The sequence below is a fragment of the Psychromonas marina genome, assembly GCF_030161115.1.
GTDB lineage: Bacteria > Pseudomonadota > Gammaproteobacteria > Enterobacterales > Psychromonadaceae > Psychromonas > Psychromonas marina.
The window spans coordinates 230,686-288,356 of record NZ_BSPQ01000005.1; the positions used below are offsets into that span (position 1 = coordinate 230,686).

The 57,671-nt window shown below is 39.8% G+C and carries 50 protein-coding genes (2 of these 50 only partly in view); 24 read left to right on the forward strand and 26 right to left on the reverse strand.

Annotated elements, in window-relative coordinates:
• Window positions 1-473, reverse strand: the 5' end (the start) of a protein-coding gene (gene aspT / locus QQK09_RS09560; protein WP_284203905.1) for an aspartate-alanine antiporter. The gene continues 1,243 nt to the left of window position 1, outside the view; only the first 473 of its 1,716 coding nucleotides appear in the window; its start codon is at window positions 471-473; the stop codon falls past the left edge of the window.
• A gap of 599 nt (window positions 474-1,072) precedes the next feature.
• Here aspT and QQK09_RS09565 point away from each other — a divergent pair.
• From QQK09_RS09565 to QQK09_RS09600, 8 genes are all read left to right on the forward strand, one after another.
• A complete protein-coding gene (locus QQK09_RS09565; RefSeq protein ID WP_284203906.1) occupies window positions 1,073-1,285 on the forward strand; it encodes a DUF1656 domain-containing protein in 213 nt (70 codons plus the stop codon).
• 10 nt (window positions 1,286-1,295) lie between these two features.
• Entirely contained in the window at window positions 1,296-2,162 is an 867-nt protein-coding gene (locus QQK09_RS09570) for an HlyD family secretion protein (protein WP_284203907.1), read from the forward strand.
• A gap of 72 nt (window positions 2,163-2,234) precedes the next feature.
• Window positions 2,235-3,629 carry an FUSC family protein gene (locus QQK09_RS09575; RefSeq protein ID WP_284203908.1) on the forward strand — a complete coding sequence of 465 codons (1,395 nt, stop codon included), beginning with the start codon at window positions 2,235-2,237 and terminating at the stop codon, window positions 3,627-3,629.
• A gap of 505 nt (window positions 3,630-4,134) precedes the next feature.
• Window positions 4,135-5,832 carry a hypothetical protein gene (locus QQK09_RS09580; protein ID WP_284203909.1) on the forward strand — a complete coding sequence of 566 codons (1,698 nt, stop codon included), beginning with the start codon at window positions 4,135-4,137 and terminating at the stop codon, window positions 5,830-5,832.
• A 172-nt stretch (window positions 5,833-6,004) separates the two neighbouring features.
• A complete protein-coding gene (locus tag QQK09_RS09585; RefSeq protein ID WP_284203910.1) occupies window positions 6,005-8,059 on the forward strand; it encodes a carboxylesterase family protein in 2,055 nt (684 codons plus the stop codon).
• Window positions 8,060-8,132: 73 nt separating this feature from the next.
• Entirely contained in the window at window positions 8,133-9,605 is a 1,473-nt protein-coding gene (locus QQK09_RS09590; RefSeq protein WP_284203911.1) for a phospholipase D family protein, read from the forward strand.
• A gap of 312 nt (window positions 9,606-9,917) precedes the next feature.
• A complete protein-coding gene (locus QQK09_RS09595; protein ID WP_284203912.1) occupies window positions 9,918-10,787 on the forward strand; it encodes an HlyD family secretion protein in 870 nt (289 codons plus the stop codon).
• Between the two features lie 14 nt (window positions 10,788-10,801).
• Window positions 10,802-12,172, forward strand: coding sequence for an FUSC family protein (locus tag QQK09_RS09600; protein ID WP_284203913.1), 1,371 nt, complete (start codon window positions 10,802-10,804; stop codon window positions 12,170-12,172).
• A gap of 119 nt (window positions 12,173-12,291) precedes the next feature.
• Here QQK09_RS09600 and pstB read toward each other — a convergent pair whose 3' ends face one another.
• From pstB to QQK09_RS09640, 8 genes are all read right to left on the reverse strand, one after another.
• Window positions 12,292-13,041 carry a phosphate ABC transporter ATP-binding protein PstB gene (gene pstB / locus QQK09_RS09605; protein ID WP_284203914.1) on the reverse strand — a complete coding sequence of 250 codons (750 nt, stop codon included), beginning with the start codon at window positions 13,039-13,041 and terminating at the stop codon, window positions 12,292-12,294.
• 12 nt (window positions 13,042-13,053) lie between these two features.
• Window positions 13,054-13,899, reverse strand: a complete 846-nt coding sequence (pstA, locus tag QQK09_RS09610) for a phosphate ABC transporter permease PstA (RefSeq protein ID WP_284203915.1) — start codon at window positions 13,897-13,899, stop codon at window positions 13,054-13,056.
• Entirely contained in the window at window positions 13,899-14,807 is a 909-nt protein-coding gene (gene pstC, locus QQK09_RS09615) for a phosphate ABC transporter permease subunit PstC (RefSeq protein WP_284203916.1), read from the reverse strand. The genes pstA and pstC overlap by 1 nt, the downstream gene beginning before the upstream one ends.
• Before the next feature lie 73 nt (window positions 14,808-14,880).
• Window positions 14,881-15,693 carry a phosphate ABC transporter substrate-binding protein gene (locus tag QQK09_RS09620; RefSeq protein WP_284203917.1) on the reverse strand — a complete coding sequence of 271 codons (813 nt, stop codon included), beginning with the start codon at window positions 15,691-15,693 and terminating at the stop codon, window positions 14,881-14,883.
• 432 nt (window positions 15,694-16,125) lie between these two features.
• Window positions 16,126-17,067, reverse strand: coding sequence for an ABC transporter permease (locus QQK09_RS09625; RefSeq protein WP_284203918.1), 942 nt, complete (start codon window positions 17,065-17,067; stop codon window positions 16,126-16,128).
• Between the two features lie 2 nt (window positions 17,068-17,069).
• Window positions 17,070-18,047 (reverse strand): ABC transporter permease, encoded by a 978-nt coding sequence (locus QQK09_RS09630; protein WP_284203919.1) that lies wholly within the window; start codon window positions 18,045-18,047, stop codon window positions 17,070-17,072.
• 156 nt (window positions 18,048-18,203) lie between these two features.
• The gene (locus QQK09_RS09635; protein WP_284203920.1) at window positions 18,204-19,754 is read right to left on the reverse strand and encodes an ABC transporter substrate-binding protein; all 1,551 of its coding nucleotides are present in this window, start codon (window positions 19,752-19,754) and stop codon (window positions 18,204-18,206) included.
• Between the two features lie 31 nt (window positions 19,755-19,785).
• Entirely contained in the window at window positions 19,786-21,492 is a 1,707-nt protein-coding gene (locus QQK09_RS09640; protein WP_284203921.1) for a dipeptide ABC transporter ATP-binding protein, read from the reverse strand.
• 568 nt (window positions 21,493-22,060) lie between these two features.
• On the opposite strand from QQK09_RS09640, the gene QQK09_RS09645 reads away from it, so the two are divergent.
• Entirely contained in the window at window positions 22,061-23,053 is a 993-nt protein-coding gene (locus QQK09_RS09645; protein WP_284203922.1) for a LacI family DNA-binding transcriptional regulator, read from the forward strand.
• A gap of 115 nt (window positions 23,054-23,168) precedes the next feature.
• On the opposite strand, the gene QQK09_RS09650 is transcribed toward QQK09_RS09645, so the two are convergent.
• The 9 genes from QQK09_RS09650 to nadE all read right to left on the reverse strand — a co-directional run bounded on the left by QQK09_RS09650 (window position 23,169) and on the right by nadE (window position 34,231).
• Window positions 23,169-24,428: a carbohydrate porin gene (locus QQK09_RS09650; protein WP_284203923.1), complete on the reverse strand. Its 1,260-nt coding sequence runs from the start codon at window positions 24,426-24,428 to the stop codon at window positions 23,169-23,171.
• Between the two features lie 345 nt (window positions 24,429-24,773).
• Complete coding sequence (locus QQK09_RS09655; RefSeq protein WP_284203924.1) at window positions 24,774-25,106, reverse strand: PTS lactose/cellobiose transporter subunit IIA; 333 nt, start codon at window positions 25,104-25,106, stop codon at window positions 24,774-24,776.
• Window positions 25,107-25,186: 80 nt separating this feature from the next.
• On the reverse strand, window positions 25,187-26,602 hold the full coding sequence (locus tag QQK09_RS09660; RefSeq protein WP_284203925.1) for a glycoside hydrolase family 1 protein: 1,416 nt from the start codon (window positions 26,600-26,602) through the stop codon (window positions 25,187-25,189).
• A gap of 37 nt (window positions 26,603-26,639) precedes the next feature.
• Window positions 26,640-26,942, reverse strand: a complete 303-nt coding sequence (locus QQK09_RS09665; RefSeq protein WP_284203926.1) for a PTS sugar transporter subunit IIB — start codon at window positions 26,940-26,942, stop codon at window positions 26,640-26,642.
• A gap of 60 nt (window positions 26,943-27,002) precedes the next feature.
• Entirely contained in the window at window positions 27,003-28,388 is a 1,386-nt protein-coding gene (locus QQK09_RS09670; protein WP_284203927.1) for a PTS sugar transporter subunit IIC, read from the reverse strand.
• 422 nt (window positions 28,389-28,810) lie between these two features.
• Complete coding sequence (locus tag QQK09_RS09675) at window positions 28,811-30,877, reverse strand: alkyl/aryl-sulfatase (RefSeq protein ID WP_284203928.1); 2,067 nt, start codon at window positions 30,875-30,877, stop codon at window positions 28,811-28,813.
• 189 nt (window positions 30,878-31,066) lie between these two features.
• A complete protein-coding gene (locus tag QQK09_RS09680) occupies window positions 31,067-31,909 on the reverse strand; it encodes a LysR family transcriptional regulator (RefSeq protein ID WP_284203929.1) in 843 nt (280 codons plus the stop codon).
• Window positions 31,910-31,983: 74 nt separating this feature from the next.
• Window positions 31,984-33,096, reverse strand: a complete 1,113-nt coding sequence (gene asd / locus QQK09_RS09685; RefSeq protein ID WP_284203930.1) for an aspartate-semialdehyde dehydrogenase — start codon at window positions 33,094-33,096, stop codon at window positions 31,984-31,986.
• A gap of 304 nt (window positions 33,097-33,400) precedes the next feature.
• On the reverse strand, window positions 33,401-34,231 hold the full coding sequence (gene nadE / locus QQK09_RS09690; RefSeq protein ID WP_284203931.1) for an NAD(+) synthase: 831 nt from the start codon (window positions 34,229-34,231) through the stop codon (window positions 33,401-33,403).
• 159 nt (window positions 34,232-34,390) lie between these two features.
• On the opposite strand from nadE, the gene glmU reads away from it, so the two are divergent.
• Window positions 34,391-35,749 (forward strand): bifunctional UDP-N-acetylglucosamine diphosphorylase/glucosamine-1-phosphate N-acetyltransferase GlmU, encoded by a 1,359-nt coding sequence (gene glmU, locus QQK09_RS09695; protein WP_284203932.1) that lies wholly within the window; start codon window positions 34,391-34,393, stop codon window positions 35,747-35,749.
• Window positions 35,750-35,934: 185 nt separating this feature from the next.
• Here the strand turns inward: glmU and QQK09_RS09700 are convergent, their stop codons facing one another.
• A complete protein-coding gene (locus QQK09_RS09700; RefSeq protein WP_284203933.1) occupies window positions 35,935-37,293 on the reverse strand; it encodes an MFS transporter in 1,359 nt (452 codons plus the stop codon).
• A 711-nt stretch (window positions 37,294-38,004) separates the two neighbouring features.
• Window positions 38,005-39,738: a DEAD/DEAH box helicase gene (locus tag QQK09_RS09705; RefSeq protein ID WP_284203934.1), complete on the reverse strand. Its 1,734-nt coding sequence runs from the start codon at window positions 39,736-39,738 to the stop codon at window positions 38,005-38,007.
• 379 nt (window positions 39,739-40,117) lie between these two features.
• Between QQK09_RS09705 and yjeH the strand changes: the two genes are divergently transcribed.
• On the forward strand, window positions 40,118-41,368 hold the full coding sequence (gene yjeH, locus QQK09_RS09710) for an L-methionine/branched-chain amino acid transporter (RefSeq protein ID WP_284203935.1): 1,251 nt from the start codon (window positions 40,118-40,120) through the stop codon (window positions 41,366-41,368).
• A gap of 92 nt (window positions 41,369-41,460) precedes the next feature.
• Here yjeH and nfuA read toward each other — a convergent pair whose 3' ends face one another.
• A complete protein-coding gene (nfuA, locus tag QQK09_RS09715) occupies window positions 41,461-42,042 on the reverse strand; it encodes a Fe-S biogenesis protein NfuA (protein ID WP_284203936.1) in 582 nt (193 codons plus the stop codon).
• A 143-nt stretch (window positions 42,043-42,185) separates the two neighbouring features.
• Window positions 42,186-42,989 (reverse strand): ComF family protein, encoded by an 804-nt coding sequence (locus QQK09_RS09720; RefSeq protein ID WP_348532708.1) that lies wholly within the window; start codon window positions 42,987-42,989, stop codon window positions 42,186-42,188.
• On the opposite strand from QQK09_RS09720, the gene bioH reads away from it, so the two are divergent.
• From bioH to QQK09_RS09735, 3 genes are all read left to right on the forward strand, one after another.
• Entirely contained in the window at window positions 42,966-43,739 is a 774-nt protein-coding gene (bioH, locus tag QQK09_RS09725) for a pimeloyl-ACP methyl ester esterase BioH (RefSeq protein WP_284203938.1), read from the forward strand. The genes QQK09_RS09720 and bioH overlap by 24 nt on opposite strands.
• 89 nt (window positions 43,740-43,828) lie before the next feature.
• Complete coding sequence (locus QQK09_RS09730; protein ID WP_284203939.1) at window positions 43,829-44,116, forward strand: hypothetical protein; 288 nt, start codon at window positions 43,829-43,831, stop codon at window positions 44,114-44,116.
• Between the two features lie 6 nt (window positions 44,117-44,122).
• Window positions 44,123-44,533 carry a hypothetical protein gene (locus QQK09_RS09735; protein WP_284203940.1) on the forward strand — a complete coding sequence of 137 codons (411 nt, stop codon included), beginning with the start codon at window positions 44,123-44,125 and terminating at the stop codon, window positions 44,531-44,533.
• 60 nt (window positions 44,534-44,593) lie between these two features.
• Here QQK09_RS09735 and slyD read toward each other — a convergent pair whose 3' ends face one another.
• Both slyD and QQK09_RS09745 read right to left on the reverse strand, forming a co-directional pair.
• Window positions 44,594-45,226 carry a peptidylprolyl isomerase gene (slyD, locus tag QQK09_RS09740; RefSeq protein WP_284203941.1) on the reverse strand — a complete coding sequence of 211 codons (633 nt, stop codon included), beginning with the start codon at window positions 45,224-45,226 and terminating at the stop codon, window positions 44,594-44,596.
• 1 nt (window position 45,227) lies between these two features.
• On the reverse strand, window positions 45,228-45,452 hold the full coding sequence (locus QQK09_RS09745; protein WP_284204121.1) for a YheV family putative zinc ribbon protein: 225 nt from the start codon (window positions 45,450-45,452) through the stop codon (window positions 45,228-45,230).
• Window positions 45,453-45,597: 145 nt separating this feature from the next.
• Between QQK09_RS09745 and QQK09_RS09750 the strand changes: the two genes are divergently transcribed.
• From QQK09_RS09750 to QQK09_RS09760, 3 genes are all read left to right on the forward strand, one after another.
• Window positions 45,598-47,508, forward strand: coding sequence for an ABC transporter ATP-binding protein (locus tag QQK09_RS09750; protein WP_284203942.1), 1,911 nt, complete (start codon window positions 45,598-45,600; stop codon window positions 47,506-47,508).
• Between the two features lie 61 nt (window positions 47,509-47,569).
• Window positions 47,570-47,857: a pyrimidine/purine nucleoside phosphorylase gene (gene ppnP / locus QQK09_RS09755; protein ID WP_284203943.1), complete on the forward strand. Its 288-nt coding sequence runs from the start codon at window positions 47,570-47,572 to the stop codon at window positions 47,855-47,857.
• Window positions 47,858-48,251: 394 nt separating this feature from the next.
• On the forward strand, window positions 48,252-48,887 hold the full coding sequence (locus tag QQK09_RS09760; RefSeq protein WP_431312586.1) for an endonuclease I family protein: 636 nt from the start codon (window positions 48,252-48,254) through the stop codon (window positions 48,885-48,887).
• Here QQK09_RS09760 and QQK09_RS09765 read toward each other — a convergent pair.
• Window positions 48,884-49,675, reverse strand: a complete 792-nt coding sequence (locus QQK09_RS09765; RefSeq protein ID WP_284203944.1) for a cytochrome C assembly family protein — start codon at window positions 49,673-49,675, stop codon at window positions 48,884-48,886. The genes QQK09_RS09760 and QQK09_RS09765 overlap by 4 nt on opposite strands.
• A gap of 307 nt (window positions 49,676-49,982) precedes the next feature.
• Here QQK09_RS09765 and ffh point away from each other — a divergent pair, with 307 nt between their 5' ends.
• The 6 genes from ffh (at window position 49,983) to QQK09_RS09795 (ending at window position 54,155) form a co-directional block, all read left to right on the forward strand.
• A complete protein-coding gene (gene ffh, locus QQK09_RS09770; RefSeq protein WP_284203945.1) occupies window positions 49,983-51,398 on the forward strand; it encodes a signal recognition particle protein in 1,416 nt (471 codons plus the stop codon).
• Window positions 51,399-51,717: 319 nt separating this feature from the next.
• Entirely contained in the window at window positions 51,718-51,966 is a 249-nt protein-coding gene (gene rpsP / locus QQK09_RS09775) for a 30S ribosomal protein S16 (protein ID WP_284203946.1), read from the forward strand.
• Between the two features lie 24 nt (window positions 51,967-51,990).
• Window positions 51,991-52,518 carry a ribosome maturation factor RimM gene (gene rimM, locus QQK09_RS09780; RefSeq protein WP_284203947.1) on the forward strand — a complete coding sequence of 176 codons (528 nt, stop codon included), beginning with the start codon at window positions 51,991-51,993 and terminating at the stop codon, window positions 52,516-52,518.
• A 19-nt stretch (window positions 52,519-52,537) separates the two neighbouring features.
• Window positions 52,538-53,287 (forward strand): tRNA (guanosine(37)-N1)-methyltransferase TrmD, encoded by a 750-nt coding sequence (gene trmD / locus QQK09_RS09785; protein ID WP_284203948.1) that lies wholly within the window; start codon window positions 52,538-52,540, stop codon window positions 53,285-53,287.
• A 41-nt stretch (window positions 53,288-53,328) separates the two neighbouring features.
• Complete coding sequence (gene rplS, locus QQK09_RS09790; RefSeq protein WP_284203949.1) at window positions 53,329-53,685, forward strand: 50S ribosomal protein L19; 357 nt, start codon at window positions 53,329-53,331, stop codon at window positions 53,683-53,685.
• Window positions 53,686-53,786: 101 nt separating this feature from the next.
• Complete coding sequence (locus QQK09_RS09795) at window positions 53,787-54,155, forward strand: YbaN family protein (RefSeq protein ID WP_284203950.1); 369 nt, start codon at window positions 53,787-53,789, stop codon at window positions 54,153-54,155.
• Between the two features lie 42 nt (window positions 54,156-54,197).
• Here the strand turns inward: QQK09_RS09795 and QQK09_RS09800 are convergent, their stop codons facing one another.
• On the reverse strand, window positions 54,198-56,129 hold the full coding sequence (locus QQK09_RS09800; RefSeq protein WP_284203951.1) for an ATP-binding protein: 1,932 nt from the start codon (window positions 56,127-56,129) through the stop codon (window positions 54,198-54,200).
• A gap of 154 nt (window positions 56,130-56,283) precedes the next feature.
• On the opposite strand from QQK09_RS09800, the gene hldE reads away from it, so the two are divergent.
• A protein-coding gene (gene hldE / locus QQK09_RS09805) for a bifunctional D-glycero-beta-D-manno-heptose-7-phosphate kinase/D-glycero-beta-D-manno-heptose 1-phosphate adenylyltransferase HldE (protein WP_284203952.1) crosses the window boundary here: on the forward strand, window positions 56,284-57,671 show its 5' portion. 46 nt of this gene lie beyond the right edge of the window; only the first 1,388 of its 1,434 coding nucleotides appear in the window; its start codon is at window positions 56,284-56,286; its stop codon lies off the right edge, out of view.

Consider the following 57,671-nt stretch of genomic DNA (forward strand, 5'->3'; position numbering starts at 1 on the left):
TTATTTTGCAGCAGCTGCTTCGCACTATCTGTTAATCCACCGAGGTTGTTAATTGCATCGCCTGCGCTACCAATGATTGTGGATTGTGTTAATCCACCTGCTGCTAAACCTGCTGCTGTACCTTGGTCAAGGTCAAATATCCATGCTGCAGCGAGTACGCATAATAAACTGGAAGTTGTCATCACGATTGCAGAAAGCACAAACTTAAGGCTTTTAAAATTAAGTTCTTTGAAGAATAGCGCGCCTCCTTGATAACCGACGGCATAAATAAAGAGAGCAAAAAAGATGCTTTTTACCTCAGGATCAGTGCTCACGCCAAATTGGCCAATAATGACACCCATCAGTAATGTGCCTGCGACACTGCCTAGGGTAAATCGTCCGATGGTTATTTTGCCAATGATGTAACCGAGTGATAGGGTCATAAAAAGCGCAATAAAGGGTGATATCTCGAACAGTTGATGAATAATATTCATAATTTTATTACTTTTCTCATTTTAAGTTATTATCGATGTAAAAAGAGGGCTGCAATAGGGTTGCGCTATCTCAATATTATTTCCCTTTGTAAGATTATGTTGATGAATGCATACATCGGGAATGGAAGTATATTATTTGACAAAGAGGCAAGAGGGTAATCATGCTTGATGGATCGAACCCTCCGATGTGCTTTATGCATCTTTGAAATGAACAAGTGATCGTTTTAACTTGCTGTAAATTAAAGTGAACTATATTTTTGGGGCTATTTTGTGGCTTAAAAACAAGTATTTTTCATGCTCAATCTTTGATGAAACGCCAGAATAAAAGTATTAATATCTCGTTAGCTAGCCATTAAAAATGAGGAAACTGACTATAATCATTATGCCTGATAGAGAGGTGAATGTTGGGTCATACTCATACTGCCGTTGGCGTTCATTTCACACCCCAAGCACTTTTCTGAAAAATATTAGCTGCACATTAATTATGTCTTAAAGGTGATTGACCACTTTGTGAGGGTTTAATCCTTCTTAAGTGATTTAGTGTCACAAGCACCTTCGTTTATTATCCTGTTATTAATTTATCAATAGGAGCACCAATAATGACAACAATGCCTCATGAGCTTATTTTTGGTGAGATTTATCTCCCTCCATTATTATTTGTAGTCGCACTCGCCTATATATTAACAAGTATTGTTAGCGCTATCAGTGTGAAATTTGGCCTGCATCGTTATATCGCAGTGCCTGCCATTGCAGAGTTAAGCATTTTAATTATTTTTACAGGCCTGATTGGTCGCTTTATTTCTATTATTTAAAGGGTAAAACATGAGTAAACGTTATATAGCAACATTCATCCTCGTATTAAGCGCAGCGGTTATTCTGTTTACGCTATACCAAAACTACAATTCAGAGCCTTGGACACGAGATGCACAGGTTCGAGCTTCGATTGTACAAATAACGCCGCGTGTTACGGGGCAGGTTATTGCCGTACATATCGATGATAATGTGAGAGTTCAGAAAGGCGACCCTTTATTTGAGATAGATGACAGTGTTTACCTTGCGAATCTACATAAAGCAACGGCCTCTATTCAGCAAGCACAAGCTGCGTTAGACAAAGCTAAAAATGAATTACAACGCTCAGTACGCTTAGAGAAACTGACGCCGGGGGCAGTGCCTGTGCTAACACTCAATAATTTAGCTAATGCTGTGGAAACTGCGAGTGCAAATCTAGAGGTTGCTAAAGCGACGGAAGAGGAAGCGCAGCTAAATTTAAGCTTTACAAAAATAGTCGCGCCAACTGATGGTTATATTACTAATTTTAACTTACGCGTAGGTGCACAAGTTGTTGCTAATAGTCCCGTCGTTGCACTAATCGATGAAAATAGTTTTTGGATCGAAGGCTTTTTTAAAGAGAATGACCTGCGAGGTGTAACAAGTAATGATGTGGCTCAAGTTGCATTATTGACACACGAAAATGTCCTGCTTGAGGGGTATGTTCAAAGTATCTCTTTTGGTATTGCAAAAACGGATGGAAGCACAGGTAATAACTTGTTACCTAATGTAACCGCTAATTTTCAATGGATCCGTTTAGCTCAGCGTATCCCGGTAAAAATAAAATTAACGCATGTTCCTGATAATATTCAGCTAAGAGTTGGTATGACGGCTTCAGTAAAAATTATTACAGGTAAATAAGGGTAAATAATATAAATATCGAGCTCTATAAATGACTCGCTTGCTATTACCTATTTTCTCAGGGGCGTAACGATGCATAAAATCAGACTTAAAAATACCACTAAAGAAGCTATTAAGGTTGGCATAGCGGTTGCTAGCACCATTCTAGTTTCATTGTGGCTCGGGTGGGATAAGTCCTACTGGTCGGCAATCACGGTATTTGTTGTTGCTGCCAACGAGACTTATTCACACTCCATTCATAAGGCACGTAATCGCTTATTAGGTACTGTGATTGGTGTTGTCGCCTCTATATTTTTATTATCTCAGTTTCCACAAGATAAGGTTTTGTTTACGCTTTTTTATACTTTATTCATGGCATTTTCTGCGTTCATGTCAGTGCATAAGCGTTACGGTTATGCCTTCAGAACTGGCTTTGTTGTATGTGTGGTGATTGCAAGTGTGAGTGGTTTTAATGCAGATACCAGCTTTGCATACTCAATTTTGCGTATTCAAGAAACGGTACTTGGGATTGTTGTATATAGTGTTGTATTTCGCTTTATCTGGCCAAAGAAAACCGAAGATGTATTCTTTGAAATTATGGCGTTAAGTACACAGCATAACAGAAAAAAATTACGCTTGATTACCCATAATCAACTACAGTCTGCGACACCAGAAGTTATCAAAGACCTTGAAGAAGAGTCCATTGCACAAATTTCTCGACTTAATAAACTGGATGATATTTTAGGATTGGCATTAACCGATAGTTCACGACTTGCGTATGAAAGGGTTTATTGGCGTTTAATCGTCAAGGCGCTAATGCAATTTGAAGCGTTAATGACACAAAAAATACAAGGTGAAAAAATAGACTCGAATATTATTGTAAAAGGCGCAAAGATTTTATCTAAGAGCTTATGTTCGCCTAAAAGCAATAATGGTGAATTAATGCGCTGGTGTGATGAGATTGAAGCCAATTACCGTATTAAGAAAGCGCCTGTTAGTGCTTTTTCTGCACCTGTGAAGCAGCGCATAATATTTACCTGTAAAGCGGTGAGTATTTTACTGACGAGTTTAGCCTTTTGGATATATTTACCAGTACCAGGTAGCTCTATGATGCCAATGGTCGCTTCTGTTTTTGCTATTGTGCTTGCGCCAATGCCAAGTAAAGCCATCAAATTTACGGCGATATGCACTGCTATTTGGGGAGTTTTTTTTCTCGCCGAATTTGTATTTATTATCCCGGCTTTTACAGAGGCTTGGCAGTTAGCGTTGCTATACCTTTTTAATGGTATTTTTATCTGGAAAGTATCTGAAGCCCCATCATTGCAAATTCAGAAGTCGTTGGCGGGGAATTTATCGGTCGTACTTTGCATGGGGGCATTGCAGTCAAGCCCTAATTTCGAGATAACAACACCGTTGATGATGTTGACTGTCGTATTTATTATTCTTGGCATTATAAATTTTTACAATAAATTATATCGTTCTGTTTGATTTTTAAAATAATCTGCACTGCAATCGACTTCATTAATCGAATATCATCGCTAACTGGTTTTTCTCGCAAAAGTATCAGTTAGTGATGACTGTTTTGCCATGGTGTATAAAGCCCAAAATTACAACATTCTCATATCATTGCTAACGTTTATATCTATCGGTCTGGCTTTTGTAAGTTTTTATCAGAAACTATCCCCTCTGTTCACTAATTCTTGCATTATCACTTGTTTGTGATTAATATTTCATGTTTTTTGTTGGCAATACGGTGTAATTGTCTGATAATTAGGTGCTATAGGCTTTGTTCTAGCAAGGTTAGTTATTTTTCAAACGCCTAGGTTATTTACATTGAGAAACTAAAATGCAAAGCAGTTGATGCTTGTTATTTGTACATTTATGTTAAACCTGCCTGCTTAGGGGCGTCGTGGCCAGTAAAGCTTAAGCAGATAACACAATAATGACGACAAGCTAAATTCTGAGAAGATAATAAAAAATGGATATTTTTACTATGAGAATTAAAACATCAATCATCCTCATGTTCAGCCAAAGAACCATCATTGCTCTGACCGCCTCTCTACTCACGATTTTTTGTGTACCCTATGCTAATGCAGAGGAGGAAAAAATATCTGAGAGTATTGTTGAGCCTCAACTTGTCGACCCAAAAGAAAAACCAGGTAAAGCCATTTTTACTAAATATGGCATTGCAGATGATATCCCTAAGTTAGGGTTGAGTTCACTTACACAGGGACAGCATTTAGTTGAGCATGTAAAAAGGAGTGTTCAAATTGACGAACAGATTAGTCAATCAGAGGTATTCTTAGTGCAGAATACCGATGAGAAAGAGAATATCGATTTAAGAATTAAATATAATCCGGTTAACCTTGCTAAAGAAGAGGATGTCATTGAGCATATTCAAGATAATACGCGCACCGAGTACCGTTTGCGAGATTATATACAAAGCTACGATGATAAGTCGGTAAAAGCAGTAGAGTTAGAAAATGGCCATGTTGAAATTAGCTTCAACTATTCTAAATATGGTTTACCACAAGATATCGCTTATTTTCGTTTTATGCGCGTTAAAATAGATGTAAAAGATGGTCAACCGCTAAGCATGGTGCTGACTAATTCCCAACCCTTCACCTATGACAAATACACTATTCACACCTATCACCAAAAAATAATATTTAAAACATTACCCTCTGGAAAAGTGCTAATTAAAAGAAAATCAACGGTACTAGATGGTGAGACCAAGAAAAATAAAACCTTCAAGTTAACGACTATTACTACACCGGTTGCTTATTATGATGATGATGAAATTACGGTTTTGGATGAAAAGTTGTTGCTAGAGGCTTCTGACCCACGTATGCGCGAAGCACGCGTGAAAGTTGATAACTTATTTCCATTAATGGGAGATATGATACGTCGAAAAGGTATCGATATTCCAAAGCCTTATGGAATCTCCGTTTCATATCGTAAACAAGAGATGGAATTTGCATTTACCGATTTTAATGTATTAGGCATAGATTTTAACGATCTCTTCGACCCTTCTAAATCTATTGGTACGGTAAGTGCTGAAAGCCTGGTCTTGCGTGGTGATGTTTATATTTTACCTTTTTGGAATATTTACGGTTTATTCGGAAAAATAAAAGTCGAAGCGAATGTGAATGCTGATTATACCGGTAAAGCTGGCGACATAATTAAGGATAAGCTGAATGATAAGTTAACTGGCTTAGGTGATGCTTTCTGTAAAGAGGTTACCTTTGTTTGTGAACAAGGCAACCTCAATATACCGTTGCAACTTCAATATGATGTCGTAGGGTTTGGTACCACACTTGCTGTTGGTTATCGTGAGTTCTTTGCCTCGGTGACTGGAACGTACTCGATGACTCGGTTGGAGGGTAATAGTGAATTCTCGGAGGGGATTCTTACTGTTCAACCAATGCTTGGTTATCAATTAGTTGATTATCGTACCCAATTTTTTGTTGGTGCTGAATACCAAGGGTTGAAGCCATACACCTCAGGTACTATCGATTCAGTTGAAGTGAATGGTGAAAAATTCAACTTTAATGTAGGTATTGACCTTGAAAAATGGGCCTATTTAGTCGGTGTTAATAAAGAGTTTGGTAAAAACTATAATGTAACGGTGTTGTTTAACAAAGGCGAAACTCGTACCGCCGGTACCGTTAACTTTGGCTATCGTTTTTAAGCAATCAGTAACATACGATGATTGAGTCAAGCATAAGCGATTTAAACAATTGAGCACGCTTAACTATCATCGTGCTATCAAACTTAGGACAATAGTTAGCACACAAAAAATAATGTTGCGATTACTGAGCCTTGAAACTAAAGAATTATAACTAATAAAGATGGATATTATTATGACGCTATTTACTCGCTCAATGCTTGCTTTAACAATTTCACTCTCCTTAGTCGCCTGCAGTGATAATGGTGATAATAAGAGCGTTGAAGAGGAGGATTTGCTGCCGCTTCCTCCACAGCAAGTTTCTTTAGAAATTGGTGATGCCACAGTACAAGCATTAGAAGAATCGGTGGTCGTTACCTCTGTTGATGGTGATCAGGAACTGACAACAATTGAAGCTTTTAAAGGTATCGATTATGCAACCTCAACGCGATTGGTGCATAGTGAGGTAAAAAGTTTTGAAGGTGAAATTGATGCTACTGGTTTTGGTGCTGCTTGTCCGCAAAGCGCAACCACGTTACAAGTACAATCCGAAGATTGCTTAAACCTTAATATTTGGCGTCCTGCAGACGCAACTAACTTACCTGTATATGTATTTATTCATGGTGGTGACTTTGAAACCGGTGCAGGTTCTGAACCACTAATTCATGCTGATACCGTGGTCGCCCAGGGAGTATTAGAAAATGAACCCTTTATTGCTGTTACGTTTAACTATCGCTTAGGGTTATTAGGCAGCATGTGGGTAGATGAAGCACAATCGGGTAACTTTGGGCTTGGCGATCAAAAACGAGCGCTTGAATGGGTCAATGAAAATATCAGCGATTTTGGTGGTGACTCAACCAACGTGACCTTAATGGGACAAGGTGCTGGTGCGATGTCGATCGGTTTTTTACAACAAACGGAAACAGAGGAGGTTGTCACTGGAAATTATTTTCAGCGCGCGATTATGCAAAGCAACCCATATGGCTTTGAGTATCGTGGTTATGATGTTGCAAAAAGCTTTGTTTCTGACTTAGATGTTGATCAATTAAGAGACATAGATGCCTATCCATTAGCCGATATTATGCTCATTCAGGAGGATCTGCTTAACCCGGTTTCAAAACTGATTAATTGGCTTAGTATGAGTATCGAGGTGCCGCTAGTATCAGTAGACAATACGCCTATTGCAGCCTTTATGCCATTCTCTCCCTATATCGAATATCGTGCCCGAGATGGTATTCTTAAGCCGGAAAAACTTGGTTATCATACCAAAGAGCAACCCTCTCAATCGGACTTTAGCGTACCAACGGTTTTAGGTGTGAATAGCGAAGAGTCTAATAGTTTTGGCATGTTACCGAGTCTTACCTTTTTAATTCCTACCATTCTAGGTCTTATTGAAGATTCGGATTTAGATCTAGGCGATCCGGAATCCGTTGGACAGGCTGTTTATGAGTGGTTAGATGATGATAGCAATGCAGCATTAGCTATCGATGAAATCTCATCGCCTGGTACTGATAGTTTAGTCTCTGATATTCTCGCTTGTATTGGGCTTGAAACCCAAGAGGAGGTATTGCAATGTGTTGCTACTTTAATACCAAGTACCGCCTATGAAGCTGTTACTAAGTTGTTTTTTGGCTTAGGTAATACTGATATCACTGAGGGAACTGCTGAAGCGCCTGGATTATTGAAGTTGACAGATTTCTTCCCTAACCCTGAGCGTGAACTGAGTGGGGCACTTGCGAATATGTCGCAATATAAAACCATACTGAATGATATGCTATTTACTGGGCCTGCTCGATTAAAAGCACAACAAACTAGTGAATCTGTCGCTTTGTATTACTTTGGGTATCATGCAAGTTTTAATGTTTGGTCATATGATTTATCTGGCGATATCGGTGCGACGGAGATTATTGATGTTATTAAGGCTGTGGGATGTGTCAGTGGGGCGTGTAATGCCTCTGAATTACCTTTTGTGTTTAATAAAGCGTATAAAATTGATAGAACAACAGTGTCACCTACAGCGAAAGATCGCACTCTAATGGCAAAAATGTCGCGCCTGTGGTTTAGCGATGCATTGTTTACAGATTATGCGTATAGCGCATCGACTGACAATGTATTAGATATTGATGAAGAGGGGGAAATATCTGTGATAGATGACTGGGATTTAAGTAACGAAGGAATAGATCCAGCCTTACGTGAAGGTCGCCTTAATGGGCTAAATGATTTAGGTTTAATCTTAGGGTACATGGATTAAATGAATCAGACAGATAGCAGCTAAAAAATGTATTAGTTGCTATCTGCCTTTACCCGTTATTTATGGCGATACTATGCAGGCATTTGATATGAACTTACCCGGTAAGAGATCATTTTTCCTGTTCGCTTTAATCGTCCTATTATCTGGCTGTGCCGCCCCCTATCCTCGTGTTAGTCCAGACTTCCAAAAAGAGTGGCAGCATCAGCAATACACGGCACAAGCTTATCTATTACCAAGCGCTTCGATTGCCTTTGCAGAGCGCCTTAACCTAATCCAACAAGCGACACAAACCATTGATATTACCTACTTCTCATGGAATGGCGATACCCTTGGTTTAATGTTATTAAATGCACTTAAAGAAGCTGCGGATAGGGGCGTTATAGTGCGTATCGCATTAGATGATCTGTTGGTTTTTAATGAAAAGTGGCTTGCCGATATAGATAGCCATGAAAATATAGATATTCGCTTATTTAATCCATTTAGCTCCAGAAAAATGGGGTGGATGGGGCGATCTATAGAGTTCTCAATCAACCAACAACAGCTTGATAATCGTTTGCATGAAAAGTACTTCAATGTTGATCAGCAATTCCTTATTTTGGGGGGGCGTAATATTGGCGATGAATATTTCGGTTACAGCCAAACGGCGAATTTTTTCGATTTGGATGTTTTATTTAAAGGGCCGTTAATCACTGCTTTTGCGAACAACTATCAACGTTTATGGGAAAGTGGTTTATTAACACCAATATCAACTTTGATTGACGTAGAAAGTGATGGTCAATTTAAATATTTTAAGCAACGCTATCAAAAAACTCAGGAAAAAAATGTAGCAATTGTTGAAGATCTAGCAACCACATTAGCAACGCTGCCCGTAGCACAATATACAGAAGTACAGGTTATCCCTGTATTTGATTCACTCAATAAATTGCAAGATAGCCAACCCTATTTTCGTTCTAGAGCAGAGCACATTATTGCTAAAGAGTTATCTGATGCGCAACATGCCATTATATCGACCCCTTACATCGTACCGACTGACGGTGAGTTTGTGGTGCTTAGCCAGCTTACTAGTAATGGTGCTGATGTACGCTTAGCAACCAACTCTTCTGCCTCAAACGACTCTTTGTTCGTGCCGGCTTATTATGAAACGCATCGTGAAACACTGCTCGATATGGGGATTAATATTGTTGAATACAAAGACCAAGCTAAAAACAGTGATAACTTTTATCATGCAGATACATATTATCATAATAAAACCATCGTCTTAGACAGCGAGGTTAGTTACATCGGATCTTCAAATTTTGACCCGAGATCAGACTTTATTAATATTGAGTTTGGGCTGTTTGTTTATAGTGAGCCCTTTGCGTTGCAGATACAGGATTACCTTTTTAACGATAAAGATGAGCTCTATTGGCGCGTTTTACGTAATAAATCAGGTCAGGTTGAGTGGCATTCTGGTGATGAAATTCATCATCAAAATCCTAATTATGGCGGCTGGCATAGCCTACCCGATTGGTTTTTTAGGAAAATGAATGCAGAGTCAGAATTGTGATTAGACCTTTAAATGGCTTGCTCTGTGGTCGCTTTGATGGATGGTATCCTACATAGCCGCTTAACGAGTTTTTAAATATCCCTTTATTATAACCTTACTCTATTATTAACCCGATGGAATAGACAGCACCTCTTGTTGACTCATTAAAGTAAAAGCATTCACTTGGGTATTGATCTACTGGAAAATTTAACAATGAAAAATAGCTTATTTAAGCTATCTATATGGGTTATATCCTCAGTAGCATGGTTATTAAGTGCTATTTTTCATTGTCGTTAATTTACTGTTTCGTGTTGTATTGCAAAGGATAAAACAATGTTCAAACGATATTTAATTACCGCTATTTTAGTGATAGCTGCAGCAGGTGTTGGTTATTCACACTACCAAACCTATACAGATAATCCGTGGACACGAGATGGGTTAGTGCGTGCTCATATTATTCAAGTAACACCTCGAGTTACTGGGCAGGTACTTAATGTTGCTGTTGATGATAACGTACAAGTGAAAAAGGGAGATCTACTTTTTGAGATCGACCCAAGTATCTACAAAGCGAACCTAAATCAAGCGACAGCAAGCCAAAAACAAGCTAATGCATTAGTCAATAGAGCTAAAAATGAAGAGCGTCGCAGCATGGAATTAGCGCGTTTAAAACCTGGCTCTGTACCTATTCTAACGTTAAATAATTTAACCAATGCAGTTGAAAGCGCAAAAGCTAATTTAGCAATGTCGAAAGCACTGGTTGAAGAGGCTAAATTAAACCTTTCTTTTACTCAAGTTTATGCTCCCATTGATGGTTATATAACCAATCTGAATGTACGTGTAGGATCGCAAGTCACTGCTTATTCACCGGTAGTTGCTTTGATCGATGAGCATAGTTTTTGGATTGAAGGCTTTTTTAAAGAGACTGATTTAGCAGGCGTTAACCCTAATGATGCAGCTTATGTCACATTGATGACCGATACCGATGTTGTGCTACAAGGTAAAATAACAAGTATCGGATACGGTATTGCAAAAGCAGACGGTACAACAGGCAATAATTTATTACCTAATGTAAATCCAAATTTTCAATGGATTCGATTAGCACAACGTCTACCTGTAAAAATCAAACTGGACAATGTGCCTGATGGCATGCAATTAAGGGTGGGCTTAACAGCATCAATAAAAATAATTAAGAACGATCAATAAGCTAAACGACAGTTGTGAAATTTAACCCTGCCACACAAGAAGCAATTAAAGTTGGCCTCGCTGTTGCACTCGCGGTGTTATCTGCTTTAGCGTTTGGCTGGGATAAGGCTTATTGGTCTGCTATCACGGTCTTTGTTGTCGCCGCAACAGAGAGTTATTCATATGCAATAAAAAAGGGACAAAACCGCTTAGTAGGTACGCTTATAGGTATCGCTTTTGCTGTGTTTTTACTGGCGATTTTTCCTCAAAATCATCTTGTTTTTATTTGTGTATATTGTGCGTTTTTAGCGTTGTGTGTCTATTTTTCTTCACACAACTCTTGGGGGTATGCTGCAACAATTGCGTTTACGGTTTGTGCCATTGTTGTTTGCTCTGGTGGTTTTGATGCCAGCACGACGTTCAACATTGCAATCGTTCGCACCCTACAAACCCTACTAGGCGTGGTTATTTATACCTTAGTCTTTCGCCTGATCTGGCCCAAAAAAACCGAAGATCTCTTTTTTACCCTACTGCCTCTGGTCATCTCAGATCAAAAAAAACGTATTGCACAATTGCGAAATAACAATCGGAGTATTAAGCAAATATCACTTGCCCAGCAACAAAGAGTTAATAAATTAAATGAAATACTGACATTACCCCTAAATGGCAGTGACCGTTTGCGTAATCAACGCAAAATATGGTGTTTGATGATGAGTGTGATTATGCGTCTTGAGTCATTATTAACGCAATATGAGCAAGCTGATAATCATGCTGATGAAATCATGTTAGGTGACTTGATTGCAGGCGAAAAGTTGATTGCAGAGAGTATGCTATCGATAAAAGATCATAAGCTAGATCTAACGGTGTGGTTACTTAAAACAAAAAATAGATATAGCGTTCAAGCACAACGACAGAATACATTCCTATTACCATTAAAAAATCGTTTTAAAAATGTCGTTAAAGCACTCTGTATATTAACTACTTGCCTAGCGATGTGGATTTATATCCCTTTACCGGGTGGTTATATCGTACCAATGCTCGCGTCTATTCTTGCGAATGTATTAGTCACATTACCTGACAATGCGATTAAACACGCAGGCTTAGGGACGATTATATGGGGGGTATTTTTCTTAAGCCAGTATGTTTTTATTTTACCTAGCGCAACAGAAGCTTGGCAATTAGGCGCATACCTGTTTCTTAATGCGGTGTTTATTTGGAAAACCTGCAGTGCACCTTCGTTAGGTATTCAAAAGGTATTAGCGGGTAATCTAGCCGTCGTTTTGCCGATGGGGGCATTGCAACTCACGCCTTCCTATTCCATGGAAACCCCTTTGTTGATGATGATGCTGGTATTTATTTGTGTCGGTGTGGCGGGATTTTATACCAAATTGTTTAGTACTGATTAATTTACTTATCCCTACTGGTGCGCATGGTATAACAAGTCTGAAAATATTTGATTATAAAAAAACCACCTATCAAGGTGGTTTTTTTGTTTTTAGGTAAGGTATTTACTTAAGTAAATGGCTTAACCAAACTCGCCACTTACATAGCCCTGTGTGCGTTGATCAACAGGATTATTAAATAACTCAGCAGTATCGTTATGTTCAACCAATTCACCCATCCAAAAGAAAGCTGTTTTATCAGCGATACGTTTTGCTTGGTTCATTGAATGGGTCACGATAACAATAGTGAACTTTTTACGTAGTTCATCCATTAGTTCTTCAATTTTATGCGTTGCAATTGGGTCTAGTGCGCTTGTTGGTTCATCCATTAGGATCACTTCAGGTTCCATTGAAATGGCACGTGCGATACATAAACGTTGCTGCTGACCACCAGAAAGGCCAAAAGCATCACTATTTAAACGATCTTTTACTTCGTCCCAAAGTGCTGCACCACGTAATGATTCTTCTACGATAGCATCAATTTCATCTTTGCTTTTATTACCCTGTGCTTTTAAACCAAAAGCAACATTTTCATAGATGCTCATTGGGAAAGGGTTGGCCTTTTGGAAAACCATGCCGACACGCATTCTTAATGCCGTTACATCTGAATCTTGGTAAATATCGTTACCATCAAAGTGCACATCACCAGTGATTTTCACGTTTTCAACTAAATCGTTCATACGGTTTAATGTACGTAATAGCGTTGATTTACCACAACCAGATGGGCCGATAAGCGCCGTTACTTGACGGTTAGGGATGTTTAGTGAAATATTTTTTAACGCATGCGTCTCGCCATAAAACAGGTCTAGGTTATTAATGTTAAATTTGTTCATTTTGATTCGCCTTTAATGTGAAGCTTTGTTGTAACGAGCGGCAACAATTTTTGTTGCCATGTTTAATACCAGTACTAATACGATCAAGATCGTCGCTGTTGCGTAAGCTTGATCCCATTCAGACTGGCTAAACAGTTCTTGCGTTAATTTGTATAAATGTACGGTCAATGTACGACCAGAATCTAATACCGATTGTGGAATTTGTGTCACCATACCCGCGGTTAAAAAAACCGGAGCAGATTCACCAATAACACGGCCAATACTTAAGATTACCGACGTAATAATACCCGGCATTGCGCTCGGTAAAATCAAACGCCAAATGGTGTAGATTTTTGACGCTCCTAATGCGTAACCACCTTCACGGTAACTTACTGGTACAGCCATTAATGCTTCTTCAGTGGTACGGATAATCACCGGTAAAATCAGCATCGATAGTGTTAGTGAACCGGCTAGAATAGAGAAACCTAATCCCAGTGTTGTCACAAAGAAGGTCATACCAAATAGACCGTAAACGATCGATGGAATACCCGCTAACGATTCAGTACAAAAGCGAATCACTTTAACCACTTTACTGCCTGGCTTTGAATATTCAGTCAGGTAGATTGCGGTCATAATACCAATTGGTGCTGCAATGCTTAATGACAAGCCAACCATATAAACCGTTGAAATAATCATCGACCAAATACCTGAAGACTCGCCAATTCGAGTGTAAGAAGTGGTGATGAACTCCCAAGTAACATGGCTTAAACCATTACTTAAAATGTGCCAAATAACCCATAATAAAAATAGAATGGTGATGGTTGCTGATGCCCAAATGGCACTCAGTAACACTTTGTCTTGTTGTGCTCTATTTAGCATTAGTAAGTCCTCTTACGGTTCATGTATAACAAACATGAATTTAATAACACGATAAATACCAGTAATACGATACCAGTAGAGTAAAGCGCGCTTGAGTGGATGCCCGTTGCGTACGACATCTCCATCGCAATGTTAGCCGTTAGTGAGCGTGCCGGTTCAAGCAGCGAACCTGGCATTGCTGGTGCGTTACCCATTACCATGATAATCGCCATTGTCTCACCAATCGCGCGTGCGATACCTAATGAGATACCGGTATAAATACCACTGCGTGCTGCCGGAATAAGGACTTTAAAAACCGTATAAATTTGCGAAGCACCGAGTGCTAACGCAGCTTCTTTATAAGTGCCTGGTAGTGCACGTAAAGAAGTCTCTGAAATAGTAATTACCGTCGGTAGTATCATGATTGCTAGTACGATGATACCGGCTAAAATGGTGTTACCTGCTGGTATATTAAAAATAGTTTCAATCATAGGTACGATAATAACCAGACCAAAGAAACCATAAACAACCGATGGAATACCTGCTAAAAGCTCTACCGCTGGACGCACAATATTTGCCATCCAATTTGGTGCTAATTCAGCGAGGAATACCGCGGTTAAAATAGCAATCGGTACCCCGATAATTACTGCGCCAAATGTCGAGATAAGCGATGCCACAATCATTGGTCCGATACCGAACAATGCCGGTGGTAACCACTCTTGACCAAAGATTATTTGTGCAACACCTGCCTGTTGAAATGCAGGTAAACCCTCATGAAATACAAACCAACCTATCGTACCAACCGATAGTACACCGACCATAGCGCATGCTAAGAATAATAGGTGGAACCCTGTTGCAATCCAATCGCGTTTTTTAGTTGCTTTCTCTGGCAACGTTGATGTGCGGACTGTTGAAATCACATTATCCATCACTTACCTCAATATTTTTAAATAAATAGAGTAGCGGCCGCTACTCTGGGGTGTTACTAGTTTTACTTGTTGCTTATTGAACGCGGATGTAACCCTGTTCAGCAACGACTTTCTGACCGTTGTCAGAAAGAATGTAATTAATGAAATCTGTTGCTTGTGGTGCAACGTCATTCTTCATCATTACGATGAATGGACGTGCAATACCGTATTCGCCAGTTGCGATGTTTTCATCGTTAGCTGCAACACCATCAACGCTAAGTGCGCGTAAAGAGTCGTCAACTGAACCTAGTGAAATGTAACCAATTGCATATGGGTTGTTAGCAACAATTGTTTTAACCATACCGTTACCGTTACCAACTTGTGCTGTTGCAGTAATGGCAGATACTTCGATATCGTTGATTTTACGTGTAAGGCCCATGATGTCTTCGAATGCGCCACGTGTACCAGATGCTGCATCACGTGTAACTACAACGATCGCTTTGTTTTCGCCACCAACTTGGTTCCAGTTTTTAAGCTCACCTCGGTAAATCTGAGAGATTTGCTCTTTAGATAAGTTAGTCACTGTATTTTTGTTATTTGTTGTTACTGCGATACCGTCACGTGCAATAACCACTTCTTTTGTATCAGCTGTTTTTTCTGAATCTTTAATTGCACGAGAAGACATACCAATCATGCTTGTGCCATCTTTTGCAGCACGAATACCTGCTGATGAACCGGTACCTTGCACTTCAACATTGTTGTTTGTTGCGTTGCTGTACGTTTCACCTAGCACTTCCATTACGTTTGTTACTGAAGTGGAACCAGAAACGGTAATTGCTGTGTTTGCATATGATAGTGAACTTGTCATTAAACCCATTGCCGCTACTAAACCAATAACTTTTTTCATTTTAATTATCTCGCTGTTTTTTTTATTCAGTTTGTTTATAAAAATCGCTCATAAAATTCGGTTTGCCTCTTCAGGAAGCAAGCACATTGAAACAATCTAATATGACAGTAATGTTACACTTTCACTGTGTTGAGTGTGTTTGATGTTATTTTTGTGTGGTTTTTTGAGTGTAGGGCTTTATTGGTTGCGGGTTTGGTTGTTTTTTCAAGGGCGATCGTCGCTGCTTTTTTTATGTAAATTTTATGCTTTAGATGAGCGGTATTTGTATAAAAAACAAAGTTTGAGGGCTGTTTAGCTTGTTTTTTGCACTATTTGGCGGTGGGTTAATAAGTTATAAATAAAAAAGGGCATTATTTCAGTAAGAAATAATGCCCTTTATGGCTAAGACCTTTTACGCTGATAGCCGTCAGCTAAATACTGACAGCTGCCGTTTTAACCTTTATATAATTTTGGATTAAACAGATCTCTCAACCAATCACCGAGTAGGTTGATAACCAGTACTAACGAAACTAATACCACACCTGGGAAGATAGTTATCCACCATGCGCCAGAGAAGATATATTTAAAGCCGATACTGATCAGTGCACCTAATGAAGGTTGATCAACCGGCAGACCTAGCCCTAGGAACGACAGCGCCGCTTCAGACATAATTGCATTCGCAACCTGTACGGTTGAGATAACCAAAATAGGTGATAAACAGTTAGGTAAAATATGACGGAACATAATACGTCCGGCTCTAAAACCCATCACCTGTGCTGCTTCTACATATTCTTTCTGTTTCTCAGCTAATACCGAAGCACGGATAGTACGTGCATATTGCGGCCATTCAGCAACACCAATGATTACCACGAGCATGATCACTGCATATTCACTAAAGAACTCTGCCCCAAAACTTGCTTTGAAAATGGCAGAAACAATAATCGCAACCATCATGGTTGAAAAAGACAGTTGTACATCGGCAAAACGCATTAAAAAGCTATCAACTCGGCCACCAAAGTAACCCGCTGATAGACCAATAATCGTGCCTAGAATTAACTGTACAGCAACGGCTAAAAAGCCAATCGTTAATGATAAACGCGAGCCATATAGGATAGTCGAAAGAATATCTCGCCCTTGATCATCGGTGCCTAATAAAAATCGAGAATCACCCTCATCCATCCAACTTGGTGGAAGTTCTGAATCCATGATATCAATCGCCATGAGATCATAAGGGTTGGTTGGAGAAAGTAGTGGCGCAAACAGTGCCGCTAAAAAGAAAGCTAAAAACAGTGCAAAACTGACCATCGCCACTTTATCGCGCTTAAAGTGGTAGATAAAATCAGATTCTTTTACTTTTTCCCAACGTGTTAGCATTTTTGTGTCTGTATTACTCATGATTAAGCCCCTTTACCAGTAATGTTAACGGTTGGATTGATCACGCCGTATAACAGATCAACAATGGTATTGGTTACCACAAAGATAAGCCCTACAAAAATAACGTAAGCAGTGATGAGTGGAGTATCTACACGGTTAATCGCTTCTAAGAACAGGAAGCCTGTACCCGGCCATTGGAAGACTGTCTCAGTTAAAATGGTATAAGCGACCATCGTACCAATTTGAACACCGCCCACGGTTAATAGCGGTAACATGGTGTTTTTTAATGCATGCTGGTAATAAACCTTATTCATCGCTAAGCCTTTTGCTGTCGCAAATTTAACATACTCAGAGCTTAACGCTTCGAGCATCTCTGAACGTACTAAACGAATGAATAGTGGCAGCATGATAGAAGCCAGTGAAACACAAGGTAAAACAAGATGTAACAGGCCATCTTTAGTGAAGAAACCACTATGCCAACCAAGGATATTGACCGTCTCTCCACGTCCGTATGAAGGTAACCAGCCTAGTTCTATAGAGAAGATGTACATCAGGATAATCGCAGTTAAAAATACGGGCACAGAAATACCAATACTACTAAATGCCATGATCACCTTGGTTAATATGTTTTTAGGATGAATAGCAGAATACACACCGAGTGGAATAGACACGACGACAATAATGATTGCTGCGCCAAATACCAGTTCCAGTGTCGCCTGTAGTTTATCTAAAATAACTTCAGCAGCAGGGCGCTTAAAGAAATATGAATCGCCTAAATCTCCCTGTACAGCATTAGTTATGAAGCGTGTATATTTTGTCAGGTAGGGATCATTTAATCCAAGTTCGTCACGTAATACTTGACGTTCCTCTTCTGAAACAGATTGCCCAACCATTTCGCGTAGTGGGTCTCCGAGGTTATCTTGAATTGCAAAGGCCACTAGGCTGATCACAAACATTACAATCAATGCTTGAAAGAGCCGCTTGACTAAAAAGGTAAACATGGGGGAATTTCCTATAAAGATAATATTTATTTTATTTTCCTATTGAAGTGAACAATCTCCACCAAGGTGGGGTTGCCTACTAAAATAGGAAAATAAAACAGAGTTTAAATAGGTGCCTTAATCATTATTAAGGCACCTTAGATTTGAGCAGGAGGGTTATTTCACTACTAAATCGCCAAAGTATGGGAAGTTTAATGCGTTAACAATTGGGTCAACTTGTAGGTTAGATTTTGCACCCCACGCTAGATCTTGCCAATGTAGTGGCACAAACGCTGCTTCGTTATAAAGAATTTTTTCAACTTCTTTTAACATTTCTGAACGTTTTGCTGGGTCAGTTTCTGCATTTGCTTGGTTCACTAATTGATCCACTTTAGGATTTGCATAATAACCACAGTTATAAGCGCCTTTACCCGTTTCAGCATCACGTGTCATGGTCAAGAATTCAGAGAAGTTTGCTGAATCTTCAGTATCTGAATGCCAGCCGATCATCATCATATCTGCAGAACATTTATCAAACTCAGGCCAGTACTGTGCTTTAGGCATCGTTTTAAGATCAACTTTAATACCGATTTTAGAAAGCATTGATGCCGTTGCTTGTGCAATTTGAGCATCATTTACGTAGCGGTTATTAGGCGCCATCATTGATAAGTTAAAGCCTTTTTCGTAACCAGCCTCTTTCATTAGCTGTTTAGCTTTTTTCAGGTCGTAACGTGGCACTAAACTTTCAACGTGTCCTACGTAGCCTTCAGGGCTTTGCTGACCAGCTGTTGTTGCGAAACCTTTCATGATGCGTTTAACGATACCGTCATTGTTGATGGCATGTACGATCGCTTGACGAACACGTACATCTCTTAACGCTTCGTTACTATTTTGGTTCATGTGGAAGCTGATTAGACGTGTACCAGAAACCGTTGTTAGTTCGATACCTTTAGTGCTTTTAACGCGTTTATGATCGTTAGGTGCAACAGGGTTAATCAGGTCTACACCACCAGAAAGTAGTGCAGCAAGACGTGTTGCGTTCTCTTTGATCGGTACTAACGTCAGTTTATCAACGTTACCTGGTGAGTTTGTATCCCAGTAGTCAGCAAATCGTTCGTAAACAACTTTAACGCCTTGTTCGCGAGAAGTAACAACAAAAGGACCTGTACCAGAAACATTTGTTGAAGCGAAAGAGTTACCGTGTTTTACGATGCTTGATTTATCTTTACCATCCATTTCACCAGAGTAAAACTTGCTGTCCATCGGGAAGATGTAAGTCGCAGTTTGTAGTACTAGTGGGTAAGGTTCAGATGAAATGATTTCAACTGTGTAATCATCAACTTTTTTTAATTCGCTGTAAGGTGCAAAAATACCTTTGAAATCGCCAGATGTTTTTAAACGCTCAAATGTCCAAACAACATCATCTGCTGTTAATGCATTACCTGAGTGGAATTTTACATCTTTACGTAGTGTAAAGCGGAATGTTGTTTCGTTAACACGTTCCCATTTTTCAGCGATACGCGCTTCAAAATCAAAGTCTTTTGTGAAACGTACTAGTGGATCAAATAACATGTGCGACATCTGTAACACACCACCAGACAATTGCTCGTGTGGGTCAAGTGTCACTGGGTCTGAATCATAAGCGACCGTGATATCAGCTGCTGCAGCTGAAAAACTTAAACCCGTTGCAAGAAGGGCAATAGTCAGTTTAGATTTCAAAAATTTCATCTGTTTAATTCCTTTTAATGGTGGTTGTGGTTTATATCGCTGTTCGTAGCCCTTTAAATTCAGGCATCAGTGATATGAGGTGTTGGCTATATTCATGTTGCGGATTAGTGAATAATTTTTCGCTTTCGCTTACTTCCAATAACTCGCCTTGACGCATCACACCAATACGATCACACACTTGGCGAATAACGGGCAGATCATGGCTAATAAATAGCATGGTGAGGTTTAGCTCATCCTGAAGATCTTTAAGTAAGTTTAAAATTTGTGCTTGTACCGATACATCTAATGCAGAGGTAGGTTCATCACAGATCAATAGGCGTGGGCGTGTTGCTAATGCACGTGCAATTGATATGCGTTGGCGTTGACCGCCAGAAAATTCGTGTGGATATTTAACACCCGCCATCTTACCTAGTCCAACGTGATCTAAAAGATCAAACACGATCTGTTGGATCTGTTGCTCTGAAGCCGCCAGTTTATGAAAACGAATCGGCTCTGCGATGATATCGTATATCTTCATACGTGGATTCATTGACGTATATGGGTTTTGAAAGACCATCTGCATCTGGCGTCTAATCGGGCGACGCTGTTTTTCTGATTTCAGTGCGGTTAAGTCGATCCCTTCAAAAGTGATTTTACCTTCGTTAGGTGGATATAAACCTGCAATCACACGGGCAACGGTTGATTTACCTGAGCCTGACTCACCAACTAAACCGAAGGTTTCACCTTCGTTAATACTAAAACTGATGTTCTTATTCGCTTGCACATATTCGCGTTTACTTTCAAAGAAAGAATCTTTCGTGGTAAAGCGTAGGCTAACATTTTCAACATTAAGCAGCGGGCCAGTATATTCGCGCTGATCTTCACTTTGTCCTAACCAATGGGTTTTAATATCGAGTTTCTCAAGCTCATGTGCTTCTTCGATATAACTAACCAGTGGAAAACGACCTAGTTTTCTGTCGGAGCGAGGTACTGCCGATATTAAACTGCGTGTATATTCATGTGCTGGTTCACCAAGTACCTGTGCCGTTTCACCAAATTCCACTAAATCGCCGCGGTACATTACCGCAACACGGTCGGTTACATTAGAAACAACGCCCATATCGTGGGTGACCAACATACAGCCAACCTGCTTTTCGATACATAAGTTACGAATTAAGGTTAAGATCTGATCTTGAATAGAAACGTCTAATGCCGTTGTTGGTTCATCGGCGATAATAAGATCCGGTTCACCTGAAAGGGCAATGGCAATTACTACGCGTTGGCGCATACCGCCGGAAAATTGATGCGGATACTGTTTAATACGCAACTCTGGCTCTGGAATGCCAACTTGTTCCATCAAGCTTATTGCGCGAGCAACGGCCTCTGAATTACTCATTTTTAAGTTAGCGTGGATCGTTTCAAGCAGTTGTTGTTCAACGGTGAAAAGAGGATTTAATGAGGTCATTGGGTCTTGAAAAATAAAACCGATCTTATTGCCACGAATTTGGCGCATCTGATCGATATTCTTTCCTGAAATAAGGTCGCCATCGAGAAAAACGTCACCACCGGCAATAATACCAGGAGGGCTAAGTAGGTCGATAATTGCATTACCAACGGTAGATTTTCCGGCACCAGATTCGCCAACAACACCTACTATTTCACCACGGTTAATATTAAACGAGAGATTTTTTACCGCAGTGTGAGTACCAAAACGTGAAGGGTATTCAATACGAAGATTTTTTACTTCCAATAAAGACATTAAGCGATCCCTGCAATTACAAACGTAATGCTGTAATTAAAAATTTAAACAATTATCAAAAATGAATAGTTATTCACTTTTGGTGCATATAACAAAATGTTATATACAAAAATTTCCATGTTAGAACAATAAATATAGACCAATAATTTAATAAAAATTATTGGTCTATATTGCTTGCACAGTAGAGAACTTACTGCATTTATTGCTATTTGCAATGATTTTTTTTGTTCTCTTTGTTACTAACTGTATATTTTTTTTTAATATAAAAAAAGGTAAAGGCATGACTTTTGTTAATATTTTACTATTTGTTCAGGCTTCTTATTCCATTTTGTTATATGTTTTTTTTGCTATTTGAGTTGTTGGTGTTTGACTTTTATATAATATATGCAGTGAGGTTTTAAGCATTGATACAGCTAAATAAATTATTTCTATGTTGTTATTTGTCCTACTAAATACACTGAAATATAAAGTGTTTATCATCTCTCATTCTCAATAATTTACCTTATATAATGGCGTTAAAAATATTATAATGGGGCAATATTTCTCTCTTATTATCAGCCAATAAAATATGCCTACAATCACGGATGTCTGCAAACTTGCCGGTGTTTCAAAAGCGACTGTTTCACGTGTCATTAATGGAACGGGGCAAGTAAAAGAAAGCACACGTAAAGTGGTTTTTGATGCAATGGAAACCCTTCAATATCGACCTAATTCTCTAGCACAAGCGCTGGCTAATAATAAATCAAATAGTATTGGTCTAATACTCTCCACTTTTGATGGTAACTACTTTGGCTCGTTATTACGCGAAGCGACAAATGTCGCGCATGATGCAGGAATGCAATTAATTGTCACAGATGGGCGAAATGATACTAAATTAGAAATTGAAGCGGTGAATTCACTGGTTGATAGACGTTGTGATGTGATCATTTTATATAGTCGCTCTTTATCAGAACAAGACTTTGCCGATCTTAAAGCACGTATATCGGTACCTATTGTCGTGATCAACAGATGTTTGAAAGATCAGTACTCTAATGCGGTCTGCTTTGATCAACAATTTGCGACACAGTTGGCGATGAATCACCTTTTGCAGAAAGGGCATCGTGATATTGCTTGTATCTCATTATCCTTACAATCGCAAACCGGGCAGTTACGTCAACAGGCTTATCAGCAAACATTGATTGAAGCGGGTATCGAGATTAACCCTGCATTATTGGTTGAGGGAGACAGTCAGTTAGGAACGGGTTATCAATGCTGCCAAAAGTTGATCGAAAGCGGCTCTCCTTTTTCTGCTATTTTTGCCTGCAATGATGATATGGCGATTGGCGCAATCAAAGCATTGCATGATGCGGGTATTAAAGTACCTGAACAGTGTGCGGTTATTGGCATTGATAATGAACCTTTGGGGCAATATATTGAGCCACAATTATCAAGCGTTGAATTACCTATTAAAGCGATTACCCATGCTGCGATGCAGATGGCGCTTGCGCTAGCAAAAGGTGAGGCGACCTCAACCGGGACTCAGGAATTTAGAGGTAAATTAGTGGTACGTGCTTCAACATAATGGCGAGCTACGAGTTTAGCATTAGTTTATTAATAAAAAAGGCGCTTTCAAATAATTGAAAGCGCCTTTTTTCGTTATAAGAGACTGTTAAGTGTCAGTTTCTTATAAGCTGTTTTTACCACCAAGACTCAAACATTGCACCTATTGCTAGGGTATCTTGTTTTTTATCGTAACTGTAAACACTTGCTTCGTTATTCGCTTCACCTACCGTTGCGTAAAGACGTAACATCGGGCGTGCACCGGCCATATCAAAGCTAATGTTTTGCGATAGGGTCACTTTCCATGCATCATTTTCACCATCATTTTCATAATCAACCAGTGAGTAACCCGCTTCTAACCAAGTCGAGTGTACTGCATTCCAGTTGTACATTGGGCGAACGATCGCGCTGTAACCAGTACGGCTACGCGTATCATTGCCTGGCTCAGCCATCTCATTGCCATCATTTTTGTAATCATGGTATGACACTAGGAATTCAGTATCCCATTTTTCAGAGACTTTAAAGTTACCTTGGAAGCTACCGTAAAGTGTTGTTAGGTCTTCAGTTTTATTAAAAGTACTGTTATCTGCGTTGTCAGCATAACGTACGGTTAATTTTGTTGAGCCATTTGAGTAGTTAGTATCAAGGACTGCAGCCAGTTGGTATGCTGTTATTTTATCGTCATTTTCACGAGCGCCATTAGCATCGTATTGATCGCTCTCAAAACCATAGTTAAATAGGAAACTTAGGTTATTCGACTCACCGAGATTAATATCGTGTAATTTAGAAGTAAATGCATAGAACTCGCTGTCGCCAGTACCTGAGTCAGCCTTCGCTACGACAGCGAAATCTAATTTAACCGAGCCTATATCAAGGTTATAAACACCACCACCTTGGCCATCGTGCTCCATCATAAAGTAATCGTTTAGCCCTTCTTGCGGACGTTGATGAAAATCACGACCTGCCCATAAGTAGGCATTTGGTTGTGCTTCAAATACGTTAGTTACACCTGCGTAGAATTTTTTCAGGCCAACTTTATCGCTCCAATGCTCTAGCATCACGGCTACATCCCAAATCGCGCCATTGTCAGCAACAAATGCTTTAGTAAATTGGAACTCTCCGCCATTACCTTCATTACCTAGACGACCTGCAGATGCCCCAGATAGTTGACCTTCTGCACCGACATATTCTTTGAAGTCATCAGAGTAATGTAAGCCGTAACGTGCATAACCCGAGAATACTAAGCCGGTATTAATTTCGGTATCAGCATTTAAAATTAGTGGTTGTTCTGCTTTTTCTGCTTCTGCTGCAGTGCTATTAAGATCTTCTGCATAAACGCTCATTGGCGATAAAATTGCAGCAATAGCGGCGCTAATCGGTAATAGTTTCATTTTCATAGTTTCTCTTCACTTTAGTTAATTGAACCAACTGAACTATATTGTTCATTTATTATTATCTCCCTGACTATAAACTTGCTGAAAAACCATTGAAAACGACGCTAATACTCATTTTTTAAGCGCAATCATCCCTTGAATGGTTATTCAAAAAATTTAACAAAAGGAGAGTCGAAGCATCCTGCTACTGATTTCCTATCCAGCGCTTTACAAGGCAAGTAAAGCTGCTGAACGAGGCGTGTGATGTGTAAAATCTTCCGTTAAACTTATCACGCCCTAAATCTATCATATTGTTTTACTTGGGTTATGCTTATATTTTGTATTTCTATTATTGTTTTTTACTTGTTGTTACACTTTGTGAAGTGCCGCTAATTTACGATGAATATCGATCATCTCTTCGATCATATCTTTAGCAAGCATCGCGGTCATAATGTGGTCTTGTGCATGTACCATAATCAGGTTTACTGGTACTTTACCTTCACCTTCATCAAGACCAATTAATGCTGTTTGCACTTTATGAGCACGTTTAGAAGCTTCAAGTGAAGCGGCAAGAAAACCATCCACTTCATCCCACTTACCCGCTTTAGCTGCATTAAGTGCTTCCATTGCGCAAGATTTTGATTCACCTGCGTTAATAATAAGTTCCATTACTGTACTTTCTAATTCTTCACCACTGATCATGATGCTTTCTCCGCTAAATTATGTTGCTTTATAAAAGAGGCAATACGCGTCGGCTCAACGCGAATTACCTGTAAAATGGACTATCTGTCTAGGTTTTCACCGCGTGTTGCAATGACTTCTTTGAACCAATGGAATGACGCTTTTTTCTTTCTTTCAAGGCCATTTTTATGATCCACATAGATGAAACCATATTGTTTTTTGTAGCCGTTTAACCAGCTTAATAGGTCGATAGCAGACCAAGCGTAATAACCTTTGATATGTACACCACGGTCAATTGCTTCTTTCACTGCAACTAGGTGATCATTAATGAAGTTGATACGTGGAATATCACATACCGCACCTTCAATAATCGGGTCTTCATCGCCTAAGCCATTTTCAGTAATGTACAGTTTGATTTGACCGTAGTTTTCTTTGATCATCTCTAGGCCATCTACGAATGCTTCTGGAGAAATTTCCCAGTTCCATTTTGTGTAGCGTTTATCTTCCATCAGAACAGTACGATAAACATTATCAAAACTTGGATTACCCGGTGCACCGGTTGAGTTCTCTAGGGTGTTCTCTCGTTTTTCAACCGCTTCTTCTATTTTCTCAACACGTTGAGGTTGGTAATAGTTAAGACCCATAAAGTCATTAAGTGGTGCTGCTTGCTCAATTAATGCTAGCTCTTCAGTTGTCCAATCAGGCGCTAAACCTTTCTCTTCTAGTTGTTTCACAACATATTCTGGGTAGTGACCGCGTAGAATCGGATCAAAGAACCAGTGGAACTGATATTGATTTGCATGCATCGCCGCAAAAGTATTTGCTTCGCTATCATCAATGCCAAATGCCGGGCTAAATACATGGCTTAAGCCAATTTCACCGTATTGATTTAATTTTTTATATTCAATCAAAGCGCGTGCATGTGCATAAAATACGTTATGTGTTACTTGGAAGTATTTCTTCGCATCATTCTCAATACCTGGAGGATGAGCGCCTGCTAGGTAGCCTAGTGCGGCAAATACCACGGTTTCGTTAAAGGTGATGAAATTCTTAACACGATCACCAAACTCTTTGAAACATAACACCGCGTAATCAACATAAGCATCAACGGTATCTTTATTTAACCAAGCGCCTTTTTTTTCTAAAGACAGTGGAAGATCCCAGTGATAAAGCGTAACAAACGGTACGATCCCATACTTTAAACATTCATCAATTAGGTTGTTATAAAAATCGATACCTTTTTGATTTACTTCGCCAGTACCGTTCGGGAAAATACGTGCCCAAGAGATAGAGAAGCGGTAAGATTCAAGGCCCATCTCTGCCATTAAGCGCACATCTTCTTTGTAACGGTTGTAATGATCAACGGCGATATCACCATTAGTACCTTCAAATGTTTTACCCGGAATCTTAGTAAATTCATCCCAGTTAGTAGGACCTTTACCATCTTGATCCCAAGCACCTTCCACTTGGTAAGAGGCACTTGCTGCGCCGAATAAAAAATCATTTTCAAATTTCATCTGTGTTTCCTTAATACTAAAAATTAGTGTGGAACGACTAAAGCATTTTCAACGCGTCATCTAGGATTTTTTCGCCTTTCATCATGCCGTAATCCATCATGTTGATAACTTCAACACGCTTGTTAAGTGGATCTGCTAATTTTTGTAATTCATCTTTCTTGAAACGAATTTGAGGACCTAATAGGAATAGATCATATTCCACTAAGTAGTCTTGGATTGTTTCAACACCATGCGCTTCAATATGCACATCGATACCTTTCTCTTTTGCTGATGCTTGCATCTTTTTAACTACCATTGATGTAGACATACCTGCTGCGCATAATAATAAAATCTTAGTCATAATATTCTCCAAATTTCTGTTTAGTAAAGGGTAGGGGTAACTACCCTGATTATTCGTTATTTAAGCTGTTACCGTACCGCCGATAGGGCTTGGGTTACGATCATCTGCTGTATTTGGTTGAGCTGCTTTTTGTGCTTCTTCTTCCGCTTGTTTCTCTTCTGCTGCTGTTATTTTGTCTTGGTATTTAAAGAATGGCATGTATACACATACGGTCATTACAAAGACACAGACTTGTAGTAGTGCTGCACTCCAGCCACCGATTAGGAAGCCACTCAGTATAATTGGTGTTGTCCATGGCACTTGTACCGCGGTGAACGGGCCAACAAAACCTAAGTTAATTGATGTGTAAACCATAATCACTGATAACATCGGCGCTAAAATAAACGGTGCTAGCATGATTGGGTTAAAGATAATTGGGGTTGCAAAAATAACAGGCTCATTGATGTTAAAGATACCTGGGATGAAAGACAGACGACCTAGCTGTTTCATCTGCATTGAACGGGCAAATAGCACCATACAACATACCAAACCAAAGGTTAGACCTGAGCCACCAACGGTAATGAATTGGTCAATAAATTGATTGGTTACGATTTTAGCGTTTTCACCTGCGATTAATGTTTCACCTGCATTTACTAATGACTGATTATGTAGTGAGTTTGCCGTCACGATTGGCCCCATAATACCCATTACAATGACTGGTCCGTGTACACCACACCACCAGAAGAAAGAGATAAGGAAAGCAATCGCTAGTACACCCCAGAATGAGTCAGACATATCCTGTAGTGGTGTTTGAATTAATTGATAAATTGTTTCGATAAACGTTTCTTGGAAAACTACTTCAAAGAAGATGTAAGTTAAGAACGCTAATAGAATAATAATAAAACCAGGAATTAATGATTTAAAGGCATTTGAAACGCCCTCTGGCACGCTGTCCGGTAGTTTGATTACCCAGCCTTTATTTAATACGTGCGAGTAGATTTTACCGACGATTAAACCAATGAAGATCGCTGCTATCATGCCTTTACCGCCTAAAAAGGCTTTTGGAATAACGCCGCCAATTTCTGTTACGCCATCTGGTGCAACAACAAAGCCACTAGTCACAATAAGTAATGAAACAATACTTAAGATACCGGCATTAACCCCGTTATGTCCTTCATATTTAACGTAGGTATAAGCGATACCAAATGCACCAACCATCGCGAGAATATCAAAGGTTGCGCCGACTACTTGGAAAAGCGGTGTTTGCCACGCTTCACCAAAAATACCTGCCATAAATTCTGGGTACCCACCCACCGGTATGAATGCGAATAATAGGAAAACTGAGCCAATAATAGTTAATGGCATGGTCAACATGAAACCTTCTTTGATGGCTACGATGGGTTTGGAATTCACCACCACCAAAATTTTATTTAATATGTTATTTAAAGTCGGGCTGTTAAAAGACATTCTTTATTCTCCTTATATATTCATTAAGTAGTACTAATTAGATAATGAAATAATAGTAACCGGTTTCTGTAACCGGTTACATTTTTGTGGTTTGATTATTGAACATGCCTCATAAAGATTTTTTTTGTTACATTTCGTTACGTAAAGGGAGGGTTTATTTGATTTTATCTATGCTAGATATCAATTTTATCTATGGGAGAAGTCAGCTGTTTTTAATGGTGAGCTAGATCGGGTATTTGTATTTTTGAGGTAATCTTTACACTAAAATTTTTGCATGGAAAGAGTATTTAGTATAACTATTTTATGGTTGTTACTGAGTTGTATGGTCTCTGTTAATCGTTTGTTTTATTCTACTGCGAGGGGCTATTAAATAAAAAAAGCCCGCAAAAGCGGGCATTGCGAAATAATTAACACATCAAAGGTTAATGTGAGTGCGTGTTATGGGACTCTGCTGTCTCATAAAGCGCTGCATCTATCTCTTGTCCCTTTACTGGGCGAGGTACGATTTCAAAGGTTTCATCAAACTCAACCAAAGATGCCTGTAATTTTTTAAGTACGCTTTGATCTCCTTCGAGTCCTGCATTTTTACTTTCCAGTAATTTTTCGAAGTTGGTTTGTTGTAATAATATTTTTGTTACATCGCTACGATTAATAAATAGTGTTGCGTCAGCAGTTAAGGCTTTATCTACCTTAATATTATTCAGGTTACCGTTTGCCATTTCCACAAAATAGGTTTCATCAACATCCGGTAAAACCAAATTTAATGTAAAAGGAGTGTGTTGCGCTTTTATAGAGTCGACCTTAACAGCAAGGAAGTCTAAAATATTGGTTATGGGTGTTTCAATTAATATATCCGTCGCTCCTGATTTTGTATTATTTGGTAGCGTGCCGACGCGAAGCTCTTGCGATCCGGTTAAATAAATATTACGCCAGCCAGCCCCTTCCGATTGATAACCTAATTGCTCATAGGTATCTGCCAATAATTTACGTGCTTCACTATTACTTGCCTCTGCCTGCATAACTTTGTTTAATGCGGTTGCAACAAAACGGTATTCTCCTTCATCAAAATCAGCTTGTGCTTTTTTAATTATCATTTCACTACCGCCCATATACTCCACAAACTTAATGGACTCAGCTTCAATCGGAAGCGGATTAAGATTTGCCGGGTTCATATCAAAGTAGCCTAGATACATATTATAAACTGCACGAGAGTTATGAGAATAAGTGCCATGGTAACCATTGGTATGCCAGCTTTGTTGAATACTGTCAGGCATCACTTCATAAATTTTATCGCCCAAATCTTGCATGACATAACCATCATTCGCTAAGCGCAGTGTTTGGTTATGGGTAAAACCATAGGCGTCACGTTGTATTTTTAAGTAATCTGATATCTCGCTTGTTCCCCAGATTGGTGCTGAATGAGAGGCAAATAGTACATCTGTTTCATCACCCCAAGTGACCAGCATCTCATTGATTTTCTTAGACCATTTTAGTGAATCTCGAACTTTAGCACCACGTAATGTATATATATTATGCATGCCTTGATAGGTTAACTCTGCCGTCCATAATGCTTTTAAACTTGGGATATAAGTAACCATTTCAGAAGCGGCTTCTGTACCTGAGGCATCCATAAAATGCATCTCTAAACCGTCAATCACCAATGTTTCGATTTCATCGTTATGATTTAACTCATAATCAGGTAATACATAAGTAATGCTACCGCTGGATAAACCTTTTCCTAATGCCGCATCAACAATACCATGTTCATGGCGATTTAAAGTTGCACCATATTGGTATGCAGCACGTCGTGACATTGCATTACCTGCCAATACATTTTCATCAACAATCTCTTTGGTAATAAACTTTGAACCAAATACTTTTACATCTGGAAAAGCTTCTTTAATTGCACGAGAACCACCGTAATGGTCACCATGAGAATGTGAATAAATCATTGCTACAATAGGTAGTTCACCATCTTCAGGTACATTTTCTTGGAAAAATTTTAATGACTGTGCTGCTGATTCCTGAGTTAATAAAACATCGTAAACAATCCAACCATTATCACTACGAATAAATGAAATAGAAGCGAGATCTGTACCGCGGACTTGATAAATTTCACCTGGAACCACCTCATATAAGCCCGTTGCTGCTTGGTTCAATACTGCTTGACGCCATAACGATGGGTTAACTGATTCAGGTGCCTGATTCGCATTTGCGACATTGGCATCGATGAAATTAAAACTATTTCGAATGATGTCACCTGTTGCTTGGTCGAACTCGGCAATTAAACCGCGATTATTCTCATCAAATGCTTTGGTATCTGCATAGTTAAGCGTAGTTGCAACTTGCTTATTGTATTCAATCGTTGCTTTAGATGCCTGTTTCCCGCCTTGTTCACCAATATTATTAAAGTGTGCATGATTATGATCTGCAGCTAAAACGCCAAATGAGATAGAGGAAATGATGATTGCTAGTGTGGATTTTTTCATGTGTTCACCCTGTTTATTTATTTAAATGATTAAATAAGCAATGATTTTTAAGTGCTATCTTGCTTTGATGAAGTGATAATAAATGGCTGGGGTTAATAAAAGAACAGGGCAGGGATTATGCTTAGTATAAGCTGGGGTTATACTAATTTAGAGAGGTCTATTGTATTGCATATCTTAAGTAAAATGGGGTTATGTATGCGTTACTTTTTCTTTTATTAGTGCTCTTAGTGCTATATGTTCCTTATCGTTTAAGTATCGCTTATGATAAATCATATCAAATTTTAGCGGTTTAATGTCAAAGGGAAGTGAGAGCACTTTTAGCCCTAATGACTCTGCGAGAGGAAAAAGACTTTCTGGAATAACGGTAACATGATCAGTGTTTTGCACCATTATGAGCATATTAATAGGGCTAGAAACTTGTATTTTAATATCGCGTGATAATAGGGCTGTTTCTGACAAGTATTCAATTATACGCATATCATTTCGTACACATTTTAATGCGACATGACCCGCTTGATGATACTGCTCAAGAGTAATTGAGTTTCCAATACTAGGATGATCTTGACGGCAAACTAACTTCAATTTTTCTTGGTGTACGGGCTCATAACAAAAACTATTATCTTTTTCGCTGAGATTACCAATGACCAAATCAACTTGACGCATACGTAAATCATGATAGATATCTTGTTCGCTATTATGCGCTTCAATCAGCTGAATATTTTTAACTGTGTTGAGCTTTATCAGGATACTTTCTGGTGCATAAACAATAAAATTTTCTTTATTTCCTACTGCATTATCAACAATGTCTAAAACAGGTGATATTTGTGAGAAGAAACTATGTGCGTTAGGAGTTGGGTTTAAGTTTCGACCACTACGTATAAACAGTGCATAACCTAGATATTGCTCAAGGCGTTTAATAGAACCGCTAATAGCAGGCTGGGATACATTAAGCAGATCTGCTGTTTTAGTAATTGAGTTTAATTCATAAACTTTAACAAACGGCCTAATGAGGTTCATATCAAAACTGGTCATGTTCGCTCCTAAGGTGGTACGGATACAAAAAAGGCCTCAATAGAGGCCTTTAAAATTGTTTTATAAATATCTGCTTATGCTTCTTGTAAGATATTTAACATACGACGAAGTGGCTCTGCAGCCCCCCATAGTAGTTGGTCACCTACTGTAAATGCACTTACGTATTCAGGACCCATAGAAAGTTTACGAATACGACCAACAGGAATGCTTAATGTACCTGTTACTTTTGCAGGAGAAAGTTCAGAAACGGTTGCTTCACGTTCATTTGGAATCACTTTAACCCATTCGTTATGCGCCGCTAAAATGCGTTCAATCTCTTCAACGGGTACATCTTTTTTCAGCTTCATGGTGATCGCTTGGCTATGACAACGCATTGCACCAATACGCACACATAAACCATCGATTGGCGTTTGCTTCTCGCTGGTACCTAAAATTTTGTTAGCTTCAACTTGTGCTTTCCACTCTTCTTTAGATTGACCAGAAGGCATCGGTACATCGATCCAAGGAATAAGGCTACCAGCAAGTGCTGCGCCAAATTGATCCGTTGGTAGTGCATCACTACGTAGATGTTCTGCAACTTGTTGGTCGATTTCTAAAATGGCAGAAGCAGGATCTGCTAGTTTGTCTGCAACAAGATCTTTAATAGATCCCATTTGGCTAATTAGCTCACGCATATTACGTGCACCGGCACCAGAAGCTGCTTGGTAAGTATGTGGTGTTACCCATTCAATAAGGTCTGCTTCAAATAAACCACCTAATGCCATTAATAATAATGAAACCGTACAGTTACCACCAACATAGGTTTTAACACCGTCTGTGATACCTTGTTTAACAACATCTTTATTGACAGGATCCAATACGATGATTGCATCATCTTTCATTCGTAGCGAAGAAGCCGCATCGATCCAGTAGCCATTCCAGCCACTTGCACGTAGTTTTGGGTAAACTTCATTGGTGTAATCACCACCTTGACAGGTAATGATGATATCCATTTTTTGTAGGTCGTCGATAGCAAATGCATCTTTTAAGGTATCAGTTGGCTTACCTATTTCTGGTGATGCTAGTCCCACTTGCGAGGTGGTGAAAAACACAGGCTCAATCGTTGCAAAATCATTTTCATCACGCATTCTTTGCATAAGCACAGAACCAACCATACCGCGCCAACCAACTAAACCAACTTTTTTCATGAGACTAACTTCCTTAATAGAATTATTGAGTATTCGACTTTCATAACCGAGCTATAAACTTACCATTAACTAGTTTGCTCTGGCTAGCTTTTTGAATGATCTAAATGAATAAAAAAGTGTTATTTTTTTGTTACTACAAGAGCGTGAAATTTTAACTGTGCGAAACAATTTTTTAGATAAGTAAGATCGGTTTGAGAGATTTTAAAAATAATCGGAAGTAATTTGTTTATTGTTTTTTATAACAAGTGCTTAACATGATGGTGCCAGATAAACTGAGGTTTAATGGCACCATCAATAATAACAATCAATCGTAAATTGTTGGGATAGGTTGACGTTTGTGTTGAGTGCGTTGATAAATTGCAATCAATTTATCCTCAATCTCCGGTGCAACTGTCTTACCCTCTAAGAAATCATCAATTTGATCATAAGTCATGCCTAAAGCAATCTCATCTTCAAGTTGTGGCTTATCCTCTTCTAAATCTGCAGTAGGGGCCTTTTCAACTAATAGCGCAGGTGCGCCAAGCTGTTTTGCGAGTGCACGAACTTGGCGTTTACTTAGACCAAACAGGGGGGCTAAGTCGCAGGCTCCATCACCATGTTTAGTGTAAAAGCCAGTAATGTTCTCAGCGCTGTGGTCTGTACCAACCACCAAGCCGCCGGTTAATCCTGCAATTTCATACTGTGCAATCATGCGCATACGCGCTTTTACGTTGCCTTTTATAAAATCAAGGTTCACGTTATCGCCTAGTGCGACGCCACTCTCTTCAAGACCTGCTAATGTGTTGCTGTGAATGCCATCAGCACCCGCTTGTACATTAACAGTGACATTGCGAGAAGGTTGAATAAATTGCAGCGCAAGCTGTGCTTCATCTTCATCTTTTTGAATTGCGTAGGGAAGACGAACAGCAATGAATTGATATTGTTCAGTATTCTCTGACTCATTAAGTTGCTCAACGGCTAATTGGCATAATCGCCCCGCTGTGCTTGAGTCAACGCCACCACTAATGCCTAACACTAAGGTATGGCAATGTGCTTCCTGCAATTTACTTTTAAGGAAGTTAATACGGGTTTGAATTTCTGATGCAACATCGATACTGGCTAGGACGCGCATCTCTTTTAATATTTGTTGTTTCATTACACTAGACCTATTTTATTCATGACTGAATGCCTATCTTAACGGGAAACTGCTAAATAATTAATAATAAACAGAGAGAAATATTATTTAATTATTCGCAGTCGCTTGAAAGTTCGCTAAAATGCACTTCTATTCTCTAAAAAACATGGAATTATTATTATGGCTTTAAGTGTTGTTATTCTCGCTGCAGGTAAAGGTACGCGTATGTGTTCGCGTCTACCAAAAGTACTGCATAAAATTGCAGATAAACCGATGGTACAGCACGTGATAGATACCGTAAAAGGGGTGGGTGCTGAAAACATTCACCTGATCTATGGCCATGGTGGTGATCAAATGAAAGAGGTCATTGACGAGCGCCGCCTTAATTGGATTAAGCAAACAGAGCAATTGGGTACTGGTCATGCAATGCAGATAGCACAACCGCATTTCAGAGAAACCGAAAAAATATTGATGGTGTATGGGGATGTGCCGCTATTAACAGCACATACCTTACAAAAACTGATCGACGTACAACCGGAAGGTGGCATTGGTCTATTAACGGTACATCTTGATGACCCAACAGGTTATGGCCGTATTGAGCGTGTTGATGGTGATGTTAGTGCCATTGTGGAGCAGAAAGATGCAACTCAAAATCAACGTGAAATTAAAGAGGTAAACACTGGTATTTTAGTGGCGAATGCCCGTGATTTACGCCGTTGGTTACCTGCGCTGCGCAACGATAATGCCGCTGGCGAATATTACATTACAGATATTATTAAGATGGCGCATCAAGAAGGGCGTATTATTCGCGCTGTTCACCCAACAAGCACGGTAGAGGTTGAGGGGGTTAATAATCGCTTACAACTTTCTAATTTAGAGCGTGCTTTCCAGCTGCAACAAGCTGAAAAATTATTACTGCGTGGCGTGATGCTGCGTGATCCTGCGCGTTTTGATCTGCGCGGTCAGTTGACCTGTGGGCAAGATGTAGATATTGATATCAATGTCATCATTAAAGGTAATGTGAATCTTGGTGACGGTGTTGTGATTGGTGCGAACTGTATCTTAATCGATTGTAATATTGAAAATAATGTTGAGATTAAACCTAACTCAATTATCGAAGGCAGCCGTATTGGTGATAACTCGACCATTGGTCCCTTCGCACGCATTCGCCCAGAAACAGTGATTGAAAAAGATGTGCACGTCGGTAACTTTGTAGAAATTAAAAAGTCGACATTAGGTAATGGCTCTAAATGTGGCCACCTAAGTTACTTAGGTGATACAACGTTAGGGCGTCGCGTTAATATCGGTGCTGGTGTTATCACTTGTAACTACGATGGCGCGAATAAATTCCAAACTAAAATTGGTAACGATGTGTTTGTCGGCAGTGATTGTCAGCTTATTGCACCGGTTACGATTGGTGATGGTGCAACAACCGCGGCGGGCACAACGGTTGTGACCGATGTACCTGCGAATGCATTATCGGTTGCGCGTACTAAACAACGTAACTTGAATGGTTGGAAGCGCCCGACAAAAAAATAGTTGATCGCTAGCGAGGTTTGTTAACCCTGTTTTGAGTTCATTTAGCCTAATCGTGATGATTAGGCTTTTTTTTGCCTGAATATATTGTTACCGCATATAGCGTTATCGAAAATCAGTAAATTCAAGGTAAAAAAAAGCCGTGCTTGTTTAAACAAGCACGGCAATCAGTAAAGCTTACTATGTAGTTATGCTACAACCGCATCACTGTTAGTTTCATTTTTTGTGTTAGCAACATCATCTTGGTCAACGACAAAGATAGTGAAGAACGCGGCAAGTGCCATCGATACACCACCGAGTACTAATGCGTACATCGCATTGCCACCAAAGAAGTGTTGGGTTAAGAAACCTAAGATACCCGCGGCTAAGATTTGTGGGATAACAATTGAAAAGTTAAATACGCCCATAAAGAAACCCATCTTGTTGCTTGGAATAGATCCCGCTAAGATTGCATAAGGCATACATAAGATACTTGCCCACGCAAAACCGATACCGACCATATTTAGCATTAACATATTTGGTGATTGTACTAGCGCCATTGAAGCAAGGCTTATACCACCTATTAATAGACAAATAGCATGAATAAATTTACGGCTAGTACGTGCAGCTAACCACGGTAAAGTGAATGCAGCGATTGCACTTACACCATTATACATTGCAAAACATAAGCCTACCCAGTCAGCACCTTCGTTATAAAGTGCAGAAGAGGCATCGCTAGAGCCATAAATGTGGCCCGTTACCGCTGAAGTGGTGTAAATCCACATCGCAAATAGTGCAAACCATGAGAAGAACTGTACAACGGCTAATTGCTTCATCGTTGTTGGCATTATCTTCATATCAGTAAACATCGTTAGCAGGCCGGCTTTTTTGACCTCCTCTTTTGGTGCTGCTGGAACACCATCAAATGCTGCTAGCTCTTCTGGGCTATATTCGCGCGTTCTGAATACGGTCCACATCACTGCGCCTAAAAATACCGCTGCACCTGCATAGAAAGAGATCTTAACCGAAGGTGGAATGACACCTGCTGGGGCTGTATTAGCGATATCGAACCAGTTGGTTAGAATATATGGCATTGATGATGCAATGACAGAGCCGACACCGATAAAGAATGTTTGCACCGCAAAACCTTGAGTACGTTGCTTAGAAGGCAGGTTGTCAGCTACTAAAGCACGGAAAGGTTCCATTGAGATATTGATCGATGCATCAAGCATCCACAACATACCTGCTGCAATCCATAGATAAGGAGAGTTTGGCAGGATAATTAGTGCGATCGAGGAGAATATCGCGCCGATCAGGAAATAAGGACGACGGCGACCTAAAAATGTCCAAGTACGGTCACTCATGTAACCAACAATAGGTTGTACTAATAATCCGGTGATCGGTGCTGCTAGCCATAAAATTGGAATTTGATCGATGCTTGCACCAAGGGTTTCAAAGATACGACTCACATTGGCATTCTGTAATCCGAAACCGAATTGAATCCCCATAAAGCCAACGCTCATATTCCAAATTTGCCAAAAGCTCAGTCTTGGTTTTTGCTTGCTCATATTAATTTTCTTTTTCTCTTTTGTAAAAGCAACCAATCCATTGTGCTGCTCACTTACATCTACGTATTAAAGGTTTACTATCCGGTAAACCAACTAATACCAATGGAATTTAATAGGTGATCAGAGTTTGCGTAGGAAAAATTATTACTAATAAGGCGTGAGTTGCAGGAGATAGTTGTTCTCACTTCAAAACTCACAACGCAGTTAGGGATAATTTTAACCAGCAAGAATGATCACTTTATTAATTCCTTTGGTATAAATAGAACCAAACTACCTGATGATGCTGCAGCAGTATCTTCAGGTGGTTTGGATGCGGAGCGGATTTTGTCGATAAAACGTGATCAATAGCAGGGGGGGATGAGTGATCTTTGTCACGTCTTGTTGAAACGGTGTTTTTTTATTATTAATTAGTGATTTTGGTTAGTTGTTTGATTGATTTTTAAGGTGTCAAATTAAACGTCTGAATAATAAAAAAGCTAAATTAGAATGTACTTTGAACAATCGCTTTATCTTTCGTTAATGGTGCACTGTGATAGAGCACGCAAATCGCATAAATACTAGGGGGGGATGAGTGATTTAGATCACGCACTGTTTCTCTGTTACTTTTAATTACGTAAGGGAGGCATGATGCAGATAGGTTTTAGTGTGTTTGTTTCGGGTACAAAAAAGGGGACATAATGTCCCCTAAATTTTATTCGATTAATTTAAAAATTAATCTTTTTTAATGTTTAGCTGACGCTTACAAACATAAACACTTTCAAGATGCTTAAGTGTTTCAACTGGCATACCTTTTGGAAGCTCAATCGTTGAATGTTCATCATTCAATTTGATATCACCAATAAAGCGGCTGTTGATGTTTGCTTCGTTCGCGATAGCGCCAACGATGTTTTTAACTTGAACGCCGTGTGAACGACCAACATCTAAACGGTATGTTTCTAGCTCAACGTCTGTTGGGCGACCACGACCGCGGGGCTTATCACCACCACGTTCAGGACGGTCACCACGATTGCCACGATCATTACGATCTGGACGACCACGACTACGGTCATTACGATCGCCACGGTCGTTACGGTCAAAACCACGGTCATTTGAACGAGGCTCAACAAATTTTTCTTCTACTGGCTGAAGCGGTTTTTCTTTTTGCGCTAAGAACAGAAGAGAAGCAGCAAGATCTAAATCATCGATCTCAGTGTTGTTTATCATTTGCTCATATAAACCACGGTAGAATGTTAAGTCTTCACTTTCACATACTGACAACAGTTTAGTTTGGAAGCTTTCAATACGTGTTTTAGTTACTTCATCACGTGTTGGTAGTTCCATGATTTCAATTTCTTGACGAGTCGCACGTTCAATCGCTTTTAATAAACGACGTTCGCGTGGTGCTGCAAATAAGATTGCTTTACCTTTACGACCAGCACGACCAGTACGACCGATACGGTGAACATAAGACTCTGTATCAGTTGGGATATCGTAGTTAACTACTAGGCTTAAACGTTCAACGTCTAGACCACGTGCTGCAACGTCTGTTGCTACTAAGATATCTAAACCACCAGATTTAATACGTGCGATAGTGCGTTCACGTGTCTGTTGGTTCATATCACCGTTTAGTGCTGCACTACGGTAACCGCGAGCTTCTAAACGTTCTGCTAGTTCAACAGTCGCTGTTTTAGTACGAGCAAAGATGATTGCACCGTCAAACTCTTCTGTTTCTAACATACGTGTTAATGCGTCAAGTTTATTAACACCACGTACAATCCAACATTTCTGTTCGATGTTCTCAACTGTTGAAGTTTTAGCTTTAATCTTAACTTCAGTTGGGTTATTCATGTAACGTTTAGTGATACGTTTGATTTGATCAGGCATTGTTGCTGAGAAAAGCGCAGTTTGGTGCTTCTCTGGCATATCTTTCATGATCGTTTCAACATCGTCGATGAAACCCATACGTAACATTTCATCAGCTTCGTCTAAAACTAATGTTGTTAGACCTGAAAGGTCTAGTGTTTTACGTTTAAGGTGATCCATAATACGACCAGGCGTACCAACAACAACTTGTGGGCCACGGTTCAGTTGTTTGAACTGAATGTTGTAGCTTTGACCACCGTAAATAGGCATAACGTGGAAACCACGTAAATGACGTGAGTAGCTTTGGAATGCTTCAGCTACTTGAATCGCTAATTCACGTGTTGGCGCTAAAACCAATACTTGTGGTTTTTTAACGTTTAAATCGATGTTTGCTAAAAGTGGTAATGCAAATGCACCTGTTTTACCAGTACCAGTTTGTGCAAGACCTAATACATCTTGGCCTTTCAAAAGTAATGGGATTGTTTGTGCTTGAATTGGAGAGGGTGTTTCGTAGCCCATCTCTGATACTACCTGAACTAGTTCAGCTGGTAGGTTTAAGTCATTAAAAGTAATTGAATTTTCTGTTGTAGTTGACTCTGACATAGAGGCCTCATGATTTCGTATAAGTTCTGCGTTTTAACGATGCTAAAACGCTCAATTCAGCTCATACCTACGTCACCTCAATCGTTTCAACTTTAAATTAAGCTGAAACCATTTAATAATTCTCACGTGTAATTCAAATAAATAATCACACGTAGTAGGTCTAATCTGAAGATTTCGCAACGATCTATTTGAGATCTGATTACGAGGGTGGCGCATTCTACTCGATCTGTTCATAAAATGCTCGTGTTATTTGATGTTAACCACAAAATAAGAAAAATAATTGGTTTTTTTCTTGTTTTGTGGGCTGTTTTGCAGATCAAAAGAAGATGAAAATTGTTCACTAACTGTTTATTATTACGACTTTTATAAGGAGAGACGCTTGTCTACAGGGAATCAAAGCATCACTGTCACCCATGGGGTGGGGATGTTAGTCGCCGCGTTACTGGGCTCTGGCGTTTTTATTATTCCAGCTATCGCGGCTTCAGTAGCGGGTAGTTGGTCATTATTAGCGTGGTTAATAATGGGCTTACTTATCTTGCCGATTGTGTTTACCTTTGCAGCGCTTGGCAATAAACACCCTCATGCGGGGGGAACCGCTTATTTTGTACAACTTGCTTTTGGTGATAAAGCTGCGCGTATTGTGAGTTGGTTATTTATTTGGGTAGTTGCGTTAGGCGCACCCGTGATCGTGATTACCGGTGCTAACTTCTTGGTGAATGGTTTAACGGCGATTGGTGTGATTGAACACTCAAGTAAACAGGCACTGTTTCTCTGCGCGATGTTGATGCTATCGCTATTGCTGATTTTTAACCTATTTGGTCTGAAAGCTGCGGCGATTATTCAAACCCTATTGAGTGTGTGTATTGTTAGCTGTTTAGTGTTTGTTTCAATTAACAGCCAAATTAGTCAACCTTTTCATCTGCCCGCAACCCCTTTTCAATTATCCAGCGTTGCGTTAAGTGCGACCTATATCCTTTGGTGTTTTTTAGGGATTGAGGCGATTGCACATTTGGCCAATGACTTTAAAAATCCACATCGTGATTTTCCGTTAACGATTATTATTGGCATCATTATCACCTTGGTGGTGTATAGCCTGATCAGTTTGAGCCTATTACAGATGCATTTTTATGGCGATGAGAGAGCGAACCTTAACTCAGTAATCGACCTTGTTAAACTGAGCTTTGGCAGTAAGGGCTATCTATTTGTCTCGTTTGCCGGGTTCTTAACCTGCTATATCTCTATTAGTCTCTATTTTGTTGGCTTTTCGCGCTTATTATCAAGTATGGCAAAGCAAAAGCAGATCCATCCGCTATTTGCACAAACCAATCGCTTTACGGTGCCCTATTGGGGATTAATCGCTGCCATTATTATCACGATGGTGATGCTGTTAAATTATCGCTATTCAGGATTGGATCTTGAAGGGTTGATTGCTTATGCCAATGGCTTGTTTATCTTGATCTATCTAGCGGCATGCGTAGCAGGGGGGAAACTGTTGAGTGGCTATTCGAGAAAGTTGGCAATTTTTGCATCACTAACCTGTTTACTCTTATTCATCTCATTAGGTGCACATGCGTTATTTGCACTGCTGCTACTGTTTTTGCTGGGGGCCTATTACCGTTTGAAAAGGTAGCGTTTAAAAGGTCTCGTTTAAAAAGTCAAAGCTAAAAAAACAAAAAGAGAGGCGAGCCTCTCTTTTGTTATCTACAGTGCTCGCTGCATTCGTTATTTATAGAACGAATGATCTCCGCTTTGGTGCTCTGTGATATCGCGTACGGCATTAAGTTCACCAGAAAATTCTTCTAATAACTCTTTTTCGATACCTTCTTTAAGTGTTAAATCAACCTGTGAACAGCCATTACAACCACCACCAAACTCAATCACTGCAACATTATCTTCTGTTAATTCGATTAATTTAATGAAACCACCGTGGCTAGCAAGTTGTGGATTGATCTGTACTTGAATCACGTACTCTACGCGATCCATCAGTGGCGCATCATCTTTTACTTTACGCATTTTTGCATTAGGCGCTTTAAGTGTTAGCTGTGTACCGGTGTCTTCTTCAACAAGGTCGATAAACGCTTCATCTAGAAATGGCAGGCTAACATCGTCAACTAATGCGTCAAAACCTTCATAGCTTAAACGGGTATCGCTACTTTCAACAGCTTCTGGTGGGCAGTAAGAAACGCCACATTCTGCTTTTGGCGTACCAGGGTTGATAACAAATACACGAATACTTGTACCCTCTTTTTGTGGCTCTAATAATTTGCGAAAATGTGCTTCTGCGCTTGGAGTGATATCAATCATTGCTGTGCCTCTGTTTAATCTTGAGTAATTTAGTCTGGTATTATATAGCAACAGGAAGAGGAAAGAAAAAACTACTTCATTTGAGCTGCGCTAGTTAACAAGAAGTTAAAAATATAACCTTTATTTGTTGTTATGTCTTTAGGTTATTTAACCTCATTTCTGGATAACGGAGTACGGCTTATACAAAAAACGGTAATGCTATTCACCCCTCGTTTTTTCAATAGCTTGCATAAACTGTTTACCGTCGCACCCGTGGTCACCACATCATCAATAATGGCAATGTTTTTGCCTGTTAAAGTTTGTGTTGGCGTTTCTTTATAAGTAAATGCTGCGCGTAAATTTAGCTCTCTTCTTTTTATGCTCAACCCCTCCTGTGGGAGGGTTTGTTTGCAGCGACTTATCTGCTTAGTGAGCATGGGAATACCCAGTTGCTGATGCAAACTGTCACAAATGATTTGTGCTTGATTAAATCCACGTTGACGTAATTTTTTTGCATGCAGCGGTACTGCTAATAGGAGATCAAACTGTAATAACTGTTCTTGTGTATATCGCAGTTCAAGAGATGTTTTTAATAATGAAGCAAGTAATTCACCCGCGACAAGCTGTTGTTGATATTTTAACTGTTTAATTAATGTTGAAAGTGGTTTGCTATAATCACCAAGTGCATGAATATGCTCAAATAAGTGATCTTTTGTCAAACAGTCTCCACAGTAATCGCTGCTTGTCGGCAGTGCTAAAGCACAGTGTAAACAGTACTGTCGTTGCGTGAGTATCTTTTTTTCACAATACTGGCAGATCAGTTTATTATTGCTGGGCAATGCGCACACTAAACATTGAGCGGGTAACAAAGACTCAATTAATCGCATTGAATGATGTGCAATGAAGTGAAAAATAATGATTTCCCTTACAAGGAGTAATAAACAGTGAGTATAGAGCAAGCGGTACATTGTGAAGTGGTTGGTCAAGGACCTGCACTGGTTTTATTGCATGGTTGGGGAGTGAACTCTGCGGTTTGGCAGCCTATTATCGCGCCGTTAAGTGAGCACTTTTGTTTGTATCTCGTCGACCTACCCGGTTTTGGTGAGAGTAAACCGTTAGCGCATTACTCATTACAGTCTATTAGTGAAGCGATACAAGAGGTTGTGCCTGAGTCTGCGGTGTGGTGTGGCTGGTCACTAGGTGGGTTAATCGCAACCTACACCGCTATTAATTATCCACAACAGGTAACGCAATTAATACAAGTTGCTAGCTCTGTTAAATTTGTGGCTGATGAGCAGTGGGAGGGGGTTGATGGTTGCGTATTTGATAACTTTTTACAGGGGCTACAAACAAACCCTCAAAAAACATTAGCGCGATTTATTGCTTTACAAGCGATGGGTTGTAAAAGTGCTCGGCAAGACAGCAATAAACTTAAGAAACTACTCTCTGGCACGCAAGATGCTGAACAAAGTGCGTTAATAGCAGGGCTTAATTTATTGGCAGGGTCAGATCTTCGTTCATCATTTTCCTCGTTATCACAGCCTTGTTTATCGATGTTTGGTCAGTCTGATGGCTTAGTACCCCTGCAAACGGCGACTGAAATGAGTATTCTACTTCCCGATTTACAGGTACAGCTTTTTGAGCATTCTTCACATGCGCCTTTTATCAGTGAGAGTGAACTGTTTTGTAATAAGATAGTGAACTTTATCGCTGGTTAAGTTTTGAGCAGGTACTTTATTTATGTTAAAATAGTGCCATACTTCTTATTAGCTTTTTAACTTTATAATATACGACAAATAGGTGATTTATGGATGTTCACTCTGCGTTTAATACTGGTCGTGCTGGTCTTCAAGATGCCTCTGCACAGCTGAGCAACGCAAGTTCTCGGATCGCCCAAGCTGGCAAAGCAGAAACAGGGTTGACGGAAAGTCAGCAGACATCGGGGATAGATTCTCCACCTGCAGAGCGAGCATCCATCTCTATTACTACTGAAGTTATCAATCTCAAATTAGCGGAGTTACAAGCAAAAAATTCAGCCAAGGTGATTATTACTGCTAATGATATGGTGGGCTGCTTAATTGACACCACCGCGTGATCAATTATGGTTAATATAAATACCGCCTTACCCCCCGCAATTGCTGCTCCATTTCATCCTGCCGCAGAAGCGTTGCAGCGTGAAAACCAAATCAAACCTATTATCCCTAAAACTGAAGTTATTGCTTCTTATGCAAAGATACGCGCAGACCAAGAACGAACACAACTTTCAGGTCAATCTCGCACCATTATCCAAGATGAAAATGAGCCACATAAGGAGTCGCCTGAACAGCAGCAATCTCATGCACAACAGCGACGTTTAAATTTTTTTGCAACGAAATCTAATACCGAAGGGAGTAATGAAGAGAAAAAATTAGTACGAAGAGATGATTTTAAGCTGACGATATCAGTGATTCAGGAAAGATATAATAGTGCCGTGACGCCAATGCCAGAGCCCACCATTCATCAGGTTCTATAAAAAAGGACTGTAAAAACAGTCCTTAATGATTCAATTTTACAAGATATCAGCTATCTAGTATTAGTGGCAGCTGCCACAACAACCTTCAGGTGATTCTTCTTTTTTTACTTTTTCTTCTTCATGGCCTTTACCACCACAACAGCTTTCGCCTTCAGCATGTTTGCTAGTATCGCCACCACAACATTCGTGAGCAGCTTCTTCAGCGTGGTTGTGACCACAAGAGCCGCCAGCTTGGTGGATATGACCGTGTGCAATCTCTTCTTCAGTTGCTTCACGTACTGCAACAATTTCACCAACAAATTGTAATGCCATGCCTGCAAGAGGGTGATTAGCATCGATGCTAACCATGTCTTCAGTCACTTCCGTTACTTCAACAGTACGTGGACCTTGGTCTGTATCTGCTTGGAAAGACATACCTACTTCAATTGTATCAACGCCTTCAAATAGCTCGCGTGGCACTTGTTGTACTAATTCGTCTTGGAACTCACCGTAAGCATCTTTAGCTTCAAGTTTAACATCGAATTTGTCACCCACTTCTTTACCTGCTAATTCTGCTTCAAGGCCAGGTACTAGGTAACCAGCACCTTGAATAAATTCAAGTGGTGCGCCATTTTCAGTGCTATCAAGTGCATTGCCATCTACTTCTGCAACGCCAAAATGGATTGATACCGCTGCATTATTTGTAATTTTCATTCTATTTCTCACTATTCTCAGCCGGATCAAAGACACCAATCATCTGTTCAAATTGACGTGTTGCCGCTGTTGCTTGTTTGGGTGTTTGTGTTTGTGTGAAGCCACAAGACACACATATTAATGTTTCAACCGCATTTTCTAGTGTCAGCGCAACGCTGTCAAGTGTGTTGCATTGCGGGCAACTAGCGCCTGCTATAAATCGCTTTCTGTTTTTGGATAAGGCCATAATTAATTTTATCGCTAACTGTTTGAAGAGATTATCTATCTTAATCAAATCAGTATTCATTGCTAGTAGCTATAGCTCAACTTTATAAAATTGGTTATTATCCATCCCCTATTTATTAGTAAGAAAACTACAGAGAAAAACATTTATGATTGTTGCATCTAATATCGAATTTATCCGTGGTGGCAAAGCATTATTAAAAGATGCCAGCGCAACAATCAACCCGCGTCAAAAAGTGGGTTTAGTCGGTGCAAACGGCTGTGGTAAATCAAGCTTTTTTACTTTATTGAAGCAAGAAACACATGTTGATGCCGGTGATTTAACTATTCCTCATCATTGGCGATTAGCGAGTGTTGCGCAGGAAACACCTGCCCTTGATAAAAATGCACTGCAATATGTCATTGATGGTGATTATGATTTTCGTTCATTACAAGAAAAATTAGCACAAGCGGAAGCGCAGAATAACGGTACTAAAATCGCTGAGATGCATATTCTGCTTGATAATGCTGGTGGTTATACCATTGAATCACGTGCGGCTGAATTGTTAGCGGGTCTAGGATTTAGCGAGCAAGCACAGGGGCGTCCGGTGAGCGATTTCTCTGGTGGTTGGCGTATGCGTTTGAATCTTGCACAGGCGTTGCTTTGTCCTTCTGATTTATTGTTACTCGATGAACCAACCAATCACCTCGACTTAGATGCGGTTATTTGGCTTGAAAAATGGCTACGCCAATACCAAGGTACGCTAATCCTAATTTCTCATGACCGAGACTTCATCGATAGTATTGTGGATAAAATTATCCACATTGAACAAAATAAATTATTCGAATACACCGGTAACTATACGAGCTTTGAGCGTCAACGCGCCGAAAAACTGGTACAGCAGCAGTCTTCTTACGAGAAGCAGCAAGCGCAAATGGATCATATGCAAAGTTATATTGACCGTTTTCGTTATAAAGCCAATAAAGCCAAACAAGCGCAAAGCCGTATTAAAGCATTAGAAAAGATGGAGCAATTATTACCTGCACATCTTGATAATCAATTTAGCTTCTCGTTTCGAGAGCCTGATGCATTACCAATGCCATTGTTAACCTTGGAAAAAGTAAGTGCCGGTTACGATGACCTGTTAATTCTGGACCAAATCAAATTAAACTTAGTACCGGGAAGTCGTATTGGTCTGTTAGGGCGAAATGGTGCAGGTAAATCAACGTTAATTAAACTGCTTTCAGATCAGCTTCAGCCTCAATCGGGAAAAATTGAGATAAATACCAACGCAAAAATCGGCTACTTTGCGCAACACCAATTAGAGTTTTTGCGGTTAGATGAGTCTCCAATGCAGCACCTTGCACGTTTAGCGCCCGATGAAAAAGAACTACCATTACGTAGTTTCTTAGGCAGCTTTGGTTTCCAAGGCGATAAAGCATTCGATATTGTTAAGCCTTTCTCTGGTGGTGAGAAAGCGCGTTTAGTATTAGCGCTGTTGGTATGGCAAAAACCAAATCTCTTATTACTCGATGAACCAACCAATCACCTTGATTTAGAGATGCGTCATGCATTAACCGTTGCACTGCAAGCGTTTGAAGGCGCAATGGTCGTTGTTTCGCATGATAGGCATCTATTACGCACCACAACTGACGATCTTTACTTGGTACATGATAAAAAAGTAGAGCCATTTGAGGGCGATTTAGATGATTATCACCAATGGTTATCTGATCAACAACGTATTGAAAAGCAAGCGGAACAAAATGTTGAAAAAGCACCCTCTGCGAGTGTAAATCGTAAAGACCAAAAAAGATTAGAAGCAGAGTTTCGTAAAAAGCTAACGCCTTTTAAGAAGCTGCTAACAACCTCTGAAAAACAGATGGATAAATATTCAACACGTTTAACTGAGATTGAAGAGCAATTAGGCGATAGTTCATTGTATGAACAAGAGAATAAAAAGCTGCTAACCGACCTGTTAAAAGAACAGGGTGAAGTGAAAGATCAACTTGAAGAAACTGAGATGATATGGATGGATGCGCAAGAGCAGATAGAGCTTTTGCAATCAGAGTTTGAAGCGTGATCTTTAAACTGTGTGTAATCATAATCAACAACAATAGCGACTATATATAAAGGAAAATAAAATGAGCTTTGAAACAAATGAATATTTTGACGGTAATGTAAAATCAATCGCATTCCAAAGTGCAACATTACCAGCAACAGTTGGTGTGATGGAGATTGGTGATTATACGTTTGGCACCGCAGCTAAAGAATACATGACAGTTGTCAGCGGTAGCCTAACCATTAAGTTTGCAGATGCAGCGGATTGGAAAGTATTTAATGCCGGTGAAACTTTTGAAGTGGAAGCAAACTCAAGCTTTGATGTAAAAGTAACAGTACAAACTGCTTATCTTTGCCTTTATGAAAAATAAGCTTAATAGCTAGTTTGAATAATATAAAAGGAGCTTAGGCTCCTTTTTTAGTTTTAATACACTGCCTGTCTCTTGATTAGACTTCATTTCTGAACTTAAAGCCGACCTAAACTGTGCGACAAAAAACAGAATATTGGAGATGACTTGCCCCCAAAAGTACTTATTTCCTCTTCTTAATTACTTGGTATAAATATTAGATAGCAGCTGTTTTTCTTCGTAAATGAACGTTTATTTTTGTTTTCCTTATTTATCAATGCTTTGATAGAATCTATTTTTTGTTGTTAATTAAAATGGACTTACTATCAATTACTTTATCTTTCTGCTTTTATTGCCCTTTACTGTTTCAGCTGAGCAAGGCAACCAAACCAATCACTCCTTTAACAAAGCCAAAAAAATGCTTGAGCGATCTGTGTATCAACAGCAAGATGAGCGAACAACGCTTTATTGTGAAGCTTCCTTTAATAATAAAAAGCAAGTCACCTTTCCAGAAGGTTTTGCGACTACCAAGCATGTTAAACGTGCTAAAAAAGTGGAGTGGGAACATGTCGTGCCAGCAGAAAATTTTGGACGCAACTTTAGTGAATGGCGTGAAGGAGACGAACGTTGTGTCACGAGCAAAGGGAAGTCCTTTAAAGGGCGACGTTGTGCGGAAAAAGTAAATCAGGAGTATCGTTTGATGCAGTCAGATATGTACAACTTATATCCTGCTATTGGCGCGGTGAATGCGATGCGAAGTAACTATAACTTTGTAATGTTAAGTGATCAGCAAAGTAGCTTTGGCAGTTGTGCGATGAAAATTTCAGACCGTAAAGCTGAGCCACCGAGCAATGCGCGCGGTGTTATTGCGCGTAGTTATCTATATATGGATAAAACCTACCCAAAATATTCGATGAGTAAACAGCAATTACAATTAATGAATGCCTGGGATAAACAGTTCCCTGTGACTCAGTGGGAATGTTTACGTGCAGATCGTATTGCCCAGTTGCAGGGTAACAAAAATAGCGTATTAGCTGAAAGTTGTGGTAGTTAACTGAGAATTATCTCGCGCACAAATCGGCTACCAAAGTAGGCAAGGGTCAGCAGTGATGAACCTATAATGATCACGTAGACCATCATTCGCCCACGCCAACCTTGTTTATAGTGGCCCCATAAAATAACCGCATAAAGCACCCAAGCGATCATTGAAAGTATCGCTTTATGGGCTTTGCCCTGTGCAAACATGTCCTCTAAAAAGATAAAGCCGGTTAGCAGGGTACAGCTCAATAAAATAAAGCCAATAAATACAAATTGAAAGAGGCTTTTTTCTAGTGTCATGATCGGGGGCATCTTCACGCTAGAGAGTGATATTTTGTGATTTTTTAATCGATACTCTAAATAAGCGAGTTGTAATGCTAATAAGCTAGCAATGCTTAGAATCGAATAGGCTAGCAATGCAAAAATAATATGCGCGCCTACTTGAGGATGTGTTTCTAAATGGGTAATAAAGTGACTTGGTAAGTAGGTGACTGCAATAAAATTAATCACCGTAAACCCATATACAATAGGTAGAAGCACGCCTGTATTGAGACGTTTGGTCGCAATCGTGCTGAGCAGAGAAATAATGAAAGTGATCGCAGAGACAATATTTAAAATCTGTAAATCTTGGCCATTAAGTGTAAATACGTGGCTATATAACCATACACAATGGGTCGCTAAGGCAATAAAAGTAGGCGCTAAAAAATAGCCCGTTAATATTTTTTTAGAGGAAAGTAACTGATTGCTCGCAATGGTTGCGGCTAGAATATAAAAAATGCTACTTATTGCTGCTAAATAATCCATATCAATCTACCTACCTGCTGAGTCAAGTTGCTATACTAGTTATTATTCAATCTATGCTGCGCGGAATCACTTGCTCGACTATTGTCTACAACCATGATAATTCGAGGCTGCAATACTCGTTAACCATTAACCATCATATTGTGCCTTATCTTGGTGCTCGAGTTAGTGAGTGAATAAAGCATTTTGATTGCTAACTAGTGTGATTATATGCAAATTTTAGCGGATGAGAAGTTAATACTACTTTGAAAGGCAATGTTGCGTATAATATCTGCATTCTATTTTAATTTTTTAGTAGCGAGAGCGAAGCATGTTTGAGAATTTAACCGACCGATTGTCGAAAACCCTAAAAACGATCAGTGGTAAAGGCCGCTTAACTGAAGACAACATTAAAGGCACGTTACGTGAAGTACGTATGGCGCTTTTAGAGGCGGATGTTGCCCTACCTGTTGTACGCGACTTTATCAAAGCGGTAAAAAAACGTGCTGTTGGTCGTGAAGTTACCAAGACATTAAACCCTGGACAAGCATTCCTAAAAATTGTTCAAAGTGAACTTGAATCAGCAATGGGTGAGGTTAATGAGTCATTAAACCTTGCGATGCAACCACCTGCCGTATTATTAATGGCTGGTTTACAAGGTGCGGGTAAAACAACCTCGGTTGCTAAACTAGCGCTATTGTTAAAAAATAAAGAGAAAAAATCTGTTTTAGTCGTAAGTGCCGATATCTATCGTCCTGCTGCGATTAAACAATTAGAAACATTAGCGGGTGAAGTTGACGTTGAGTTCTTCCCGAGTGATATTACGCAAAATCCGATTGATATTGCTAATGCAGCGATTGATCATGCGAAAAAGAAATTTATCGATGTAGTAATTGTCGATACAGCGGGTCGTTTGCATGTCGATAGCGACATGATGGACGAGATTAAAGACCTTCACGCTGCGATTACACCAATCGAAACCCTGTTTGTTGTTGATGCAATGACTGGTCAAGATGCGGCCAATACAGCTAAAGCTTTTAATGAAGCGTTACCACTAACCGGTATTATCTTAACCAAAGCCGATGGTGATGCTCGTGGTGGTGCTGCACTTTCAATTCGTCATATTACAGGTAAGCCGATTAAATTTATCGGTATGGGCGAAAAAATTGATGCATTAGAAGCATTCCATCCAGAACGTATCGCTTCACGTATCTTAGGCATGGGTGATGTTCTTACTCTAATCGAAGACCTTGAACAAAAAGTAGATAAGAAAAAAGCCGATAAATTGGCTAAAAAGATCACTAAAGGTAAAGGTTTCGATTTAGAAGATTTCCGTGACCAACTTGTACAAATGAAAGGTATGGGCGGCATGGCTGGCATGATGGATAAATTGCCGGGTATGGGGCAAGTGCCTGATGCAATGAAAGATCAAGTTAATGAAAAAGCGACCAACCAAATGGAAGCGATCATTAACTCAATGACTAAAAAAGAACGTGCAAAACCTGAAATTATTAAAGGTGGACGTAAACGTCGTATTGCTGCGGGTTCTGGTACACAAATTCAAGATGTGAATAAATTGCTTAAACAGTTTACTCAGATGCAAAAAATGATGAAGAAGATGTCAGGTAAAGGCGGCATGCGCAAAATGATGTCTGGTATGCAAGGCATGATGGGCGGCGCTGGTGGTATGCCTGGTATGGGCGGAATGGGAATGCCTCCTGGATTAGGTGGCTTCCGTAAGAAGTAATTACTCAGGCCGTTGCTATTTAAGCTTATTTTTTCGTTGAGAAATGCTCGTTTAGCAGGCTAAACTCCGCTTTCTCGCCTTGAACTAAGCATAAATAGCTTAGCCCTGAGCACTTACATGGCTAGTGGATAAAAAAACCAAATGTTCGCATTTGGCTTTTTTGTATCTGTAAAGTAATACGTAGCGCTTATTTTTTGCTCAGAAATGTGATTTTGATTGTTATTTTCGTGCAAAAGAGTATGATTCGGCAGCTTTCTACAAAAGCAGGCGGTTAGCATCAGCTGACCAATTATACGTTTAACAATATATAGAGGACGATATGGTAACTATTCGTTTAGCTCGCGGCGGCCAAAAAAAGCGCCCATTCTACCAAGTAGTAGTAACAGATAGCCGTAACGCACGTGACGGCCGTTTCCTTGAAAAAGTTGGTTTCTTCAACCCAACAGCACAAGGTAATGCAGAAAAATTACGTTTAGATACAGATCGCATCGAGCATTGGCTTGGTCTTGGCGCACAGCTAAGTGATCGTGTAGCTAAATTAGTAAAAGACAACGCAGTAGCTGCATAATTGCAGTTAGGTGAGGAGATTCAGGTGAGCCAAATAGCAGAGCCAATTGTAATCGGAAAATTTGGTGCCGTTCACGGTATTAAAGGCTGGTTAAAAATTCACTCCTACACCGATGATGCTGAAAGTATTTTTCAATACAAGCCATTGTTGATGAAGTATCAGGGGCAACTTCAGGAGGTGAATATCACTGAATGGAAATGTCACAGTAATACTTTCGTTGCAAAAATAGATGCATTTGATGTTCGCGAAGAAGCACAAGCCCTTGTTGGTGTTGAACTTCTAGTAAATGCAGATGAACTTCCTGAATTGGATAGTGATTTCTATTGGCGTGATTTGATAGGGTGTCAGGTTAATACTGACCAAGGTTATCATTTAGGTGTTGTTACCGACATGATGGAAACAGGATCTAAAGATGTGCTTGTGGTTAAAGCCAACTCGAACGATGCTTTTGGGCAAAAAGAACGATTAATCCCGTTCATTAAAGAGCAGGTAATATCTAATGTAGATATTGCAGGCAAACTAATTACAGTTAATTGGGAACCTGATTTCTGATTACCCTAGGAGAAAAGCGATGTGGATTGGGGTTGTAAGCCTCTTCCCGGAGATGTTTCGGGCCATTAGCGAGAACGGGGTAACAGGTCGAGCGATTAAAAATAATCTGCTTTCTATCCAGAGTTGGAATCCTCGTGATTTTACAACGGATAAACATAGAACGGTCGATGATCGTCCCTATGGTGGTGGTCCTGGTATGTTGATGATGGTGCAACCTTTACGGGATGCAATTGAAGCAGCAAAACAGGCCGCAAGAGAAGCAGGGCACGAGGCAAAGGTAATTTATCTTTCTCCTCAAGGCAGACGTTTAGACCATACTGGCGCTCAGCAATTATCAACAAGCTCTGATGCTTTGATTTTAGTTGCAGGACGTTATGAAGGCATAGACGAACGCATAATTGAAAGCTTAATCGACGAAGAGTGGTCGGTAGGTGATTATGTGTTAAGTGGTGGTGAGCTACCAGCCATGATTCTAATTGATGCTGTGGTACGTTTCGTACCGGGTGTTTTAGGTCATGTGTTATCAGCTGAGCAAGACTCCTTTGCGGATGGATTGCTTGATTGTCCTCACTACACGCGCCCAGAGGTATTAGATGGAAAGTCTGTACCGAGTGTTTTATTAAGTGGTGATCATGAAAAAATTCGTCTTTGGCGATTAAAACAGTCACTACAACGCACGAAAACAAGACGTCCCGATTTATTAAATGATCTAGCTCTGACTGACGAGCAAGTTAAATTACTTGCTGCTCTGGAAAGTGACTCCCACTAACCAGCGATGTTATCGGCTAACTAGATATAAAAGGTATTAAAATGAGCAATATTATACAAGCAATTGAAAACGAACAGTTACGTACAGACATCCCAGCGTTCGCGCAAGGTGATACTGTTGTTGTACGTGTTCGCGTAAAAGAGGGTGATAAAGAGCGTCTTCAAGCATTCGAAGGTGTTGTAATCGCTAAGCGTAACCGTGGTCTACACTCAAACTTCACAGTTCGTAAAATGTCGAGCAGCGAAGGTGTTGAGCGTGTATTCCAAACACATAGCCCACTTGTAGGAAGCGTTGAAGTTAAACGTCGTGGTGTGGTTCGCCAAGCTAAACTTTACTACTTACGTGAACTTACTGGTAAAGCTGCTCGTATTAAAGAGAAGCTTGGTAAAAAGAAATAATTTTCTTTTTATCCAATTGTAAGTAATACCACTAGGTATACCAAGGCTCGCTTATGCGAGCCTTTTTTTTAACTTTTTTATGCTGTATGGGGAAGACAAAGGTGCAATATTTGAAGCGTTATCTACTGATCTGTATTGCTTTTATTTGTATCCTATTAGGTATCATTGGTATCGTATTACCATTGTTGCCAACGACTCCTTTCTTTATTTTAGCGCTTGCTTGTTTTGCGCGCAGCTCGCAACGTTTTCATCAGCAGCTATTAAATAGTCCCTATGTAGGCCCCATCTTGGCGGATTGGGAAGCGGATAAACGCATTGATAAGCAACGCAAAAAGCAGATCATGTTAATGATTGTATGTAGTTTTGCGGTCTCTATATGGTTATTACAAGCACAATTTCACCTACAGCTATTACTTATCGTTATTATGTTTATCCTACTCTTTTGTATAAAACGTATCGCCGAGAAGTAGCGCCACTCGCAGCTCGTCATTTGTAGCTAGCTATTCGCCACCTTATCTATCTTTTTCAATATAAGCGCTAGAGACGGGCAAAGTAATAATAAAGCGGGTGAATACATTAGGCTCTGATTCTACCTCTATATTTCCACCATGACGTTTAATGATTTGCGAACAAATTGTTAATCCTATTCCTAAACCAAAGTTCCCCTCTCGTTTACTAGTGTAATTAAGCTCAAATATCTTCTCTAAGACGTGTTTAGGCATACCAGGTCCATTATCCTCAATGATCACTTGCACCTTTGGTGATTCATCATAGGGGAGGTATAGCGTCGATATTTTAAGTTCACCTTCGCTACCAGTCGACTCAATGGCGTCTATGGCATTGGAGATTATATTGGTCCAGACTTGCTCAAGCTCAATCGGGTGACAATCTATTTTGGGTAGTTGTTGGTACTCTTTAGTCACTTGATAATATTTAAGTTTGTTTTCAAAAATAATCAGTGTCTCTTCTAACCCTTCATGGATATCCGTTTGCGCTGAGGCATCACAATCTTGCCCAGCATAATGCTTTAAGCTTTTCACTAAATCCGCGATACGTGTTGCACAAGCGTTGCTATTACGCAAAATGGTACCCACTTGATGAAATTGATGTAGAAGGTTAACGGTTTCGGTGAAATCACGCCCCTCTGCGAGTGGAATATCGACATCGGTCAGGTGCATATTAACTAATTTTTTAGCCAGTTTTTTATCATCAACTAGCTTTAATAAATTTTTAGTACGTAAACGAGACTCAGAGGTTGAAAGGGGAGTAATGGAGAGTCCTTGCTGAAATGTTTTTTGCGCAAATTGTGAGAACGCATTTTTGCTTATTTCACTAAGTAGTGCTGTTACCTGTGTGATAAGCGTATCAGAGCCTCTTAAAATAGCAGCCACCGGGTTATTCAATTCATGTGCAACGCCTGCAACGAGCTGCCCTAATACCGCCATTTTTTCACTCTCAATCAGTTGGGTATGAGCAGCATCTAAGGATTGTAAGCTCTCTTGCAGTGCCAGTTCGGTGGCGATACTTTGTTGTAAACGACGATTAAAGTTACGTAATAACAAGTTGGTAAAAGGGGCGAGCAGTGCGGTATTTGATTGTGTTATTTGTGAAAAAGTGATGCTGTCGACCTTTAATACTTCTGTATCAACTAAGGTGATTCCTGTACTAAACGCAGCTTCTTCGGTCAAAAATGACATGCCACCCACCATGCTACCTGCCTGCATAATGGTGATATCTTGAGTTTCTCCACGCGCATTACGTTTTTTTAGTAATACTTCCCCTTTAGTGATAAACCACAGAAAATTGTTTTTTTCACCTTCTCGAGTAAGGATATGGTTAGCTCGATAGCGACGACGTACTTGCTTTTCGTCGTTATTTTCTAGTAATTGGTGCAGTGATTTAATCATTAAGCTAGAAAGCTCTGCATCGCTATATAATGAGTAATCTAAAAACTTATCTTGAAATCCAGTGGATTCATTGTCTTGGTTGTTCGCATCTAATAAGCAAGTTTTATTCACTGCTCGCTCGGTGCGGCCTTTTTGTGATAATTGCTTACGCTGATAATGGGTTATACGGTAGTTACTCATCTGTGTTTGAATAATTTGTGTGAATGATAGTTTTTGATAGGGCAGTTGCAAAAAGTAATTAATGTGCCCCTGATTAATGCAGTCAATCATCTGTCTGACGCAGGGATCAGGTGCGTAGATAATTTTACCCATCAGTTGACATTGAGGGTGTCTAAAGAGTGCCAAGGCATCTCCATCATTAAGATATTGCGCCGATAATATTAATGCTATTTTTTTTTCATTTTTGAGAATAAGTTCAATTGCCGTTTTTATACTGGTTGCAGTAACGAGGTCGAGTGTCGCACTCAATGGTAAAAGGTCTTGTTTGACCTGTGTCAGTCGCTGTAAATCACTGTCCACACATAACATGGTTAGCATTATTAGCCCCAAAAAATTAAAAGAGATCGAATATAATCAGCACTTAATTTCTATTGCGCTGCTTATTTTTTTTATCAATAGTGCCGATCGTTAAGCAATAAAAATGTGATAATCTTAGCAATCAGCAAAATTTAACAATAATTAGAGAGAGAATATGAGAATAACATTACCCGAATATGGAAAAGCACAAGTATTGGTTGTTGGCGATGTTATGTTAGATCGATATTGGCATGGACCTACTGGGCGTATCTCTCCTGAGGCACCCGTGCCTATTGTTAAAGTTGAACAGATTGAAGAGCGCCCTGGTGGCGCTGCCAATGTTGCGCTAAATGTTGCCGCATTAGGTGCAAAAGCGCGTTTAATCGGATTGGTAGGTAATGATGAAGCTGCGACGGCTTTAACAAAAGGTTTAGAGTCAGTACATGTGACGACTGATTTTGTGACTGTTGATAACTTTCCTACGATCACCAAGCTGCGTGTATTAAGTCGTCACCAACAACTATTACGCTTAGATTTTGAAGAGGCTTTTCACGATGTGGATAGTGCGCCGATTTTAGCGAAAATGCAGGCTGGTTTAGTGACTGAGAATAGCGTTGTTATTCTTTCGGATTATGCCAAAGGCTCTCTTTCTGATGTACAAAAGATGATTCAACTTGCGAAAAAGCAACAGGTGAGAGTCTTAGTTGATCCAAAAGGCGCTGATTTTGAAAAATACCGTGGTGCGACATTATTAACGCCTAACCTTTCTGAATTTGAAGCGGTTGTAGGTCATTGTAAAACAGATCAACAGCTAGTAGAGCGCGCGCTACAGGTCGTAAAAGATTATGATTTAGAAGCAATACTGGTCACACGTAGCGAACATGGCATGACGTTAGTGCGTGAAGGCGCTGAACCGTTCCATCTACCTACGCAAGCGCAGGAGGTTTTTGATGTAACTGGTGCGGGTGATACTGTGATCTCAGTATTAGCAACGTCATTAGCAGCTGGTAGCTCTTTTGAGGATGCGTGTATCTTGGCAAATGCAGGTGCAGGTGTGGTTGTGGCTAAAATTGGTACCTCGACAGTGAATACCATTGAGCTTGCTAATGCAGTATTCAGCCAACAAAAAATTGGTTTTGGCGCACTTTCTGAAGAGCAGTTAAAAGTCGCTGTGCAATTAGCACAACATCGCGGTGAGAAAGTGGTAATGACTAATGGCTGTTTTGATATTTTACATGCAGGCCATGTTTCATATCTCAACACTGCACGAGAGCAAGGTGAGCGTCTCATTGTTGCAGTGAATAGTGATGCATCAGTTCGTGGTTTAAAAGGCACTGGGCGTCCCGTTAATCCTGTTGACCGTCGTATGGCAGTACTTGCTGGATTAGGTGCCGTTGATTGGGTTATTGAGTTTACTGAAGAGACACCACAGCGTTTGATCGCTAATATTTTGCCCGATATGTTGGTAAAAGGCGGTGATTATAAAGTGGAGGAGATTGCCGGTGGGGCCGAGGTGATTGAGAATGGTGGTGAAGTGCGAGTGTTACAGTTTGAAGAGGGCTG

Bases quoted from the DNA above. Each gene is read 5' to 3' on its own strand.
- QQK09_RS09745 (WP_284204121.1), bottom strand. From the start codon at position 45,452: ATGGCCTTATCCAAAAACAGAAAGCGATTTATAGCAGGCGCTAGTTGC.
- slyD (WP_284203941.1), bottom strand. From the start codon at position 45,226: ATGAAAATTACAAATAATGCAGCGGTATCAATCCATTTTGGCGTTGCA.
- ffh (WP_284203945.1), top strand. From the start codon at position 49,983: ATGTTTGAGAATTTAACCGACCGATTGTCGAAAACCCTAAAAACGATC.
- nadE (WP_284203931.1), bottom strand. From the start codon at position 34,231: ATGAAACAACAAATATTAAAAGAGATGCGCGTCCTAGCCAGTATCGAT.
- QQK09_RS09635 (WP_284203920.1), bottom strand. From the start codon at position 19,754: ATGAAATTTTTGAAATCTAAACTGACTATTGCCCTTCTTGCAACGGGT.
- QQK09_RS09760 (WP_431312586.1), top strand. From the start codon at position 48,252: ATGCTTGAGCGATCTGTGTATCAACAGCAAGATGAGCGAACAACGCTT.
- QQK09_RS09700 (WP_284203933.1), bottom strand. From the start codon at position 37,293: ATGAGCAAGCAAAAACCAAGACTGAGCTTTTGGCAAATTTGGAATATG.
- QQK09_RS09620 (WP_284203917.1), bottom strand. From the start codon at position 15,693: ATGAAAAAAGTTATTGGTTTAGTAGCGGCAATGGGTTTAATGACAAGT.
- QQK09_RS09665 (WP_284203926.1), bottom strand. From the start codon at position 26,942: ATGACTAAGATTTTATTATTATGCGCAGCAGGTATGTCTACATCAATG.
- QQK09_RS09585 (WP_284203910.1), top strand. From the start codon at position 6,005: ATGACGCTATTTACTCGCTCAATGCTTGCTTTAACAATTTCACTCTCC.
- QQK09_RS09730 (WP_284203939.1), top strand. From the start codon at position 43,829: ATGGATGTTCACTCTGCGTTTAATACTGGTCGTGCTGGTCTTCAAGAT.
- pstB (WP_284203914.1), bottom strand. From the start codon at position 13,041: ATGAACAAATTTAACATTAATAACCTAGACCTGTTTTATGGCGAGACG.
- QQK09_RS09645 (WP_284203922.1), top strand. From the start codon at position 22,061: ATGCCTACAATCACGGATGTCTGCAAACTTGCCGGTGTTTCAAAAGCG.
- QQK09_RS09650 (WP_284203923.1), bottom strand. From the start codon at position 24,428: ATGAAAATGAAACTATTACCGATTAGCGCCGCTATTGCTGCAATTTTA.
- glmU (WP_284203932.1), top strand. From the start codon at position 34,391: ATGGCTTTAAGTGTTGTTATTCTCGCTGCAGGTAAAGGTACGCGTATG.
- QQK09_RS09675 (WP_284203928.1), bottom strand. From the start codon at position 30,877: ATGAAAAAATCCACACTAGCAATCATCATTTCCTCTATCTCATTTGGC.
- QQK09_RS09660 (WP_284203925.1), bottom strand. From the start codon at position 26,602: ATGAAATTTGAAAATGATTTTTTATTCGGCGCAGCAAGTGCCTCTTAC.
- QQK09_RS09750 (WP_284203942.1), top strand. From the start codon at position 45,598: ATGATTGTTGCATCTAATATCGAATTTATCCGTGGTGGCAAAGCATTA.
- ppnP (WP_284203943.1), top strand. From the start codon at position 47,570: ATGAGCTTTGAAACAAATGAATATTTTGACGGTAATGTAAAATCAATC.
- QQK09_RS09640 (WP_284203921.1), bottom strand. From the start codon at position 21,492: ATGTCTTTATTGGAAGTAAAAAATCTTCGTATTGAATACCCTTCACGT.
- QQK09_RS09630 (WP_284203919.1), bottom strand. From the start codon at position 18,047: ATGTTTACCTTTTTAGTCAAGCGGCTCTTTCAAGCATTGATTGTAATG.
- QQK09_RS09580 (WP_284203909.1), top strand. From the start codon at position 4,135: ATGAGAATTAAAACATCAATCATCCTCATGTTCAGCCAAAGAACCATC.
- QQK09_RS09590 (WP_284203911.1), top strand. From the start codon at position 8,133: ATGCAGGCATTTGATATGAACTTACCCGGTAAGAGATCATTTTTCCTG.
- QQK09_RS09705 (WP_284203934.1), bottom strand. From the start codon at position 39,738: ATGTCAGAGTCAACTACAACAGAAAATTCAATTACTTTTAATGACTTA.
- pstC (WP_284203916.1), bottom strand. From the start codon at position 14,807: ATGGATAATGTGATTTCAACAGTCCGCACATCAACGTTGCCAGAGAAA.
- QQK09_RS09735 (WP_284203940.1), top strand. From the start codon at position 44,123: ATGGTTAATATAAATACCGCCTTACCCCCCGCAATTGCTGCTCCATTT.
- QQK09_RS09680 (WP_284203929.1), bottom strand. From the start codon at position 31,909: ATGACCAGTTTTGATATGAACCTCATTAGGCCGTTTGTTAAAGTTTAT.
- QQK09_RS09565 (WP_284203906.1), top strand. From the start codon at position 1,073: ATGACAACAATGCCTCATGAGCTTATTTTTGGTGAGATTTATCTCCCT.
- asd (WP_284203930.1), bottom strand. From the start codon at position 33,096: ATGAAAAAAGTTGGTTTAGTTGGTTGGCGCGGTATGGTTGGTTCTGTG.
- pstA (WP_284203915.1), bottom strand. From the start codon at position 13,899: ATGCTAAATAGAGCACAACAAGACAAAGTGTTACTGAGTGCCATTTGG.
- rpsP (WP_284203946.1), top strand. From the start codon at position 51,718: ATGGTAACTATTCGTTTAGCTCGCGGCGGCCAAAAAAAGCGCCCATTC.
- QQK09_RS09765 (WP_284203944.1), bottom strand. From the start codon at position 49,675: ATGGATTATTTAGCAGCAATAAGTAGCATTTTTTATATTCTAGCCGCA.
- QQK09_RS09625 (WP_284203918.1), bottom strand. From the start codon at position 17,067: ATGAGTAATACAGACACAAAAATGCTAACACGTTGGGAAAAAGTAAAA.
- rplS (WP_284203949.1), top strand. From the start codon at position 53,329: ATGAGCAATATTATACAAGCAATTGAAAACGAACAGTTACGTACAGAC.
- QQK09_RS09720 (WP_348532708.1), bottom strand. From the start codon at position 42,989: ATGTACCGCTTGCTCTATACTCACTGTTTATTACTCCTTGTAAGGGAA.
- nfuA (WP_284203936.1), bottom strand. From the start codon at position 42,042: ATGATTGATATCACTCCAAGCGCAGAAGCACATTTTCGCAAATTATTA.
- QQK09_RS09800 (WP_284203951.1), bottom strand. From the start codon at position 56,129: ATGCTAACCATGTTATGTGTGGACAGTGATTTACAGCGACTGACACAG.
- QQK09_RS09670 (WP_284203927.1), bottom strand. From the start codon at position 28,388: ATGTCTTTTAACAGCCCGACTTTAAATAACATATTAAATAAAATTTTG.
- trmD (WP_284203948.1), top strand. From the start codon at position 52,538: ATGTGGATTGGGGTTGTAAGCCTCTTCCCGGAGATGTTTCGGGCCATT.
- QQK09_RS09655 (WP_284203924.1), bottom strand. From the start codon at position 25,106: ATGATCAGTGGTGAAGAATTAGAAAGTACAGTAATGGAACTTATTATT.
- QQK09_RS09595 (WP_284203912.1), top strand. From the start codon at position 9,918: ATGTTCAAACGATATTTAATTACCGCTATTTTAGTGATAGCTGCAGCA.
- QQK09_RS09575 (WP_284203908.1), top strand. From the start codon at position 2,235: ATGCATAAAATCAGACTTAAAAATACCACTAAAGAAGCTATTAAGGTT.
- QQK09_RS09570 (WP_284203907.1), top strand. From the start codon at position 1,296: ATGAGTAAACGTTATATAGCAACATTCATCCTCGTATTAAGCGCAGCG.